Source organism: Streptomyces sp. 4N124 (assembly GCF_052245395.1).
Classification (GTDB): domain Bacteria; phylum Actinomycetota; class Actinomycetes; order Streptomycetales; family Streptomycetaceae; genus Streptomyces.
Genome location: NZ_JBQQBS010000003.1, coordinates 168647 through 225283, shown reverse-complemented (window position 1 = coordinate 225283; position 56637 = coordinate 168647). Strand labels below are relative to the sequence as shown.

50 protein-coding genes (2 of these 50 only partly in view) are annotated in these 56637 nt (G+C 70.0%); 30 read left to right on the top strand and 20 right to left on the bottom strand.

Annotation, left to right across the window (positions count from 1 at the left end; translation table 11 throughout):
* Nucleotides 1-527 carry the final stretch of a dihydrolipoyl dehydrogenase gene (gene lpdA, locus ACTWQO_RS04895; protein ID WP_443235951.1) on the top strand. Its footprint begins 874 nt before the window's first position, so 527 of the gene's 1401 nt are visible here — the last part of the coding sequence; the start codon falls outside the window, past its left edge; the stop codon is at nt 525-527.
* Nucleotides 528-561: 34 nt separating this feature from the next.
* Here lpdA and ACTWQO_RS04890 read toward each other — a convergent pair whose 3' ends face one another.
* From ACTWQO_RS04890 to ACTWQO_RS04875, 4 genes are all read right to left on the bottom strand, one after another.
* Nucleotides 562-2106, bottom strand: coding sequence for an FG-GAP and VCBS repeat-containing protein (locus ACTWQO_RS04890; RefSeq protein ID WP_443235950.1), 1545 nt, complete (start codon nt 2104-2106; stop codon nt 562-564).
* A gap of 111 nt (nt 2107-2217) precedes the next feature.
* Nucleotides 2218-3450 (bottom strand): alpha/beta hydrolase family protein, encoded by a 1233-nt coding sequence (locus ACTWQO_RS04885; protein ID WP_443235949.1) that lies wholly within the window; start codon nt 3448-3450, stop codon nt 2218-2220.
* A gap of 82 nt (nt 3451-3532) precedes the next feature.
* Nucleotides 3533-4120, bottom strand: a complete 588-nt coding sequence (locus ACTWQO_RS04880) for a hypothetical protein (protein WP_443235948.1) — start codon at nt 4118-4120, stop codon at nt 3533-3535.
* Between the two features lie 311 nt (nt 4121-4431).
* Entirely contained in the window at nt 4432-4839 is a 408-nt protein-coding gene (locus ACTWQO_RS04875) for a VOC family protein (RefSeq protein WP_443235947.1), read from the bottom strand.
* 87 nt (nt 4840-4926) lie between these two features.
* On the opposite strand from ACTWQO_RS04875, the gene ACTWQO_RS04870 reads away from it, so the two are divergent.
* From ACTWQO_RS04870 to ACTWQO_RS04840, 7 genes are all read left to right on the top strand, one after another.
* Nucleotides 4927-5913: a threonine ammonia-lyase gene (locus tag ACTWQO_RS04870; protein ID WP_443235946.1), complete on the top strand. Its 987-nt coding sequence runs from the start codon at nt 4927-4929 to the stop codon at nt 5911-5913.
* A gap of 124 nt (nt 5914-6037) precedes the next feature.
* A complete protein-coding gene (locus ACTWQO_RS04865; RefSeq protein ID WP_443235945.1) occupies nt 6038-6703 on the top strand; it encodes a maleylpyruvate isomerase family mycothiol-dependent enzyme in 666 nt (221 codons plus the stop codon).
* Between the two features lie 55 nt (nt 6704-6758).
* Complete coding sequence (locus ACTWQO_RS04860) at nt 6759-7226, top strand: SRPBCC family protein (protein WP_443235944.1); 468 nt, start codon at nt 6759-6761, stop codon at nt 7224-7226.
* A gap of 345 nt (nt 7227-7571) precedes the next feature.
* Nucleotides 7572-10289: a glycosyl hydrolase family 95 catalytic domain-containing protein gene (locus ACTWQO_RS04855; protein ID WP_443235943.1), complete on the top strand. Its 2718-nt coding sequence runs from the start codon at nt 7572-7574 to the stop codon at nt 10287-10289.
* Nucleotides 10286-12532 carry a glycosyl hydrolase family 95 catalytic domain-containing protein gene (locus ACTWQO_RS04850; RefSeq protein WP_443235942.1) on the top strand — a complete coding sequence of 749 codons (2247 nt, stop codon included), beginning with the start codon at nt 10286-10288 and terminating at the stop codon, nt 12530-12532. Before ACTWQO_RS04855 ends, ACTWQO_RS04850 begins: the two co-directional genes overlap by 4 nt.
* A 49-nt stretch (nt 12533-12581) precedes the next feature.
* Nucleotides 12582-13304, top strand: coding sequence for a heparin lyase I family protein (locus ACTWQO_RS04845; RefSeq protein ID WP_443235941.1), 723 nt, complete (start codon nt 12582-12584; stop codon nt 13302-13304).
* Nucleotides 13305-13389: 85 nt separating this feature from the next.
* Nucleotides 13390-14178, top strand: a complete 789-nt coding sequence (locus ACTWQO_RS04840) for a hypothetical protein (protein WP_443235940.1) — start codon at nt 13390-13392, stop codon at nt 14176-14178.
* Here the strand turns inward: ACTWQO_RS04840 and ACTWQO_RS04835 are convergent.
* A complete protein-coding gene (locus ACTWQO_RS04835; protein WP_443235939.1) occupies nt 14145-14537 on the bottom strand; it encodes a hypothetical protein in 393 nt (130 codons plus the stop codon). The genes ACTWQO_RS04840 and ACTWQO_RS04835 overlap by 34 nt on opposite strands.
* 132 nt (nt 14538-14669) lie before the next feature.
* Between ACTWQO_RS04835 and arsM the strand changes: the two genes are divergently transcribed.
* Together arsM and ACTWQO_RS04825 are read left to right on the top strand one after the other, a co-directional pair.
* Nucleotides 14670-15497, top strand: a complete 828-nt coding sequence (gene arsM / locus ACTWQO_RS04830) for an arsenite methyltransferase (protein ID WP_443235938.1) — start codon at nt 14670-14672, stop codon at nt 15495-15497.
* A 123-nt stretch (nt 15498-15620) separates the two neighbouring features.
* Nucleotides 15621-17345 carry a dolichyl-phosphate-mannose--protein mannosyltransferase gene (locus tag ACTWQO_RS04825; protein WP_443235937.1) on the top strand — a complete coding sequence of 575 codons (1725 nt, stop codon included), beginning with the start codon at nt 15621-15623 and terminating at the stop codon, nt 17343-17345.
* A 42-nt stretch (nt 17346-17387) separates the two neighbouring features.
* Here ACTWQO_RS04825 and rox read toward each other — a convergent pair whose 3' ends face one another.
* From rox to ACTWQO_RS04810, 3 genes are all read right to left on the bottom strand, one after another.
* Entirely contained in the window at nt 17388-18815 is a 1428-nt protein-coding gene (gene rox, locus ACTWQO_RS04820) for a rifampin monooxygenase (protein ID WP_443235936.1), read from the bottom strand.
* Nucleotides 18816-19101: 286 nt separating this feature from the next.
* Nucleotides 19102-19785 (bottom strand): alpha/beta fold hydrolase, encoded by a 684-nt coding sequence (locus ACTWQO_RS04815; protein ID WP_443235935.1) that lies wholly within the window; start codon nt 19783-19785, stop codon nt 19102-19104.
* Nucleotides 19786-19995: 210 nt separating this feature from the next.
* Entirely contained in the window at nt 19996-20862 is an 867-nt protein-coding gene (locus ACTWQO_RS04810; protein ID WP_443235934.1) for a helix-turn-helix transcriptional regulator, read from the bottom strand.
* A gap of 114 nt (nt 20863-20976) precedes the next feature.
* On the opposite strand from ACTWQO_RS04810, the gene ACTWQO_RS04805 reads away from it, so the two are divergent.
* The 7 genes from ACTWQO_RS04805 (at nt 20977) to ACTWQO_RS04775 (ending at nt 28744) form a co-directional block, all read left to right on the top strand.
* Complete coding sequence (locus ACTWQO_RS04805; RefSeq protein ID WP_443235933.1) at nt 20977-21675, top strand: SDR family NAD(P)-dependent oxidoreductase; 699 nt, start codon at nt 20977-20979, stop codon at nt 21673-21675.
* Between the two features lie 96 nt (nt 21676-21771).
* Entirely contained in the window at nt 21772-22341 is a 570-nt protein-coding gene (locus ACTWQO_RS04800; protein WP_443235932.1) for a dihydrofolate reductase family protein, read from the top strand.
* Nucleotides 22342-22469: 128 nt separating this feature from the next.
* The gene (locus ACTWQO_RS04795) at nt 22470-23285 is read left to right on the top strand and encodes an ABC transporter ATP-binding protein (protein ID WP_443235931.1); all 816 of its coding nucleotides are present in this window, start codon (nt 22470-22472) and stop codon (nt 23283-23285) included.
* A complete protein-coding gene (locus ACTWQO_RS04790; RefSeq protein WP_443235930.1) occupies nt 23282-25768 on the top strand; it encodes an ABC transporter permease in 2487 nt (828 codons plus the stop codon). Before ACTWQO_RS04795 ends, ACTWQO_RS04790 begins: the two co-directional genes overlap by 4 nt.
* A gap of 149 nt (nt 25769-25917) precedes the next feature.
* On the top strand, nt 25918-27120 hold the full coding sequence (locus ACTWQO_RS04785; protein ID WP_443235929.1) for an NAD(P)/FAD-dependent oxidoreductase: 1203 nt from the start codon (nt 25918-25920) through the stop codon (nt 27118-27120).
* A 10-nt stretch (nt 27121-27130) separates the two neighbouring features.
* A complete protein-coding gene (locus tag ACTWQO_RS04780; protein ID WP_443235928.1) occupies nt 27131-28090 on the top strand; it encodes a sigma-70 family RNA polymerase sigma factor in 960 nt (319 codons plus the stop codon).
* 246 nt (nt 28091-28336) lie between these two features.
* Nucleotides 28337-28744, top strand: coding sequence for an SRPBCC family protein (locus ACTWQO_RS04775; RefSeq protein WP_443236005.1), 408 nt, complete (start codon nt 28337-28339; stop codon nt 28742-28744).
* A 101-nt stretch (nt 28745-28845) separates the two neighbouring features.
* On the opposite strand, the gene ACTWQO_RS04770 is transcribed toward ACTWQO_RS04775, so the two are convergent.
* From ACTWQO_RS04770 to ACTWQO_RS04750, 5 genes are all read right to left on the bottom strand, one after another.
* Nucleotides 28846-31263: a GH92 family glycosyl hydrolase gene (locus ACTWQO_RS04770; protein WP_443235927.1), complete on the bottom strand. Its 2418-nt coding sequence runs from the start codon at nt 31261-31263 to the stop codon at nt 28846-28848.
* Between the two features lie 478 nt (nt 31264-31741).
* Complete coding sequence (locus tag ACTWQO_RS04765) at nt 31742-32551, bottom strand: SAM-dependent methyltransferase (protein WP_443235926.1); 810 nt, start codon at nt 32549-32551, stop codon at nt 31742-31744.
* A gap of 32 nt (nt 32552-32583) precedes the next feature.
* The gene (locus ACTWQO_RS04760; RefSeq protein ID WP_443235925.1) at nt 32584-33111 is read right to left on the bottom strand and encodes a hypothetical protein; all 528 of its coding nucleotides are present in this window, start codon (nt 33109-33111) and stop codon (nt 32584-32586) included.
* Between the two features lie 219 nt (nt 33112-33330).
* Nucleotides 33331-33576, bottom strand: a complete 246-nt coding sequence (locus ACTWQO_RS04755) for a DUF397 domain-containing protein (RefSeq protein WP_301986661.1) — start codon at nt 33574-33576, stop codon at nt 33331-33333.
* 3 nt (nt 33577-33579) lie between these two features.
* Nucleotides 33580-34401, bottom strand: coding sequence for a helix-turn-helix domain-containing protein (locus ACTWQO_RS04750; RefSeq protein ID WP_443236004.1), 822 nt, complete (start codon nt 34399-34401; stop codon nt 33580-33582).
* 287 nt (nt 34402-34688) lie between these two features.
* On the opposite strand from ACTWQO_RS04750, the gene ACTWQO_RS04745 reads away from it, so the two are divergent.
* Nucleotides 34689-36101, top strand: coding sequence for a hypothetical protein (locus tag ACTWQO_RS04745; protein WP_443235924.1), 1413 nt, complete (start codon nt 34689-34691; stop codon nt 36099-36101).
* A gap of 14 nt (nt 36102-36115) precedes the next feature.
* Here ACTWQO_RS04745 and ACTWQO_RS04740 read toward each other — a convergent pair whose 3' ends face one another.
* Nucleotides 36116-36937: an SDR family NAD(P)-dependent oxidoreductase gene (locus tag ACTWQO_RS04740; protein WP_443236003.1), complete on the bottom strand. Its 822-nt coding sequence runs from the start codon at nt 36935-36937 to the stop codon at nt 36116-36118.
* A gap of 150 nt (nt 36938-37087) precedes the next feature.
* Here ACTWQO_RS04740 and ACTWQO_RS04735 point away from each other — a divergent pair, with 150 nt between their 5' ends.
* The 3 genes from ACTWQO_RS04735 to ACTWQO_RS04725 all read left to right on the top strand — a co-directional run bounded on the left by ACTWQO_RS04735 (nt 37088) and on the right by ACTWQO_RS04725 (nt 40854).
* Nucleotides 37088-37606 (top strand): ATP-binding protein, encoded by a 519-nt coding sequence (locus ACTWQO_RS04735; RefSeq protein WP_443235923.1) that lies wholly within the window; start codon nt 37088-37090, stop codon nt 37604-37606.
* Nucleotides 37603-38217 (top strand): DUF6624 domain-containing protein, encoded by a 615-nt coding sequence (locus tag ACTWQO_RS04730; protein WP_443235922.1) that lies wholly within the window; start codon nt 37603-37605, stop codon nt 38215-38217. Before ACTWQO_RS04735 ends, ACTWQO_RS04730 begins: the two co-directional genes overlap by 4 nt.
* A gap of 93 nt (nt 38218-38310) precedes the next feature.
* Nucleotides 38311-40854: a polysaccharide lyase family 8 super-sandwich domain-containing protein gene (locus ACTWQO_RS04725; protein ID WP_443235921.1), complete on the top strand. Its 2544-nt coding sequence runs from the start codon at nt 38311-38313 to the stop codon at nt 40852-40854.
* A gap of 98 nt (nt 40855-40952) precedes the next feature.
* Here the strand turns inward: ACTWQO_RS04725 and ACTWQO_RS04720 are convergent, their stop codons facing one another.
* On the bottom strand, nt 40953-42089 hold the full coding sequence (locus ACTWQO_RS04720; RefSeq protein WP_443235920.1) for a PQQ-dependent sugar dehydrogenase: 1137 nt from the start codon (nt 42087-42089) through the stop codon (nt 40953-40955).
* Between the two features lie 461 nt (nt 42090-42550).
* On the opposite strand from ACTWQO_RS04720, the gene ACTWQO_RS04715 reads away from it, so the two are divergent.
* The 6 genes from ACTWQO_RS04715 to ACTWQO_RS04690 all read left to right on the top strand — a co-directional run bounded on the left by ACTWQO_RS04715 (nt 42551) and on the right by ACTWQO_RS04690 (nt 48547).
* Nucleotides 42551-43945, top strand: coding sequence for a prolyl oligopeptidase family serine peptidase (locus ACTWQO_RS04715; RefSeq protein ID WP_443235919.1), 1395 nt, complete (start codon nt 42551-42553; stop codon nt 43943-43945).
* Nucleotides 43946-44020: 75 nt separating this feature from the next.
* Nucleotides 44021-44944, top strand: coding sequence for a poly(ethylene terephthalate) hydrolase family protein (locus ACTWQO_RS04710; RefSeq protein WP_443235918.1), 924 nt, complete (start codon nt 44021-44023; stop codon nt 44942-44944).
* Between the two features lie 64 nt (nt 44945-45008).
* Complete coding sequence (locus tag ACTWQO_RS04705; protein WP_443235917.1) at nt 45009-45551, top strand: RNA polymerase sigma factor; 543 nt, start codon at nt 45009-45011, stop codon at nt 45549-45551.
* A complete protein-coding gene (locus ACTWQO_RS04700; RefSeq protein ID WP_443235916.1) occupies nt 45538-46278 on the top strand; it encodes a hypothetical protein in 741 nt (246 codons plus the stop codon). Before ACTWQO_RS04705 ends, ACTWQO_RS04700 begins: the two co-directional genes overlap by 14 nt.
* 161 nt (nt 46279-46439) lie before the next feature.
* Complete coding sequence (locus ACTWQO_RS04695) at nt 46440-47198, top strand: IclR family transcriptional regulator (protein ID WP_443235915.1); 759 nt, start codon at nt 46440-46442, stop codon at nt 47196-47198.
* A gap of 215 nt (nt 47199-47413) precedes the next feature.
* Nucleotides 47414-48547 carry a PP2C family protein-serine/threonine phosphatase gene (locus tag ACTWQO_RS04690; protein WP_443236002.1) on the top strand — a complete coding sequence of 378 codons (1134 nt, stop codon included), beginning with the start codon at nt 47414-47416 and terminating at the stop codon, nt 48545-48547.
* 19 nt (nt 48548-48566) lie between these two features.
* Here the strand turns inward: ACTWQO_RS04690 and ACTWQO_RS04685 are convergent, their stop codons facing one another.
* Nucleotides 48567-49145, bottom strand: a complete 579-nt coding sequence (locus ACTWQO_RS04685) for a dihydrofolate reductase family protein (protein WP_443235914.1) — start codon at nt 49143-49145, stop codon at nt 48567-48569.
* Between the two features lie 155 nt (nt 49146-49300).
* On the opposite strand from ACTWQO_RS04685, the gene ACTWQO_RS04680 reads away from it, so the two are divergent.
* Together ACTWQO_RS04680 and ACTWQO_RS04675 are read left to right on the top strand one after the other, a co-directional pair.
* Nucleotides 49301-50935, top strand: coding sequence for a PucR family transcriptional regulator (locus tag ACTWQO_RS04680; RefSeq protein ID WP_443235913.1), 1635 nt, complete (start codon nt 49301-49303; stop codon nt 50933-50935).
* A 283-nt stretch (nt 50936-51218) separates the two neighbouring features.
* A complete protein-coding gene (locus ACTWQO_RS04675) occupies nt 51219-52682 on the top strand; it encodes an amino acid permease (RefSeq protein ID WP_443235912.1) in 1464 nt (487 codons plus the stop codon).
* A 92-nt stretch (nt 52683-52774) separates the two neighbouring features.
* On the opposite strand, the gene ACTWQO_RS04670 is transcribed toward ACTWQO_RS04675, so the two are convergent.
* Nucleotides 52775-53554 (bottom strand): inositol monophosphatase family protein, encoded by a 780-nt coding sequence (locus ACTWQO_RS04670; RefSeq protein WP_443235911.1) that lies wholly within the window; start codon nt 53552-53554, stop codon nt 52775-52777.
* A gap of 56 nt (nt 53555-53610) precedes the next feature.
* Between ACTWQO_RS04670 and ACTWQO_RS04665 the strand changes: the two genes are divergently transcribed.
* On the top strand, nt 53611-54510 hold the full coding sequence (locus tag ACTWQO_RS04665) for a LysR family transcriptional regulator (RefSeq protein WP_443235910.1): 900 nt from the start codon (nt 53611-53613) through the stop codon (nt 54508-54510).
* Here ACTWQO_RS04665 and ACTWQO_RS04660 read toward each other — a convergent pair whose 3' ends face one another.
* From ACTWQO_RS04660 to ACTWQO_RS04650, 3 genes are all read right to left on the bottom strand, one after another.
* Nucleotides 54511-55119 (bottom strand): NAD(P)-dependent oxidoreductase, encoded by a 609-nt coding sequence (locus ACTWQO_RS04660; RefSeq protein WP_443235909.1) that lies wholly within the window; start codon nt 55117-55119, stop codon nt 54511-54513.
* Nucleotides 55120-55212: 93 nt separating this feature from the next.
* Nucleotides 55213-55836 carry a DedA family protein gene (locus ACTWQO_RS04655; RefSeq protein WP_443235908.1) on the bottom strand — a complete coding sequence of 208 codons (624 nt, stop codon included), beginning with the start codon at nt 55834-55836 and terminating at the stop codon, nt 55213-55215.
* Between the two features lie 60 nt (nt 55837-55896).
* On the bottom strand, nt 55897-56637 hold the 3' portion of the coding sequence (locus ACTWQO_RS04650; protein ID WP_443235907.1) for a PDR/VanB family oxidoreductase. The gene runs 168 nt beyond the window's last position; the window shows 741 of its 909 coding nt (coding positions 169-909); its start codon lies off the right edge, out of view — the gene reads right to left on this strand; the stop codon is at nt 55897-55899.

Sequence of the window (56637 nt, the reverse complement as noted above, 5' to 3'; positions counted from 1 at the left end):
GGGCGATCGACATCGACGCCCGCTGCCGCACGAGCGTCCCGCACATCTTCGCCATCGGCGATGTGACGGCGAAGCTGATGCTCGCCCACGCCGCCGAGTCGATGGGCATCGTGGCCGCCGAGACGATCGCCGACGCCGAGACGATGGAGCTCGACTACGTCATGATTCCGCGGGCGACCTACTGCCAGCCGCAGATCGCCAGCTTCGGCTGGACCGAGGCGCAGGCCCGCGAGCAGGGCTACGACGTCCAGGTGGCGAAGTTCCCGTTCACCGCCAACGGCAAGTCACACGGCCTGGGCGACACCGCGGGCTTCGTGAAGATCCTCAGCGACGCCCGGCACGGCGAACTCCTCGGCGCCCACCTGATCGGCCCCGAAGTCACCGAGCTCCTCCCGGAGTTGACCCTCGCCCAGCAGTGGGACCTGACCGTCCACGAGGTCGCGCGCAACGTCCACGGCCATCCGACACTGGGCGAGGCGGTCAAGGAGGCCATCCACGGGCTGGCCGGCCACATGATCAACATGTGAGCAGGGGTGCCGGAAGGGACTGTGCGGCTCCGTCCTAGCGGGCGATTCCCCACCCCATCAGGAGAGACCGCACGCCCTCCGGACCGCCGAAGGAACTGCCGTGCAGGCGGGTGACGCCCCGGGTGGACGGGCCGTCGGCGGAGCCGGGCAGCAGCCACGCCGAGCTGGGGGCGGCGTCGTCGCCCGGTGCCGACACGACGAGGTCGGCCCGGCGGTCGCCGTCGAGGTCGGTGAGGCCGACGGCCTGCCCGAAGGCGTGGTTGCTGCCCGGGACGCCCTGGACGTCGCTCTCGTCGAGCACGCGGGCGCCGCGGCCCGTCAGTCCGTGCCGTCCGCCCAGGAAGAGCAGCACCTCCTCCGGGCCCGCCTGCGCGTACACCTCGGCCCGGGGTGCCCCGGCCACGACGTCGGCGTAGCCGTCGCCGTTCACGTCGCCCGCGTCCAGGGACGTGAATACGGCGTCCTCGTTCTGGGGCTCCTTGCCGGGCACGCCCGGGGAGTCCCGGTCGAGGGTGGTGGTACGGGGCCCCGGGCCGTCCTTGGTGCCGTACGCCACGGTCACCGAGCTGCGGCTCGCCCGGCCGCCCCGAGGGCTGACGATCAGGTCGCCGTAGCCGTCTCCGTCCACGTCACCGACCGTGGCCGTCGCCCCGGCGGGGACGTGGGTGTCGTCGGGGCGGGCGAAGCCGTCGGGGCCGCCCCGCAGGTAACTGCCGGTCCAGTGCAGGGCGGACCACTTCTCCTCGCCGCCGGTGTCGTCGTCGTGGAAGCTCACCAGGTCGTCGATGCCGTCGCCGTTGAGGTCCCCGGCGACGAGATCCCGGTACGCCGCCTCGCGCGGCAGAGCGGCGGGCATTCGGGGCGCGGGCACCGGACCCGTTCCGGCGGGAGTGCCGTCCCGCCGGAACGGGCCCTTCAACAGCCCTTTGTCGGAGCCGAGTCCGAACACGAGGTCGGCGTGCCCGTCACCGTCGAAGTCACCGGCGGCGAGCTGCTCCTCGAGGAGGGGTTCCTGCATCCCGGGGACGTGGCTGCCGTCCGTCCCCGGCACTCTGGCGGCATGCGTCAGCCCCCGCCGTGAGCCCCACATGACGATCACGCGGGCGCCGTCCCGCTCGAACACGGAAGCCGCGAGGTCGGTGTAGCCGTCGCCGTCGAAGTCCTGGGCCACCGTGTCGGACCCGAACATCGCCTCGTCGCGCGCCGTGCCGGGTATGCCGGGGTCGTTCTGCGTGAGGTACTGGCACCGCTCCAGGCCCGTCCCGGAACCCGAGCCGTACGCCACTTGGATGCTTCCGCCGAGGTATCCGTTCTCGACGTCTCCTGGGCCCGCTGTCAGTGCCATGTCGGGGTGACCGTCGCCGTCGAAGTCCGGGGTGGGGGAGACGACGGTGGACGGCTTGGCGCGGGCGGTCCCGTCGACGGGTGGGGTGCCGCGGACGGTGGTCCGGCAGGCGTGCGGCGCGGCGATCTCCGGCGGCTCGTCGTCCGCGAGTACGGATCCCACGACGAGGACCACCGCGAGACCTGCCGCACCGCCCCCCAACGCCAACTCCCGTTTGCTGATACGTCCCCGCACGCACTCCTCCTGTTCGCCTCACACGTCCCGTACGCGCAAGAACGCCCCAGCCATGGTCAGCGGTTCCGCCGGAGTCGCACCACGGCGCAATTGCCGTACACCGCCGGGCAGTTACTGAACGAAGGAGACGTCAGGCAGACGTGGCGACGGGCCGTCGAGGAGGTGGTCGTCGCGGCCTCGGAGCCAGCGGTCGAAGAACGAGGTGACACAGGCCCGGATGGTCGCGACCGCACGGGCGGGTCCGATCGTGCCGATGGCCTCCTCGACGACATCCTGGCCGAGCCCGGTCTGCGGCATCACCGCGGCGAGGTCGGTGTACGTCTGGTGCCGGGAGCCGCGCAAGGTCAGATCGCGGCGCCAACCGGTGCTGTGCGACCAGAACGCCGCCCAGGACGGCTCGGTCCCCGCGTGGTCGCTGCCTTCTCGGCCCATCAGGAGGAACGGCCGGTCCAAGCCGTGCCGGGCGACCGGTGAGAGGTTGGTTCCGTTCGGCTCCTGGTTGAACTCCAGCGTGCCGTCCAGGTCGATTCCGGCATGGATCCGCCCGTCCTCGTACATGCTCTGCGCGGCGGTGAACCCACCCCCCGACTGGCCGGCCATACCGATCCGACGCAGATCGAGGACGTCGGACAGCCCGTGCGGCAGCGCACCCAGCCGGTCCACGACGAACCGCGTGTCCGCGACCCGGACGCGCAGCATCTTCTCCAGCAGCGCGGCCACAGTGCCCTCGCGATGCGCTCGCGCGAACTCCTCGAACAGCACCTCGTTGGTCCTGACCGAGCCGTCGGGAAACTGCACTCCCGGGGACTCGTAGGTGTGGTCGACGGTGACGACGACGAACCCCTGGCTGGCCAGTTCCTCGACCAGTACGGTGCCCCAGCTGCGTGGATCGCCGGCGCCCGGCGAGTACAGCACGACCGGCCGCCGCCTGCCCCGTGGATCCGCGGGCGCCTCCCGGTAGGCGTGTGTGCGTGTGCCCGTCCAGTCCACCGTGCCCGAGGGGATCCGATGGGGCGACTGCGCGTCGAAGGCCTGGGCCGCCCCGGGCTCCATGTACGGCGCGAGGTCATGGCCGTGGCCCGGCGCGAGGGCCGGATACCAGACGCTGATCATCAACTCGCGGTACGGCAGCGACGGAATCCACGGGTCGGGTCGGGTACGGTCCTCCAGCCGCCGCGAAACCGTACCGATCGTGAACGGTCCTGTCGGCTCGGGCAGACGCAAGCGCCGCCTTGCCGGGTGCCGGGCCGGCTGGGCGCGTGCGCCGGACGTACCCACAAGTGGCAGCATCGCCAGGGCAGTTGCAGCTACGAACTCCCGGCGGGGGAGGGAAGAGGAAGCCATGCCGCCATCCTGGCCAGGCCCCGTCGCGGCGTCATGCGTGACACCACCAGCAGTCGTGGTTCGGGTTTCCCCAGGACCAGGGTCAGTCGCTCCTCGCGGGCACAACCGGACGATCTGCGCGACGAGTGGGGCGTCGGCGGGGCGCAACCGCCGGACTCTGATCGCCGGTGAGCCTGCGTCCAGCGGACACGTGCGAGCCATCGCCACCCGGGAGTCCCTGAAGGCGGGACAGTTCGCTCGCGCAGCGCTGCAGCGCCACTTCCAGGACCTCGGGCATGGTCAGGGTGCCGGTGCCGTCCGGCGGGACGATCCAGCGCAGCGCGCCCCAGCGGCAGTGCGGCGCGGGAGCGGCGATCCACGTCCCCCTGCCGAGAAGGCGCAGTCCGGTGCCGATCCAGACGGCGTACGGCTCCGGGGGCAGGAGGAAGCCCACATGACGGCGACGCGTATCCAGCAGGCAGGGGCCGGGGTTGAGCAGCGGCAGCTCCTCCAGAAGCTCGGCGACCCGCAGCCCGAGTTCTTCCGGCACGACCAGCACGTCCCAGAACCGTCCGGCGGCGAGCAGGGTGACCCCGGTACTGCCGTTCTGCCACTCCTCCTTGCAGGCACGGGGATCCTCCGACGCCGCGGCCAGCCACTCCATTGACCTCGTCCACTGCGTGAGTGCCATCAAAGCCTCCTAGTAGTGCGCCGATGTGCTGCACTGCCCGCCCGGGGCTGTTCGTGGGTGACTTGAGGTGATCGTGGGTTGTTGGGCTGGAATTACAGATGTGGATGATCGGTTGATGCCCCAGTGCATCGGGTGCCGGGTGCCGCGAACAGACGGCCGGGGCTCAATTCCCCGTATGGGGTGAGCGCCCGCGCGCCAAACCGGCAGGTATATGCACGGGTGCGCTCCGGCGCCGCCTCGGGGCGCGTGAGGGGACACGGAAGGTGCGGTCGGCGCCGTACCGCGCCGACCGCACAAGGGCCTACGGACGCTCAGTTCCCGCTACTGCTCGGCCGGTTGCGCTGGCGCAGCGAGATCCGGTTGCCGTCCGGGTCCACCGCCTCGATGCGGATCCCGAACGCGTAGTCCTCCGGTTCGGGCTGGTCGAATGCCACACCGCGGTCGCGCAGCACCTTGAAGTCCTTCCGCAGATCGTCTGATTCGAGGAAGACCGGACCAGGTGTGGTGTCCGGCTCCGCCTCGGCCGGCTGCCCCGAGGCCGCGGCGTGCGGCCAGAGGAGGACCTCGACGGGACTGCCGGGGACGCCTACGGTGAGGAAGCGCCCCAGCGGACTGGAAACGTCGACGCGCTCCTCCAGACCGAGTTGTTCCGTGTAGAACCGCAGCGCGCGGTCCTGGTCGGTGACGTAGAGCGTCACGTACATGATGTTGGTCAGCATCGTGTTGTCCGTTCTGATTGCAGGTCCGACGACCTGTCGTGTTGCTTCGTCACGTCACTGACGGACCCCGCCGGGAGAATGTGACGCATGGACGCCAAGACGACGCGCCTCGACACTGCTCGGATCCGGGCGGCTCGCCGGGTGATCGACCCGGTCTTTCTCGACACTCCGCTGTACCGCTGCGAGCCGCTGGAACCCGACCTCGGCTGCAGGGTGAGCATCAAGCTCGAAACGGCGAACCCGGTCCGCAGCTTCAAGGCCCGCGGCACCGAGGTGGTCGCGAGCCTGCTCACCGACGATGGCTCGCGGGCCGTGGTGTGTGCCAGCGCGGGCAACCTTGGCCAGGCCCTGGCGTGGTCCGGTCGCGGCCGGGGGCTCGATGTGACCGTCGTGGCGTCCCGCTTCGCGACTGCGGCCAAGCTTGATCGCATCCGTGACCTGGGCGCCGGGCTGGAACTGGTGGACGGCGACCACGAGTTGGCTCGCGAGCGGGCGGCGGCCATCGCGCGGTACGACGGCATCCGGCTGGTCGAGGACAGCCTGGACATCGAGACCTGCGAGGGCGCGGCGACCATCGGCCTGGAACTGCTGGACGCCGCGCCCTCGTTCGACGCCGTGCTGATCGCTCTGGGCGGCGGGGCGCTGGCCACCGGTGTGGGGCATGTGCTGAAGGCCCTGGCTCCCGATGTCGAAGTGATCTGCGTCCAGCCGCTGGGCGCACCGGCGATGACGCAGTCGTGGCGCAGGCGGCGCGTGATCACCACAGACTCGACGAACACCATCGCCGACGGAGTCGCCGGCCGGCGTCCCATCCCGGCCGTCCTGGACGACCTCCTCCTGGTCGCCGACGACGCCGTCCTGGTCCAGGAGGCGTCGATCATCGCCGGTATGCGGATGCTCCTCGACCACGCCGGCCTCGTCGTCGAACCGTCGGCGGCGCTCGGCATCGCGGCGATCCTCGAAGACCGTGACCGCTTCGCCTGCCGGCACGTCGTCACCATCGTCTGCGGCAGCAACGTCGACGTGGAAACGTATCACCGCTGGGTCGGTGCGGCTTCCGGCCACAGGCCGTGACACTGGCGGGCGATGAGTTCGCCCCGGGCCAACGGTCTTCTCTTCGGCAGGCCTCCGGCCCCGGACGCCACCTGTCCCGGCCCGGTGCGACGTAGAGCAGGACCCTGACAGGAGACGCCCCCGCATGACTGAACCGGAACTGACAGCAGACGGCTTCCGGAAGGCTGGCGTCTGGCGCTTGATCCGTGCTGAGCGAGCGGCGCTGGCGGCTGATCTCGCGGGTCTGACGGACGAGCAGTGGAAAACGCCGTCGCTGTGCACCGAGTTGACGGTGCGTGAGGTACTGGCACATCTCACTGCCGCAGCGAGTCTCAACTCCGTGCGGTGGCTGGCGGGTGTGCTCCGCTGCCGGTTCGACTTCGACAAGCAGGTGGCGATGCGGCTGGCCGAGCAACTGGGTGCGACGCCGGCCGAGACGCTGGCGAGATTCCAGCGTGTGGTCCCCAGTACGACCAAGCCTCCCCTCCCCGTCATCGCGATGCTCGGCGAGACGATCGTGCACGCGGAGGACATCCGCCGCCCGCTGGGTATCGGCCGTGACCATCCGATCGACGTGGTCACGCTGGTGGCGGAGTACTACCGGGGCTCCGACCTCGTGGTGGTGGCCAAGGGGCGCATCGGTGGGCTGAAACTCGTCGCGAAGGACACCCCCTTCACCACTGGATCCGGGCCACTGGTCTCGGGTACGACCTTGGCGCTGGTCATGGCGATGACCGGGCGCGCGACGTACTGCGACGACCTCGAAGGCGACGGTGTCGAGCTTTTGCGCAGTCGCTGCGGGACGCGATGACCGCGACCGACTCCACGCACGCCGCGAGAGGGATCTCCGGTTCTAGACTCTGCTCATGGACAGGACCGACCGCGCCAGCCGGGTGATCGCGGCACCTCCGGCGGCTGTCTACGGAGCCCTCCTCGACCGGGAGTCCCTGGAGGCATGGTTGCCGCCGGACGGCATGCGCGGGCGGGTCGAGCGGTGGGATCCCCAGCCCGGCGGTGGGTTCCGGATGGTCCTCACCTACCTCGACCCCACCGACAGCCCCGGCAAGACGTCGGACGCGACGGATGTCGTCGACGTCGAATTCGCCGACCTGGTGCCGCCGGAGCGCGTGGTGCAGCGGGCGGTGTTCGAGGCCGACGACCCGTCCTACGCGGGCACCATGACGATGACCTGGCATCTCGCTGCCACGGGTGGCGGGACCGAGGTGACCGTCACCGCCACGGGCGTGCCACCCGGCATCGACCACGCCGCCCACGAGGACGGGATCACCTCCTCGCTGGCCAACCTGGCGTCGTATGTCGAAAGGGCCGACTGACTCCGGCTGGACGTCAGCAGCGTCAGTCATCGGATGTCCTCCGGCCATTGGCCCGCCAGCCGCTTGATGACATGGTGCTCCGACCTCATTCACCCGATCAATTCTCGTCCTGCGACTTGACGAGCACATGCAATGTCGCCGATTCTGCGGGTCATCCAACGTATCGGCATGAGGAGACGGCGCATGCCCGAATCATCCTCGTCCAGACGCACATTCCTCGGAGCTTTAACGGCGGGAGGTGCCTCGGCAACGCTGGGAGCCGCCGCTCCCGCACGCGCCGCCCCGGCCTCCGCGGCCGACCATGCAAGCCTCGACCACGCGGGCCTGCCGCCCCTCCGCGACGGAATGCGCCACGGCGGCGCATGGGAACGGTTCCTCAAAGGCCAGGACCTGGTGTGGGGCCGCATTCCGCGCCAGTGGTACGAGGGCCCGTTCCTCGGCAACGGCTTCCTCGCCTCGACGATCTACCTCCCGCAGTTCACGAACGAGGTCAGGTTCGACGTCCAGCACAGCGAGGTACAGGACCACCGCACCGACCTCGACGCCAAGTACGGCCTGTGCCGACTGCCCATCGGGTACCTGACGTTGACCCCGCAGGGCATCGTCACCGGCATCGACTGGCGCCTGAGCCTGTGGAACGCGGAACTCACCGGCGAGATCACCACCACCCTCGGGACGATCGCGCTGAGCGCGTACGTGCACGCGGAACACCCGGTCATGGTCGTGAGCCTGCAGCCGAGCACCGGCGAGCGGAAGGCGGCGTGGACGTTCACCCCCGAGCCATCGGTCAGCCCACGCCAGCGCACCAACCCCGACCCGTCGTACGTCCCCAACCCGGACCCCACGCTCAAGTCCTACGGCGACACCGAACTCGTCGTGCAACCGCTGCTGGCCGGCGGCCAGTACGTCACCGCGTACACCGAGGCCGAGCGGGACGGCCGACGCCATCTGTACGTCACCGTCGCGCACTCCCATCCCGACGAGACCGCCGAGGGCCGGGCGCTCGACGACCTCCGCGCCGCCCGGCGCCGACCGCCCAGCCTGCTGCGCGGATCCCATCTCGCGTGGTGGCACGCGTACTACCCAAAGAGCTTCCTCTCCGTCCCCGACCAACGACTGCAGAGCTTCTACTGGATCCAGCTCTACAAGGTCGCCTCCGCCACCCGCGAGAACGCCCCCGTCATGGCCACCACCGGCCCCTGGCTACAGCCCACCGGCTGGCCCAACGCCTGGTGGAACCTCAACGTCCAGCTCGAGTACTGGCTGATCAACGGCGCCAACCACCCCGAACTCGACGCGCTCACCCGCACCGTGGACGAGAACCGGCAGGTCCTGATCGACCACGTACCGCCGCAGTACCGGCACGACTCGGCCGGCGTCTCCCGCAGCACCGACATCCACGCCCGCGGCGCCCAGCTCGGCATCCCCGGCCAGGGCGCCCCCGAGATCGGCAACCTGACCTGGGCGCTGCACAACGTCTGGCTGTCCTACCGGCACTCCATGGACGACGACGTACTGCGCGACGTCCTGTTCCCGCTGCTGCGCCGCTCGGTCAACTACTACCTGCACTTCCTCACCGAGGGCGCCGACGGCCGCCTGCACCTGCCGGCCACCTTCTCGCCCGAGTACGGCAGCGCCCCGGACTGCACATACGACCTGGCACTTCTGCGCTGGGGCTGCACCGCGCTGCTGTCCGCCGCCGAGCGGCTCGGCATCGACGACCAACTGGCGCCCCGCTGGCGCGAGGTACTGGGCAGGCTCGCCGATTACGCCGTGGACGGGAACGGCTACATGATCGGCGCGGGCGTACCGTACGCCAAGTCGCACCGCCACTACTCCCACCTGCTGCAGGTCTACCCGCTGTACGAGATCACCTGGGAGCAGCCGGAGCACCGTGAGCTGATCGAGAAGTCGCTGAACCACTGGATCGGCTTCACCGGCGCCCTGCAGGGCTACAGCTTCACCGGTGCCGCCTCCATCGCGGCCGGCATGGGCCGTGGCGACGACAGCCTGCACTACCTCGACGAGCTGATGGCCCAGGGCTTCATCAAGCCCAACACCATGTACAAGGAGGGCGGCGGCCCCGTCATCGAGACGCCGCTGTCTGCCGCGCAGTCGCTGCACGACATGCTCGTACAGAGCTGGGGCGGAGTCATTCGCGTCTTCCCCGCGGTGCCCGCGGCCTGGGCGGACGCCGTGGTGCACAACTTCCGCACCGAGGGCGCCTTCCTGGTCTCCGCGGTCCGGGAGGACGGCGCCACCCGCTGGATACGGGTGAAGAGCCTGGCCGGCGAGCCGTGCCGGGTGCGGCACGGCATCACCGGGCCGGTCGAGGTCGACGGCGCCCGCTGGCACCCGGCGGCGGAGGGCGTCATCGAACTCGACCTGCCGAGGCACGGCGAGGCCCTGATCCGCCGCCGCGACACCCGGCACTTCGCGATCGCCCCCGTCAAGGTCACCAAGCCCGCGGACCCTTGGGGCCTGAAGGCCGTGCCGCCGCCCGGCGAGACCGTCCCCGTCGACCTGTCCGGACACGTCGACAACGACGGCGTATCCCGCGAAGAGGCCATGACCGACGGCGACTTCGACGGCAACGGCTTCACCTACCCGGCCGAGGAACTGCCGTCGCCCGGCGACCTCGTATGGGAGGGCCTGCTCTTCACCTTCCCCGCGTACGGCGACGGAAAGGTCAACAACGTCACCGGGAACGGGCAGCGGATCACAGTCCCACCCGGCACCTACGCCAAGATCCACCTGCTCGGCGCCGCAAGTGGCGGCAACCTCACCGCCGCCCGGCTCGTCGGCGGATTCGCCGACGGCTCCACCAGCGAGGTGGACTTCGCGCTCACGGACTGGGGAGGACAGCCGGTCGCCGGCAACACCGAGGTGCTTCGCACCACCCACCGGCACGGGGCGAGCGGACAGAGCGGCACCAAGGTCGGCCTCTTCACGACCGCGATCGCCCTCGACCCGGCCAGCGAGCTGCGCACCCTCACCCTCCCGGTGACCGCCCGCCCCCAACTGCACCTGTTCGCCGTCTCCTTGGAAAGGCCGAAGCCATGACCCCGATCTCCCGGCGGACCTTCGTAGCGGGCAGCTCAGCGGCCGTGCTCGCGGCCGGTTCCCCGGTGGCCTGGGCAGGCCGCTCACACCATCGCGATGTGCACGGCGACCTGCTCGACGACGCCGCGATGCTCTGGAAACGCGTCCCCGGCAGCTGGCAGGAAGGACCCTTCCTGGGCAACGGCTACATGGCCGCGCACCTCTACCGGAAACCGGGCGAGGACAACGTCCTGCGCATCATGATCAACAACGGTCTGGTGCAGGACCAGCGCGGCCAGTGGGAGGCCGCGATCGGCTACTCGCGGCTCGGCGTCGGCCACCTCACCCTCACCTTCGCCGGCGCCGTCACCGCAGTGGACTGGCGGCTCGACCTCGACGACGCCGAACTGACCGGCACGATCACCACCACGCGGGGCGGCGCGAAGTTCAGCGCCCTGATCCTGAACCACCGCGACGTGCTGCTCGCCCGCCTCGAACCCACCGCGGGCGAGGAGTCCGCGAGTTGGGGCTTCACCCCGCTGCCCGCGCGGACGACCCGCACCATCCGCCTCCCGCCCGACTACACCGGCAACCCGGACCCGGCCGTCACGCCCGGCCTGGTCGAGCAGCCGCTGCACGCCGGCGGCGGCTACACCACCGCCTGGCGCGAGGTCCGCTCCGGTACGCGACGGCTGCTGGCCGCCTCCATCGGGTACGGCTACCCGGACTCGACGGGCCGCGAGCAGGCGGTCCGTACGGTCGACGAAACACTCGACGGCGCCCCGGACCACGACATCGCCCGGCACCGCCGCTGGTGGCACGGCTTCTACCGGCGCAGCCTCGTCTCCGTACCCGACAAGAAGGTCCAGCGCTTCTACTGGATCCAGCTCTACAAGCTGGCCTGCGCCACCCGCGCGGGCGGCCCGGTCACCCCGGTCTTCGGCCCCTGGTTCCCCGAGTCGGGAAACAGCTGGACCAACATCTGGTGGAACACCAACGTCCAGGTCACGTATCCGGTGGCCAACGGCTCGAACCACCGTGAACTCGACGCCATCACGCCCACCTTCGCCCACTACCACGAGAACCTGGAGACCAACATCCGGCCGGAGCTGCGCGACGGCGAGACCTACGCCCTCTGCCACCCCGGCGACTGGCAACTGCGCTCCGGTCCGCGCTACGTCGGACGTCCCGGCATCGACCCCAACGACCACACCGGCAACCTCATCTGGGCACTGCACAACACCTGGGTCACCTACCGCCACCACATGGACGACAAGGTGCTGCGCCACGTCATCCACCCGGTGCTCACGAAGGCGGTCAACCACCACGCCCGCTTCCTCACCGAAGGCCCGGACGGCAGGCTGCACCTGCCCGAGACCCGCTCGCCCGAATACGCCAACGCCACCGACTGCACGTACGATCTGTCGCTGCTGAGGTGGGGCTGCGCGACGCTGCTGGCCTCGGCGAAACGACTGCGGCTGGACGACCCGGGCGCCGGGCGATGGCGCGACATCCTCGCCCGCCTGGTCCCCTACCACGAGAACGAGAACGGCGTGATGATCGGCGCCGGCGTCCCTCTCGCCGAATCCCACCGCCACTTCTCCCACCTGCTGTGGCTCTACCCCCTCCAGGAGAAGCTGGAGCGCCGCACCTTCGACCACTGGACCTCGATGCAGGTCCGCTGGCACGGCTACAGCTATGCCGCCGCCTCGTCCATGGAGACCCTGTTCGGCAACGCGGAGGAGGCGCTGACGTATCTGCGCTTCTATCTGGACGGCAACGTCGTCGACAACTGCGCCCTGACACCGAACACCATGTACCGCGAGGGCTCCAACTTCGCACTGGAGAGCCCCATCAGCGCGGGCCAGTCACTGCTCGACATGGTCACCCAGAGCCACGGCGGAGTGGTGCAGGTGTTCCCCGCCGTCTCCTCGACCTGGCCCGACGCCTCGATCTCCCAGGTCCGTACGCAGGGCGCATTCCTCGTCGACGCCTCCCGGTCGGGCGGCCGGACCGACTGGATCGCCGTGACCAGCGAGGCGGGCGAACCGCTGTTGCTGCGGCACGGAATCGACGGCGAGATCGAGGTCCGCGACAAGGCGAACGGCTCCCGGCTCCCGTACCGCGACCGCGGCGACGGAACCATCGCCGTCGCCGTGCGCCGGGGCCGCACGGCTGTGGTGACCCGGCGCGGCGACCGGCCGCGGCTCGAACCACGGAACGTCCCGGCCAACGGCGACGCCCTCGCGTGGGGCCTGCCGTAGCGATGCCCGACCCCCCACCGATCGACACCATCGACACAGGAGGGCACGTATGCACAGCAAGCGCAGAGCACTCGCCACGGTCTGCACCGCGGCCGCGGCCGTCATGACCCTGCTCGCAGGCCAGGCCCATGCCGCGGTGATCTGGGACGGCGACGCCTCCCGAGGCACCGGCGTCTTCGGCCACATCGGCAGCAACTGCGCCGCACCCGGCAACGTGACCGCGGTGGCGGACTCCGCGCGGGGCGAGGTGTGGCGCTATCGCAAGCCGGCCGGCTCCAACCGCTGCGAGAGCCGCGGCATCGTCGTGGGCGGCGACGACTACACCTTCACCAACGGCAGCACCCGCTACCTGGGCTGGTCCAGCAAGCTCTCCAGCACGGTCGACAACAACGCGATCTTCCAGTGGAAGTCGTACGGCGACCACCAGCAGAACTGGCCCGTCGTGCTCAAGATGATCGGCGGCAAGCTGACGATGATCCAGCGGCAACCGGACGGCACCGTGCACACGATCTGGTCCAGGTCCGTCTCCGCCGGTGCCTGGAACCACATCGTCGTCGGCCTCCACCTGTCCGACCAGACCCGCGGCGGCTGGGTCGAACTCTGGTTCAACGGCGCCAAGCAGACCTTCAACAGCGGCACCCAGCGCTGGAACTGCCGGACCTTCGACAGTGAGAACCACCCGAAGTGGGGCGTCTACGGCGCCGACTCCAACTCGGTGGACCACTACGTGGACGCTCTGAAGGTCGGCACGTCCTACGGGGACGTGGACTGAGCCTCCGGTGGTGAACGGCAGCGTCCGGCGGCGCACTTCCGCCGCCGGACGCTGCCTCGGCATCGCGGTCGGTTAGGGTGCGCGAATGTCACACGCGCGTACGCATTTCGGCTACCGGACGGGCGGCCTATGGGCCGCGGTAGGAATCTCCTTCTGCGCTGTGGTGGTTGGCTCGCTGATCGCCTTGTTCGGCATGCTCGAATTCGACGAGCGGTGCATGCAGGGGCTGACGCAGGGGCCGGGCCCCTTTCGGCGGGTGCGGGGTCAGGCGTTCCCGCCGGCCACCATCTGCGAGTTCCAGAATGGGGAGGTCTCCTCGATCGGCGGCGGGGGAGTGCTCAGCGTGCTGCTCTGGGGCTGCATGCTGACCCTGGTCACCTGCCTGCTCGTGGCCCTGATCGCCGAGTGTCTCGACCCGCGACCCGGCAGCGACCTGGTCGTGCCGATGTCCAGGATCGAGAAACTCCGCCGTACGGGGGCGGCGTTCTTCGTGATCGGCTCCGTCTTCCTCATGGTCTACGCGTTCGCCGGATGGCGGCTGGTCGCGGGGCCGTCGTCGGCCTGCGCGGCCGGGGCGGACTGGGGGACCAACGCACCGAAGACGCTTGAGTACAGCTTCTTCCCGCCTCAGGCGACCTGCCAGTACACCAGTGGCCTGACGCGGCAGATGAACCCCGACTGGGTGGCATCGCTGGCGACCGAGTTGGCCGTTCCCGCACTGATAGCGGGAGTGGGCTTCGCTCTTGCCTGGCGGCGCTGGGCCGTGGATCGGGCGCCCGACTCAGGTCCGGCAACGAGGAGTTGGGGACGGTCACGCCGGGCTTCGACGGCTGAGGCCGGTCAGTCCGTATCCCGCTCCGGCAGGGGCGAGTAGCGGGTGGGCCCAGGTGTCTGGCCCTCCGGTGGGTAGTCGCAGTCGAGGCTGGAGATCTCGTAGTCGTCGCCCTCGTTCTGCTCCTGGTCGACCACCACCGCCGCGGTACAGACACGGCCGTGCTCGTCCGTGAACGTGACGATCTCGCTGTAATCCGTCGGGGTGCCGCACCCCGTGAGCAGCAGCGCCATCGTCCCCACGGCCACCGCCGCGCCGAGCCCCCACAGCCGTTTCATCCCGCGCGCCCCCCATGTCCGCTGCGTCGTCCAACTCGGTCCCCGCTGCACAACGTAGCCGTCGACGACGGTGGTCACCAGGTCTCTTAGGCGCCGTCGGCGGAGCCGGAACCGGTCGAGCATCGATCACCTCCAGCGCTTGTTTCGATGTGTCTCTATGTTGACGTTTCTCGATTCAAGGCGCAAGGTTGCATCAATGGACATCAATACAGGCCGTTCCGGGGCGCACCGCGCCCCACAACCCGGGAGTGAGCCATGAGCGAGCAGTCCACAGACCTGCGCGAATCTGTCCGTCAGCGGTACGCGGCGGCGGCCGTGCAGGTCACCGAAGGCGGAACCGCCTGTTGCGGGCCGCAGCCGGTCGAGGTCGACGAGAACTTCGGCTCCACCCTGTACGCCCCGGACGAGCGCGACACGCTGCCCGCCGAGGCCGTCGCCGCCTCCCTCGGCTGCGGCAACCCCACAGCCGTCGCCGAGCTGCGCGAGGGCGAACGCGTCCTGGACCTCGGCTCCGGCGGCGGCATCGACGTCCTGCTCTCCGGCCGCCGCGTCGGGCCGACGGGCAAGGCATACGGGCTGGACATGACCGACGAGATGCTCGCCCTCGCCCTGGCCAACGCCGAGAAGGCGGGCGCGACCAACGTCGAGTTCCTCAAGGGCACCATCGAATCCATCCCGCTGCCCGCGAACAGCATCGACGTGGTGATCTCCAACTGTGTCATCAACCTGTCCGTCGACAAGCCCGCCGTCTTCGCCGAGGCCTTCCGCGTGCTCAAGCCCGGCGGCCGGATCGGAGTCTCCGACGTCGTCGCCGACGACACCCTCACCACCCGACAGCGCGCCGAGCGCGGCGATTACGTCGGCTGCATCGCGGGAGCCCTGTCCTTCGCCGAATACCGCGCGGGCCTGGCGGCCGCCGGCTTCACGGACATCGAGATCACCGCCACCCACTCGGTCGCCGACGGCATGCACTCCGCGATCGTCCACGCCACCAAGCCCACCACCGCCACCGGCCCGGACACCGCCGCGACGCGCGCGGCGGACGACTCCTGTTGCGGCGGCGTCACCACCTGCCAGAACTGACCTCGCACGCCCCCCGACAAGGCCCCAGATCACCGCTGCTCCGTACCTGCCGTACGACGTGCTGCCCTCCCTAACTGCAAGACCGCCCATCCCGCCCCACACGTCACTGCTTAAGGTCATCCAGTGACGAGTAGCAACGCGCCCCGTTCCCCTGTCCTCGACGGCACCCGTCCGACGACGGCGCCCAGCAACTGGCGCTATCGGCTTCGCCAGTTCGGATACACCGCAGGCCCTCGGACCGACACCCGCGAGCGCCTGGTTCCGCCCTTTCGGGAGCCGTCCACTCGCCTCTGGGCATTCATGGGCTTCAGCCCGGAATCGGGCCACCGCATCGCGAGGGCGATGGACTGGCTGGGGCCGGTACTCGTCGCCGTAGTGGCCGGAGCGATACGTTTCTGGCAGCTCGGCCGTCCACATGCCTTCGTCTTCGACGAGACCTACTACGCCAAGGACGCCTGGTCCCTGCTGCAGTTCGGCTACGAGGGCACCTGGCCGGACCGCAAGATCGCCGACCCGCAGGTACTCGCGGACCCTCAGGTGATCCCGCTCTCCGACACCGGGGCCTTCGTCGCACACCCGCCCATGGGCAAGTGGGTGATTGCCCTCGGCGAGGGGATGTTCGGCCTCGACCCGTTCGGCTGGCGCTTCATGACGGCGGTCCTGGGCACGCTGTCGGTGCTGATGCTGTGCCGAATAGGCCGCCGCCTGTTCCGCTCTACGATGCTGGGCTGCCTGGCCGGCGCACTGCTGGCGATGGACGGCCTGCATGTGGTGATGAGCCGTACCGCTCTGCTGGACCTCGTCGTCATGTTCTTCGTGCTGGCGGCGTTCGGATGTCTGCTGATCGACCGGGACCAGGCGCGGGCCCGGCTCGCGGCGGCCCTGCCGGTCGGCGAGGACGGCCGTACGCGCCCGGACGGGAACACGGGTGACCATGCCGGGACGGGCTTGCGTCCATGGCGGCTCGCTGCCGGCGTCTTCCTGGGGCTGGCGGCTTCGAGCAAATGGAGCGGCCTGTATTTCCTGGTCTTCTTCGTGGCCCTGGCCTTGCTGTGGGACGTCGGCGCGCGCCGCGTGGCGGGGGCGCGCCATCCGTATCGTGCCGTGTTGCGCAAGGACCTCGGCTGGTCGGTACTGTCCCTCGCCGCGGTCAGTGTGGTGACGTATCTGGCGACTTGGAGCGGCTGGTTCCTGTCCGACAACGGTTACGGACGCCACTGGGCCGACGGCCGCGGCGGCACCTGGTCGTGGATTCCTGCTCCGCTGCGCAGCCTGTGGCATTACGAGTACGGGGTCTACCAGTTCAATGTGGGGCTGCACACTCCCCACAAGTACGAGTCCAACCCCTGGAGTTGGCTGGTCCTCGGCCGCCCGGTGCTCTTCCACTACCAGTCACCGGCGCCCGGGAAAGAGGGCTGCACCGCGACGACCGACTGCTCACAGACGATCCTCGCGCTCGGCACGCCGCTCCTGTGGTGGTCGGCCTGCTGCGCACTCATCTACCTGCTCTACCGATGGGCACTGCGCCGCGACTGGCGCGCCGGCGCCATCCTGTGCGCGGTGAGCGCCGGTTATCTGCCCTGGTTCCTGTACCAGGACCGTACGATCTTCTCCTTCTACGCCGTCGTCTTCGTGCCGTACCTGAGCCTGGCGGTGACGATGATGCTGGGAGCGGTGCTGGGACCGCCGGGGGCGGCTGAAAGACGCCGCATCCAGGGGGCGGTGGCGGCGGGCGCGCTCGTGCTGCTCATCGCCTGGAACTTCATCTACTTCTTCCCGATCTACATGGGACAGACGATCCCGTACGGCGACTGGCGCGCCAGGATGTGGCTCGACACGTGGATCTGAAGCCACGGCAGGCTGCCGGGGGGCGGCGGCGACGCGACTGCGTCAACTGGCGGCTGCGCCGAACCACTTGGGCAGTCGGCCGAGCAGATCCTGCTGGTCGTCGCCGACCCACGCCACATGGCCGTCCGGCCGGAGGAGTACCGCGGGAACGTCCAGTTCCTCGCTCACGTCGACGACGTGGTCGACCCGGTCGTCCCAGCCCGCGACCGACAGCCGGCCGGTCTGGTCGAGCAGCAGCCCGCGACCGCCGTGCATCAGCTCGTAGAGGTTCCCCCGCTTCAGCTCCACGTCCCGCAGCCGTCGGCCGAGGAGTTCGTGGCCCTCGCCGAAGTCGTAGCGGATCCCGGTCGCGGTGATCTTCTCGGTGAGGTACAGGTTCACCTCCTCGAAGGCCATCAGTTCCGACAGCAGCCTGCGTACGGCCTGGGGGCCCGGCTCGTTGGACAGCAGCTCCATCTGCGCGCGGGTGTTGTTCAGCACGTCGGCGGCGACCGGGTGCCGCTCGGTGTGGTAGCTGTCCAGCAACCCGTGCGGTGCCCAGCCGCCCACCTCGGCGGCCAGTTTCCAGCCGAGGTTGAACGCGTCCTGGATGCCGAGGTTGAGCCCCTGCCCGCCGACCGGCGGGTGGATGTGCGCCGCGTCGCCCGCGAGCAGCACCCGGCCGACGCGGTAGCGCTCGGCAAGCCGGGTGGCGTCGCCGAAGCGGGACAGCCAGCGTGGTGAGTGCACGCCGAAGTCGGTGCAGGCGGTCACCCGCAGCTGTCGCTTGAACTCCTCGAGAGTCGGCGGTACGGAGCGGTCCTCGGCCACCCCCTCGGCGGGCACGCCGACGCGGTACACGCCGTCCCCCAGGGGCATGGCGCCGAACCGCTTCTCGGTCTTGCGGACTTCGGCCACTACGGCGGCCAGCGTCTCCGGCTCCGCGGTCACCTTCATCTCGCCCAGCAGGGTCTCGACCCGGCTGGGCTCGCCGGGGAAGCCGACGCCGAGCAGCTTGCGCACCGTGCTGCGGCCGCCGTCGCACCCGACGACGTAGCGCGAGCGCAGCCGCGTGCCGTCGGCCAACTCGGCACTCACCCCATGGTCGTCCTGGCTCAGCCCGGCCAGCGCGCAGCCGCGCCGGACCTCGGCGCCGAGATCGGTGGCGCGCTCGGCCAGCAGGCGGTCGGTGGTGGTCTGCGGGATGCCGAGGACGTACGGATGTGAGGTGTCCAGCCCTTCCGGCGCGGGCTTGCTGATTCCGGCGAAGAAGCCACCGACCGGGTACTGCTGACCGAGCGCCAGGAACCGTTCGAGCAGCCCGCGCTGATCCATCACCTCGATGCTGCGCGCGTGCAGGCCGAGCGAGCGGACAATCGGGGTCGGCTCCACGTCCTTCTCCAGCACGACCACGTGCACCCCGTGCAACCGCAACTCACCGGCCAGCATTAAACCGGTCGGTCCGCCGCCGACCACGATCACGTCAATCATCAGCACGCCCTCTCGCGCGAAAAGCGCATGTAATCCGTGAATCCGTCATTTCCGCAGCTTCTGGCTTTGGCCGCCCATTCTGTGGGAGGACCGGGGCCTTGCCGCAAGCCCCCCAGTGCGCTATAGGTTGAGAGTGGCAAGGAGTACATACTCCTTGCCTTTGCTGTGCCCGGCGCTCGCCGCCGTGCCCGCGCCCCGGCTGCTTTGGCTCAGCTCAGCGTGTCCATCAGGGCGGTGACATAGCCTCATACGCCTCACCGCCGCATAACCAGCCAACCCGGCACCGCTAGGAGTTGGCGGCCTTTGCCAGGACGTGGGCGAGTTCGCGGGGGCGGGTGACCATCGGCCAGTGGCCCGAGTCGAGGTCCACGTACTCAAGGTGGGTGGCGCGGGCGAGCTCAGGACTCTCACCGGCGGCGATCCACTCCTCGGCCTGGGCGGGGGTGAACTCCGGGCAGACAACCACAACGGGGACGTCGAAGCGGCGCTCGTCGGTCAGGCGTACGACTCCTCTGGCGACTGCCTCGGGGACAGGAACGGCGGCGGACGCAAAGCGATCCCGGCTCTCCTGGTCCAGGTCGGCGGCGTCCGCGCCCTCGAAGGGACTCCAGCCCGGGAAAGGCACGGTGCCGCCCTCGATCGCGAAGTGATCGGCGTAGGCCCGCCCGTCGGCGGCGGGGAAGCCGCCGATCAGGATGACCTTGGCCACCTTCTCCGGTCGTGCGTCGGCGGCCAGCCAGGCCAGACTCGATGCGGCGGAGTGCCCTACCACGAGGGGCTTTTCGGACGCCGCGTCAACCGCGGCGAGCACTGTTCCCAACTGGTCCTCAAGCGTCGCGGACGCGGTGCCGTCGCCCTGGCCCGGGAGGGTGAGCGGCACGGGACGGTGGCCGAGCGCGGTGAGTTCAGGTACGACGTCGTCCCAGGCGGATCCGTCGAGCCACAGGCCGCCGATGAGCAGAATGTCCACGGTAGTTCTCCCGGAGAGGGGTCGGATCTGGCTGTCGGCACGCTATCGGGAGGCTCTGACACCGGGCTCAGGTCAGGATGTGATCTTCGAAAACGGCACCTCACGCTGCGTGCGCGATCCGGCCGTATGCGGTGGACCGGCGTGACCGCCAGCGGAGAACCTCAATGCTCCCGCGCACACGCAGCCGGTCGATCGACGCGTAGGGCGGGATCAGTTGTGCGTGGTGGCCGGTGGGCCGGCGACGGCCGTGAGCCGGAGTTTGGTCTCGTCCTCGCTGGCGGGCACCGCGGTCATGATGACGATCTTGAGCTCGGAGTCGCCGTCGGTCAGGACATCGCAGTCCACCGTGATGGGGCCCACCGACGGGTGGTCGATCGTCTTGTGGTCCTCGCGGTGCGCGGCCACCTCTCCTGTCGCCCACAACTCGGCGAACTTCCTGTTGCCCGCGTTCAGTTCACGGATCAGCGCGGCCAGGCGGCTGTCCCGGGGGAAGCGGCCGGTGGCGCGGCGCAGGTCGGAGACGACGGCGGCGTCCGTGGCGTCGCGGTCCGCCTCGGTCACCGGCCACAGCGCGAGGCGGACGGGGCCGTCGTCGACCGGGAATCGGTCGCGGGCGAAGTTGCGCAGCCGGGGCGGCGTGGGGGAGGGGTCGCCCAGCAGGGCGGCCCACCCGCGGTTCCACCACACGAGTTGCCAGTCCGCCGCGAACACGGCGACCGCCACGTCCCCGAGGCGGGCGAGGACCCGCTGCATGCCGGGTGGGAGATGGTCGGAGATCGCGCCGTCCACCGGCGGTACGAGCTGGGCAAGCCGGTACAGGTGGTCCCGCTCGGCGATGGACAGTTGCAGGGCGCGCGCCAGGGACGCCACCACCGACGCCGAGGGTGTCGTGGCCCGTCCTTGTTCCAGGCGCACGATGTAGTCGACCGACACCCCGGCCAGGTCAGCCAGTTCTTCCCGCCGCAGCCCTGCCGCCCGGCGCCCGCGGGCCACCGGCAGCCCGGCGGCCCGCGGGGGCAGCCGGTCCCGCCACGTGCGGAGCACCGCGCCCAGTCCGGTTCCGGGTGACGTCGACATGATCTCCATCCTCCTGCATCCCCGGTCGTATGTGTGGGCGCGAGGGTGGTACTGGTCTTCCTACCGTCGAAGCCTCCCTGGTCCGCCTTTCCGGCCGGGACCACCATCGAAGGCATGACGATCACCTTCATCACCGGAGCCAACAAGGGTCTCGGCCGCGAGACCGCCCGCCGCCTGATCGAGTACGGCCACACCGTGCTCGTCGGAGCCCGTGACCGCCGGCGGGGCGAGGAGGCCGCTGCCGCGCTCGGCGCACGCTACGTCCCCATCGACGTGACCGACGACGCGTCCGTGGCCTCTGCGGCCGCCGACATCGCCGAACACGAAGGCAGGATCGACGTCCTGATCAACAACGCCGGTGTGCACGGCCCCATGGGCGACCCCAGCGACCTCACCGCCGCCGACGCACGCGCCGTCCTGGACGTCAACGTCATCGGCGTGGTCCGCACCACCACCGCGTTCCTGCCGCTGCTGCGCCGCTCGGACGACCCTGTGATCGTCAACGTCAGCAGCGGCATGGGCTCCCTCGCCCTCACCCACGACCCCGACCGGCCCGAGTCGCGTGTCGTCGCGCCGCTGTACACCTCGTCGAAGGCGGCCCTGACGATGTTGACCACCCAGTACGCCAAGGCGCTCAAGGACATCCGCGTCAACGCCGCCGACCCCGGCTACACCGCGACCGACCTCAACGGTCACAGCGGCCCCCAAACCGTCACCGAGGGCACGGACGCGATCGTCGCCCTGGCCACCGAGGGGCCCGGCGCCGGTACCGGACGCTTCGTCTCCCGGCACGGCGATATCGCCTGGTCCTGAAACCGGCGGCAGCCGGCCAGGGATCCCGCGAGCCGCGATGAGTCCTGCGGCGTCCGGCGGTCATACTGTCGAACCCGTTGCCGAGGAGGACTGCTGATGCGCAGCGTGACCTATTCGATGAGCGCCTCACTCGACGGCTACATCGTGGGGCCGGACGGCAACTTCGACTGGGGGGCGCCCGGCGAAGACGTCTTCCGCTTCTGGATCGACGAGATCCGACAGGTCGGCGTCCACCTGCTGGGACGACGCCTGTACGAGACGATGCTGTACTGGGAGACCGCTGACCAGGATCGATCGCTCGACGAGGCCGAGCTCGAGTGGGTCGCGCTCTGGAATCCGCTCCCGAAGGTGGTGTTCTCCACCACGCTGTCGACGGTGCAGGGCAATGCCCGGCTGGCCTCCGGCGGCCTGGCGGAGGAGATCGAGCGGTTGCGAGCCGAGCCGGGGGAGGGCGAGATCGCGATCGGCGGCGCGACTCTCGCCGCCGAGGCGGCTGCGTTGGGTCTGATCGACGAGTACCGGGTCATGGTCTACCCGGTGCTGGTCGGCGGTGGCACTCCGTACTTCCCCCAGCACGAGCGCCGGGTGGACCTCGAACTCGTCGAGACCCGCACCTTCAGTTCGAAGGTCGTCTACCTCCACTACCGCGTGGCATCAGCGAAATGATCCGCAGACGCAGCTAATGCGCGTGGGGTTAACCCCACCCCCGATCCGCCAGCAGCCGCCATGGTCCGCAATGACCGTGATCCGTAGCTTCGAGTCATCGGCTCGAAAAGATCGCGAGAGGACGGACCATGAGGCTGCGCAGCGGCAAGCGGCAGAAGACGGACGACCGGCCGGCGGCCCAGGGCACACCCGGTCTCGCCGTCGAACTGCGCGGCGTCCGGCGGCAGTACGGCCGCGGCGCCGGTGCCGTGCACGCGCTCGCGGGCATCGACCTCGCGCTGCCACGCGGCACGTTCACCGCCGTCATGGGCCCTTCCGGCTCCGGCAAGTCCACCTTCCTGCAATGCGCCGCCGGCCTCGACCGGCCGTCGGCCGGGTCTGTGCGCCTCGGCGGTACGGAGATCACGGGCATGCGCGAGAATCAGCTCACCGAGCTGCGCCGCAGCCGCCTCGGCTTCGTCTTCCAGGCCTTCAACCTCCTGCCCTCCCTCACCGTCGAGCAGAACGTGCTGCTCCCGATGCGCCTCGCCGGGCAGCGCCAGGACCGCCGACGGGCACAGGCGGTGCTTGCTCAGGTCGGCCTCACCGACAAGGCGAAGCGGCGGCCCGGCGAGCTGTCCGGCGGCCAGCAGCAGCGCGTGGCCATCGCCCGCGCCCTGATCACCAGCCCGGACGTGGTGTTCGCCGACGAGCCCACCGGCGCCCTCGACACCGGCACCGCCGCCGAGGTCCTCGGCCTGCTCCGGCACGCGGTGGACACGCTCGGGGCCACGGTCGTCATGGTCACCCACGACCCGGCCGCGGCCGTCTGGGCCGACCGCGTGCTGTTCCTCGCGGACGGCGTCTTCGCCGGCGGCCTCGACCGCGGCTCGGCGGAGCAGATCGCGGCGCACATGGCCGCCCTCACCTCCCGTACGGGCGCGATGGTGGGGGCGGCGGCGTGAGGAGCTTCGCCCCCAACGGCCTCGCCCGCGCGGCCGTGCGCTTCAAACCCGCGTCGTTCGCGGGCACGTTCGTCTCGCTGATGATGGCCGCGCTGATCGTCTCCGCCTGCGGCATCCTCCTGGAGACGGGCGCCCGCGCCTCGGTTCCGCCCGAGCGGTATGCCAAGGCGCCGGTGGTCGTGGCCGCGGACCAGTACGCCCGCTTCGTCACGGGCAGCGGGGACAGCCGGTCCGAGTCGGCGGACCTGCTGCCGGACACGGCGCGCGTGGACGCCGCACTGGCCGACAAGGCGGCCCGTGCGCCCGGCGCGGAGGGGGCGGTGCCGGACTTCACGTTCCCGGTGCGCCAGGGCGGCGACGCGGTGACGGGCCATGGCTGGGGAGCGCACGCCTTCACCGGTGCCGCGCTCACCTCCGGGACCGCGCCCCGTACCGGCGAGGTCGTACTCGACGCCACCGCAGCGCGGGCCGCGAAGACCGGCGTCGGCGACACGGTCACGCTCGAAACCGCCACCGGACGCGCCGACTTCCGCGTCTCCGGGCTGGCGAAGACCGGGCCCGGCGACGAGGTCGAGGGCGCCAAGGGCTGGTTCGCCGACGCCCAGGCCTCCGCGCTGGCCGGGCATCCCGGCAAGGCCGACGCAATCGCCGTACTGGCGAAGGACGGGGCGGACGCTGATGCGCTCGCCGACGGCGTGAAGAAGGCGCTCGCCGGCTCCGGCGCCAGAGTGCACACCGGCGACGATCGCGGCGCCGTCGAGGACCGTGGGCTCGGGTACGCCAGGGAGATGCTCACCGGGCTCGGCGGTTCCTTCGGTGGGATCGCCGCCATGGTCGCCGTCTTCACGGCGTCCGGTACGGTCGCGCTGTCCGTCGCCCAGCGAGCCAGGGAGTTCGCGCTGCTGCGCGCCGTCGGAGCCACCCCCCGGCAGATCCGACGCGCGGTCGCCGCGGAGGCGCTGCTCGTCGCGCCCGCCGCCGGACTGGTCGGCTGCCTGCCGGGGATCGGGCTCGCGCACTGGTGGTTCGGACAGCTGCAGGACCGCGGGGCCGTCCCGGAGGCCGTGGACCTGCACATCTCCTGGATCCCCCTCGTCGTCGCCGTCGGCACGGGACTGCTGACCGCGCTCGCCGCCGGCTGGGCCGCCGGGCGCCGGCCCGCGAAGATCAAGCCGGGGCAGGCGCTCACCGAGGCATCGGTGGAGCGACTGCGGCCGGGTGTGATCCGTACGGTGCTGGGCCTGGGCGCCCTCGTCGGCGGCGGGTTCCTCACCGTCGTCGCCGCCCGTGCGGCCGGGGAGGACGCGGCCAACGCCGCCCTCGGCGTCGTCATGCTCTTCATGCTCGCCGTCGCGCTGCTCGGTCCGCTGGTGGCGCGGCTGTGCGCGGAGCTGTTCGGGCTCCCGCTGAGCGGTGGCGGTGCCTCGGCCTCGCTCGCGGCCGCCAACTCCCGTACGAACGCCCGTCGGCTGGCCTCCGCGATCACCCCGATCGTGCTGGCCATGGCCTTCGCCTCGACGCTCGTCTTCATGCACACGAGCGAGGGCCATGTCGCCGCGAAGCAGCTGCGCGCCGGCGTCACCGCGGACCACGTGGTCACGGACCCGGCCGGGCTGCCCGCCGACGCCGTCGACCGGGCGGCCCGCGCGCCCGGCGTCGACGCGGCCGTCGGCCTGCTCGACACGCAGGTGCTCGTGCCCGTCGGGTCGGGCGGCGACCGGTGGCTGCAGAGCTCGGCGACCCAGGGCATCTCCGGTTCCGGCGCGCAGCTCGCGAAGGTGCAGGACCTCGACGTGCGCAGCGGCAGCCTGGACCGGGTCGGCAAGGGCCGTATCGCCATCGACAAGACGCTCGCCACGTCGGCGAAGGTCAAGGTGGGTGACAAACTGCCCCTCCACCTCCCGGACGGCACCAGGACCAGCCCCGAGATCGTCGCCGTGTACGGCCGCGGGCTCGGCCTCGCCGCGGTGACCATGGACCGCGCGTCCCTGGCCGCCCACGTCACCTCGGGCTTCGACAGCGCCCTCCTGGTACGGGGCGGTGACGCAAAGGCCCTCGCCCCGATCGGCGAGGTCACCGACGCCTCCGGCTACGCGGTCGAGCAGAACACCGACCGCGAGCTCAACGCCTGGGCCAACTACACGATGGCCGGCGTCCTCGGTGGCTTCGCCGCCGTCGCCGCCGTCAACACGCTCGTGATGACCGTCCTCGACCGCCGCCGCGAGCTCGGCATGCTCCGCCTCGTCGGCTCCACCCGGCGCCAGGTGATGCGGATGCTGCGCTGGGAAGGCCTCCTGGTGGCGGTGACCGGCATCGTCCTCGGCACGGCCATCGCCGCCGCGACGCTGATCCCGATGACGCGCGGCCTCACCGGCGAGGCCCCGTACGTACCTCCCCTGGTGTACGCAGCCTTCGCCGGCGGCGCGGTGGGACTGGGCCTGCTGGCAGTGACCCTGCCGGCGCGGGCGGCGCTGCGGCGCTGACAGGCGCCCCGCAGAGAAGGGACTTCGCAGAGAAGCAGAGACGGCACTCCTGCCGCCCTGTGACCCACGCCACATGCAGTTCCTGTCAGCAATCGGGGCGCTGCTCCGCTCAAGTCACCGGGAGCAAGCGAACCGACAGGAGCGAACACATGAAGCACCGCATCGTCGTTCTCGGCGCCGGCTACGCCGGGGCTTACGCGGCCGGGACCCTGGCCCGCCGGCTGTCCTCGGAGGACACCGAGATCACTGTGGTCAATGCCGAGCCGGACTTCGTCCAGCGCATGCGGCTGCACCAGTTGGCGGCCGGCCGGGAGATCGAGGCTCCGAAGCTCGTCGACGTTTTCGCGGGCACGGGGATACGGCTGCGTCTGGCCCGTGTCACCGCCGTCGACCCCGAGCGCCAGGTCGTCGCGGTGGCCGAGGCTGACGGCGGCGGCGAACTCGGCTACGACAGATTGTTCTACGCGCTCGGTAGCCACGGTGACGCTCATGGCGTCCCCGGCGTGGCCGAGCACGCGTTCGACGTCGCCGCCCGGCCCTCGGCGCGGCGTCTGCGCGAGCGACTGGACTATCTGGGCGGGCGGGGCGAAGGCCGGGATGTCGTGGTCGTCGGCGACGGGCTGACCGGCATCGAGACCGTCACCGAGATCGCCGAATCCCGGCCCGGCCTGTCGGTGGCCCTGGTCGCACGCGGCGAGCTCGGCGCCCAGCTCTCCGCCGGAGCCCGCGGTCACCTGCGTCAGGCCTGCGACCGGCTGGGCATCACCGTCCTGGAGCACACCGAGGTCGAAGCCGTCGAAGCCGCGCGGGTGCTCTGCGCCGACGGCACCGCCCTGGCGGCCGACGCGACCGTGTGGACGGCCGGGTTCTCGGTCAGCCCTCTCGCCGCCGCGGGCGGTCTTGAGGTCACCGAGGACGGTCGGATCGTCGTCGATCGCACCATGCGGTCGGTCTCGCACCCGAACGTCTACGCCATCGGTGACAGCGCCTACGCCATCGGCGACAACGGCCTGCCGCTGCCGATGTCCTGCGCCTCGGCCGGCTACACCGGCCGGCAGGCCGTCGCGGCGATCGTGGGAAGCCTGACCGGCGGCAAGATCGAGAACATCAAGCTGGTCTACGAGGGCAACCACATCAGCCTCGGGCGTCGGGACGGGATCCTGCAGATGGTCGACGACGAAGGGCAGGCGAAGCCGAAGTACATGGGTGGCCGGAATGCCGCGCGGATCAAGGCGGGCGTCCTCAAGATCGCGCTGTGGGCCACCGTGCACCCGACCTTCGGCCTGCCCAAGCGCAAGCACCGCCTGGTCGCCGGGCCACATGCCCCCGCCGGGAAGCGGGTTGCCGCCTAGGGTGATCCGCATGGACAGCACCGCCACCGATCGCTTCGACACCAGCCGGTTCGAGGCCAGCCGCAACCGGCTGGCCTCGCTGGCATACCGGCTGCTGGGCTCCGCCACCGACGCCGAGGACGCCGTACAGGACGCGTTCCTGCACTGGCAGGCCGCCGACCGACAGTTGATCAAGGTGCCGGAGGCATGGCTGACCAAGGTCGTCACCAACCTGTGTCTCGACCGGCTCCGCTCGGCACAGTCCCGCCGCGAACGCACCGTCGGCGCCTGGCTCCCCGAACCGCTCCTCGACGGCGACCCCATGCTCGGCCCTGCCGACACGTTCGAGCAGCGCGAATCGGTCTCCCTGGCCGTGCTGACTCTCATGGAGCGCCTGTCACCCGTCGAGCGGGCCGTCTACGTCCTGCGTGAAGCGTTCTCCTACAGCCACGCCGAGATCGCCGAGATCCTTGACGTCACCGAGTCCGCAAGCCAGCAGCACCTCCACCGGGCCCGGCGCCGTATCGCCGCCGCGCGCCGCCGCGACGGCAGCGAAGTCGACCCGGCATCCGCCCGCAGGATCGTTGAGGAATTCCTCGCCGCTGCCGCCTCGGGCCGCACCGAACGGCTGGTGGCGCTGCTCACCGACGACGCGATCGCGATCTCCGACGGCGTCGGCGGTCTGGCCGAGAAGTTGTTGCAGTTCGACACTCCGCAGCGCGTCGCCGCCGTCGTACGGGCCGGCTTCAAACCCACAGCCGCGAAACGGCGACTTGCAGGCGGCACCCCCGCCATCCACTACGCGCTCGTCAACGCCGCCCCCGCCATCCTCTTCGTGATCGGCGACCAGGTCATGGGCATCGCGACGTTCGACATCGCGAGCGGCAGGATCGCAACAGTGCGCGGCATCGCCGCCCCCACCCGCCTCGTCCGCCTCACCGAGGCCTGGCGGCGACACGGACCGGACACGCCGCTCATCACCCAATGGTGACCCGACGCCGACGTGGAAACGCACGACTGGCAGGTGTCCACCTGCGCCGATCTGCCCGGCTCGCCGACCGTGAGCTCAACGCCTGGGCCGACTACACGATGCCCGGCCGCCGGCCGCGGTCAGGGCGGTTCCCGGGACCGCGGCAATCGCAGACTCCAGCCCCTCCTCCAGGTCTGGTGGTTCGAGGAAGTGTCCGGGTCCGTTTTGTTCAAGACGTTCCGGCGGCGGCTGAATAGCGTCGTGGTCATGGAGACGTTCACCTCGGAATCACGGCACATCAGCACACACATCGATCGCCCCGCCGGGGAGGTCTACGACTATGCGTCGAACCCTTCCCACTGGCCGGAGTGGGCCGCAGGGCTCGGAAGCTCGTTCGACGAGGTCGACGGGCGATGGGTCGCGGACTCGCCCATGGGGCGCGTTGCGGTCGACTTCGCGCCCCGGAACGAGTTCGGTGTACTCGATCATGACGTCACGTTGCCGTCGGGCGAGACCGTCTACAACCCGGTAAGGGTGATCGCCGACGTCGTCGGGTGCGAGGTCGTGTTCACTCTCCGCCGGCGGCCGGGCATGAGCGAGGAGGAGTTCGAACGCGACGCGAACGCGGTCTCGGCCGACCTCGCCACACTCAAGCGTGTCATGGAGCGGACGTAGCAGTCGGTCAGGCGCGGCTGCGTCCGGCACTCCGGCGAGCACCGGTACGCAGCACTCAACGGGCACACGTGTGGGCCCGGCAGGCCGGGCCCACAGGTATGTCAGTTCGGCAGACCGGCTGGGTCGGTTGCCCACCGGGTGTTCGGCTGTTCGGTGAGCCGGAAGGTGAGGGAGCCGCCCGCTCGGGTCAGCCGGGCGTCCGTCCAGGACTTCTGATGGGGACGCCCGTCGAGCCGTACGGCGTCGACGTACACGTGCGTGTCGTCGGCGGCGGGGGCGCTGATGGTGATGTCCCTCCGGCCGGGCCGGTCTACCACCGCGGCTGGGAAGACCGGGGCTCCCAGCAGCAGGGACGCGCTGCCCGGGGTCTGCGGATACAGGCCCAGGGCGGAGAAGACGTACCAGGCGGACATGGTGCCCAGGTCGTCGTTGCCGGGCAGGCCCGAAGGTCCGGTGCCGTACACGGTGTCGACGATCTGACGCACCGTTGCCTGGGTCTTCCAGGGCTGTCCGAGGGCGTTGTAGAGCCAAGGGGCATGGATGCCGGGCTCGTTGGTCGGGTCGTAGCGGAGCGGGTCGCCGCCGCGGACCGACCAGGAGCCGTCCGCCTTGTGGAAGAAGCCGTCCAGCCGGCCGGCCGCCACGCCCCTGCCGCCCATCGCCTGCGCCAGGCCCTGGACGTCCTGCGGCACCATCCAGGTGTAGGTGGCGCTGGTGCCCTGCGCGAAGCCGACGTCACTGGCGGGGTTGAAGGGGGTGACCCAGGAGCCGTCCAGCTTGCGCGCTTGGATGTGCCCGGTCTCGGGGTTGAACACGTTGCGCCAGTAGGCGGCGCGTTCGGCGAAGGCCTTCGCCTCCGACTCCCGGCCCAGCAACTGCGCCCACTTGGCGAGCGCGGAGTCGGCGACGGCGTCCTCCAGGGTCTCGGCGGCGCCGCCCCAGCAGTGGCATGCGTCCTGGGCGGCGTAGTGCGAGCTCAAGTACTGGGCCAGGTTGGGGCGTTGGCCCACGCACTGGCCCGGGCAGCCGGCGTCCGAGAGGCCGTCCGAGTGGGGCACCGTGGCCTGGCGGACGAGTGAGTCGAAGGCTCCCTCGTAGTCGAAGTTGCGCACGCCCATGGCGTAGAACGTGGCCAGGGTCGCCGCGGACGGGTCGCCGGTCATCACATGGGTGGCGCCGCTGATGTGCACCCAGCGGTCCCACACCCCGCCGTTCTGCCGCGCGAAGTTGTACAGCGACTGGGCGAAGTCGCCCGCCACGGTGGGCTTCAGCAGGGCGAGCAACTGGATCTGTGCGCGGTACTGGTCCCAGCCGGAGAAGTTGCTGTACTGCGCCCGTTGTCCGCGCGCCAGCCGGTGGACGGCCTGGTCCATTCCCCAGTAGCGGCCGTCGGTGTCGCTGATCAGGTTCGGCTGCATGAGGGAGTGGTACAGCGCGGTGTAGAAGGTCTGGCGGCGAGCGGCGCTGCCGCCCTCGATCCGCACCGTGTTGAGCTCGCGGTCCCAGGCCCGTGCGCCTGCGCCCGCGACGTCGGCCACGCTCGCGTGCGGCTCGATCTCCTCCCGCAGGTTGGCCTCGGCGCCGTCGAGGCTCACGTACGAGATGCCGAGCCGCATGTGGACATCGTTGTCGGAGCTCGTGTCGAAGCCGACCCAGCCGCCGGAGCCGCGGCCCGCGCGGTCCGCACCGGTTGCGTATCCCTCTCCTCCGGACGCCGTGGTCGAGCCGGGGGAGAGCGTGCCGTCCTTCCAGGTGCCGACCGAGGAGAAGGCGCGGTCGAAGGAGGCGCTGAAGTACAGCTTGTAGTAGCTCTTGCGGTTGTTGACCCCGCCGTTGGCGCGGCGCCCGCAGAAGGCGCCGGTCAGGACCCAGCCGCTCACCTTGCGATGGGCGGCGTCGATGTCGACGTGGGCGTTCTCGCTGCCGTTGAGGGAGTTGGAGACACGGAAGAGCAGGTTGGCCGGGCGGTCGCTCGGGAACGTGAAGTCGGCGACGCCCGCACGCTTGCTGACCGCCAGGTCGGCGCCGGCACCGGACTTGAGGCCGAGCGTGTAGCGGCCGGGCACGGCCCTCTCGTCGGCGTGCGAGAAGTCGGCGGCGTAGACGGTGTCCTTGGTGTCCGCGGAGGGCGAGGACGTGACCTCCCCGACAAACGGCATGATCGGTACGTCGCCCGCGGCACCGGGATTGCAGCCGGCTCCGTTGACGTGGGTCAGGCTCAGGCCGCGGATGCGCGTGGTGTCGTACTGGTAGCCGTTGGCCGCTCCCGTGCTGGTCTGGTCTCCCGTGGTGCTCGTCGGAGACCAGGCGATCATTCCGTACGGGAGGGTGGCGCCGGGATAGGTGTTGCCGCCGTTCGCGGAGCCGATCAGCGGGTCGACGAGCGCGGACGGGCGCTCGGTCGGCAGGTCGGCCGCCGTGGCCGGCAAGGGTGCGGCCACAGCGAGCGCCGTGGCCAGCACGGCGGTCGCGGATCTCGTGCCGAAGCGTCTTGCCGTGCGCGGTCGAGGAGGGCGCATATGAGCAGTCGCCTTTCGCGGAGGAGCACATGAAGGGGGATACCGAGCCCGGTGGGGAGCGACTGGCACAGCGCAGCCACGGGCCGGGCCCGACGCTAGGAGGACGCGCGGGTGGTGGAAAGTGGCCAGCGCATCCTGGCGGTGAAGGTGAGGTGAACGGTGCGGCGCGGGCCCACTGTGCGGCCCGATGTCGAGCACACCCTCACCAAGTCGGGCCAAGCCCTGTGAGGGACGGTCGAGTTGGGGGCCCCGGTGAGATCCTCGGCCGCCCGAGGCTCGTCCACGGCGATGGATCTGAGCATGCTCCACTCGCGCAGCGGGCGCCCAGGTGGCACCCCGCCGCGCTGTCTGCCATCACTTCGTCCTGGTCGGAGCCGTTGAAGGGCCAATGCTCGGCGGGCTCTTCGTCGGGGTGGGTGCCATTCACGAGGGGCGTGCGTTGACTGCCCGCTGACGGGCTTCCTCCGCCTGAGGTCGGTCAGGGCTTGCGGGCCACCCCGCCGTAGACGTCCGTGGGCTTCGGCGTGGTGCCGGGCTCTGCGTGCCACAGGGGGCAGGAGACGATGCCGGGTTCGAGCAGTTCCAGGCCTTCGTAGTACGCGGCGAGCTGCTGAGGGCTGCGCAGGACGTACGGGATGGCGCCGGTGTCGTCGTAGCCCTGCTGGGCCCGCTTGAGTTCCTCGTCCGTGTCCGTGCTGTCGTAGTGCACGAAGTAGCTGCCGGGACACAGGGCCGTCTGGAGGCGGCGGACGATGGACTTGGCCTCCTCGTAGTCCTGGATGTGGCCGAGGATGCCCATCAGCATCAGGGCGACCGGCTGGTCGAAGTCCAGGATCCGGCCCGCCGCTTCGAGGATCTTCTCCGGTTCGTGGAGGTCCGCGTCGACGTACTCGGTGACGCCTTCGGGGGTGCTGGTGAGCAGGGCCTGGGCGTGCCGGAGGACGAGCGGGTCGTTGTCGACGTAGACGATGCGGGACTCGGGTGCCACCCGCTGTGCGACCTGGTGGGTGTTGTCGTACGTGGGCAGGCCGGTGCCGATGTCGAGGAACTGGCGGATGCCGAGATCGCCCGCCACGAAGGTGACGGTGCGGATCAGGTACTGGCGGGAGGCGCGGGCCATGGTCTCGATGTTCGGCGCGGTCTCGCGGTAGGCGTCGCCCGCGATCCGGTCGACCTCGTAGTTGTCCTTGCCCCCCATCCAGTAGTTCCAGATGCGGGCGGAGTGCGGCACCGTGGTGTCGATCTTGGACAGTGCTTCCTGGTCGGGGGCGGGCCGGCCGTCTGCCATGGGAGTTCTCCTGCCGTGCGTCACGAGGTCTGTCACCAACGTACCGTCAACTGCTGCTTCTTCCGCCCGAGTTCGCGGTGCGCGGGGGTGCCGGGGCGGAGCGGCGGGTGGGTGAGGTCGGCCGCGTCGAGGCTGACGACGGGGACGTGTTGGGCGAGGGTCCGCATCGCGCGCGCATAGGCGTCGGCCACCTCGGTGAAGTCCGTGGGGGCGAGACGGGGGAAGCCCGCGGATGCCGTCAGGTGAATGAGGGCGCCGTCGCGTTCTGCCACGGATTCGGCGAAGTCGAGTGCCTGGATCCAGGTCACCCGGGAGTGGCCGCGGCGCAGTGGCCCGTAGACGAGTTCGTGGATGATGCTGCCGTCGAGCGCCACGCGCCCCGGTGCCGCGAGGAGTTCACGGTAGGGCCGGGTCGGATCCACATGGTGCAGACGGTCCGGCAGGTGCTGGATCGGGAAGCCGTGATCGGCCAGAGCGGCGATGAGGCCGTTGCGGGGGATGCCGTCGGCGCCCTCGATGACCAGCGTCCGGTGGCGGAGGAGCGCCTGCGGGAGGTTCATGCCGTCGCCTCGGGACCGACCCGGGTGGTTCGGCGCGGAGCGATGCGGCCCGGGCGGGTGGAAGGCACGGTCCGGCGGGGGAGTCGGGGTGACGCGTGCATACCACTTCCTTCGAGGCGACGGACCTGTCCAGTGTGGTCGGACGACCCGCACGCCGGGAGTGGGCGTGCGGGTTGTCCGGTTGTGCGCGCGTAGTGGTGTGCCGCGTGGGCGGCGGAGTCAGGCGACCAGGAAGTCGGCCTGGCCGGCCTTGGCGCCTTCCAGGAACACGATCATCTCGTCGCGCGAGTAGACCAGCGCGGGACCGTCGGGGTCGGTGGACTGGCGGAAGGCGACGCTGCCGTCGGGCAGTCGCTTGGCCTCGACGCAACTGCCGCCGTTGGTACCGCTCCAGGGCTTGTGCCAGCCCTCGGTGCCCAGATCGGAGGCCGACATACCGCTGTAGATGGGGCCCTTGGATCCCATGGATCACAACTCCTTACGCAGTTCACCCAGGATGGCCCGGGTTCGATCAACCGGCTCCGCCTGCACGGACATCCGGTCCAGTACTTCGAGGTAGGCGCCGACGTCCTCGGGCCGGTCGACATAGACCGCGCCGGCCAGGCTCTCCACGTAGACGATGTCGGGCAGTTCGGAGAATCCGAAGCGAAAGTGGTGGAACGGGCCGAAGGCGCCGGGGTGGGCGCCCGCTGCGAAGCGCATGATCTGGATCCGGACCTTCGGCATGTCCAGGGCCTCGTGCAGCCGGTCGACCTGAGCCCGCATCACCTCGGCCCCGCCGACCGCCCGGCGCAGCACCGTCTCGTCCAGGACGGCCCAGAGGGCGGGCGCGTCCGGCTTGGTGAGCAGGTCCTGGCGTTTGAGTCGCAGGTCGACGCGGCGGGCTGTCTCCTCCTTGGGCTCGTCGGGGAAGCCGACGCGCATCAGCGCTCCGGCGTACTCGTGTGTCTGCAACAGGCCCGGGACGTAGTGGGGTTCGTAGAGACGGATGACCGAGGCTTCGCTCTCCAGGCTCACGTATGCCTTGAACCATTCCGGGAGCACGTCGCGGTACTGGTACCACCACCCGGGCTGGTTCGCCTTGCGGGCCAGGTCGAGGAAGTCCTCGATCTCCGCCGCCGGGACGCCGTAGGTGTGCAGCAACTCCTTCACGTACGGAATGCGCAGCCCTACCTCGGCCTTTTCGATCCGCCGAACCGTGAGCGCCGTGACCTCGATGGCGCGCGCCGCGTCCTCGAAGGACAGTCCGGCCTGTTCCCGCAGCTGCTTCAGCCGCTTGCCGAGGACCATCCGCAGGACGGTGGGTGCACTGCCGCTCGAGCGGTTCTCGGCCACGTCCTACCTCCCTCGGCGGCCATCACAGCGTGCAGTGTGCCACGCGGTCCAAGACACAGACAGAGCGATGCGGATCGATACGAAATTATCAGAACGCCAGTTGCGTATCGAGTATCTACGCGACCATAGTTCTCGTGGGACCTCCCGCGCGGAGCGGCGCGAAGAAGGTCAACTCTGCCCGGGCAGCGGTGACTTGACGGCCCGGCAGGTAGGCGCGGCACACGATCTGATGCGAGACCTGGATGGCCACCGTGACCGACGGACACGCAAGGAGCCCGGGCAAGGGCCCCGCCGGAGGCAATGCGGCACTGGCGACCGCGCTGAAGGAGGCCGGCTGCTCGTACGCCTCCCTCGCCCTTCGGGTCAATGAACTCGGCCACTGCCAGGGCGCCGGCTCCAGCTACGACAAGGCGTCGGTGACCCGCTGGCTGCAGGGACAGCAACCCCGCGGCAGAACACCGGAGTTGATCGCCACCGTGCTGTCCGAGCGGCTCGGCCGCGCCGTGTCACCCGCGGACCTCGGCTTCCATCCCGACCCGCAACGCCCGGTCGTGGCCAGGACGCTCGCGTACGGCGAAGACATGGCGGACACCCTGCACGCGCTCGCCGAACTGGGGTCGACCGACATCTCCCGGCACAGCCTGCTCGGCTCGGTCCCCTTCGTGGCCGGCGCCCTGACCGACCCTCAGCGCGAGTGGCTGCTGTGGCTGCTGGAGAACCGGGACACCGGGCAGCTGACGCCGGTGGCCGACGGCGGCCCCGTCGAACAGGTGCACGCGATGATCGCCATGTTCGACGAGATGGACAACCACTTCGGCGGCGGCGGGGTGCGCACCAGCATCGTGCACTACCTGTCCACCGAGGTCGTCCCGATGCTGCAGCGGCGCGGTACGTCCCCACAGGTGCAGCGCCCCTTGTACACCGCGGCGGCGCGGCTCGCCGCGATGGCCGGCTGGAGCTCGTACGACGCGGGGGAGTACGGGCTGGCGCAGCGCTACATGATCCAGGCGCTGCGCCTGTGCGCCGAGGGCCGCGACCGGGTCCTGGGCGGGCAGATCCTGGCCGGACTGTCCCACCTGGCCACCAGCCTCGGCCGTCCCGACGAGGGGGTGTGCCTGGCCCGCGCGGGCATCGTCACCGCCAAGGAAGCGGGCAGCCCGCTGGGCCTGATGCGCCTGTACGCCATGTCGGCCCGCGGACACGCGTCCCAGGGACACGCGCGCGAAGCCGGCGATGCGCTGCGCCGGGCCGAGCGGCACCTGGACGCCAGCCGTGGTGCCGAACAGGAGTCCCCCTGGGTACGCTTCCTCGACGACCACTATCTGCAGGCCGAATCAGCGCTCTGTTTCCGTGACTTGGGGCTTGCTGCCCAGGCCGAGCGTACGGCGAGGGAGTCGGTGAGCGCCAACGCCGACCGGCGCAGGCGCCAGGCCATCAGCCGCTCCGTACTGGCCACGGCCCACTTGCAGCAGAACCGGCTGGACGAGGCCGTCGGTACCGCCACCGAGGCGCTCGACGCCCTCGCCACCGTGCACAGCGAACGCTCCATACAGGCTCTCCGCGACTTCCGCAGGCGGCTGGAGTCCCGCCGCGATGAACCCCTTGTACGGGATTTCGAGCGCCGGTCCCGCGCGGTGCTGGGGGCGGCGGCGTGAACGGACGGCGGGCCTCAGTACCCGTCCGGAGACGGGGCGTTCTGCGCCCGGTCCACCGGCACATGGGCCCCCGAGACACCGCTCGACCAGTCGGACAGCAGGAACGCCACCACCCGCGCCACCTCCTGCGGCGCAACCGGCTCTCCGCCCGGCAGCTCCGCCGCCGCGAACTCGGCGAACCGTTCGGGATCCTCCCGGCGCATGCGCTCCCAGCGTCGGCCGGGGATGAGCATCGACCCCGGGGAGACGGCGTTCACCCGGATCCCGTCCGGGCCGAGTTCACGGGCGAGCGACGCGGCCAGGTGGATCTGGGCGGACTTCGCGACTCCGTACTGGATGGGCGGTCCCGGCTTCCATCCGGAGATCGACGAGATCACTACGACCGAGCCGCCGCCCGCGTCCCGCAGGTGCGGGATCGCGGCACGCACCAGCCGCACCGCATGGCCGACGTTCAGCTCCCAGGTCGCAGCCCAGTCCACGGCGTCCGTCCGCTCGAAGCCGCCTCCGCGAGAGCCGCCCGCACACGCCACCACCCCGTCAAGGCCGCCGAAACGTTTCGCCGATGCCGCGACGAACTGCTCCAGCCTCTCCGGCTCGGTGACGTCGAGCGCACGGGTGAACAAGCGCCTGCCGTCCTCACCCCGCAGCGACAGCTCCAGCGCCTCCAGGTCACGCGCGGTACGCGCACACGTCGCCACCCGCGCTCCCTCGGCCACCAGCAGCCGTACGATCTGCTCGCCCAGACCCCGTGTGCCACCCGTGACCAGCAGGCGCTTGCCGCGCACGCCGGACCCTCCACGCGGCTCCTCGCGCGCCCCCGCCCGGCTGCCGTGCACGTTCCTCACGCCCTCGAACATACCTCCCGCACCACTACGCACCCGCAACCGGACAACCCGCGCACCCCCTGGTCCGGCCGACTGTCCGGGTTGTTGGCTGCATATGCAGCCAACACATCCCCGACCGCGCTGCACCCACAAGGAGGCTCCATGACGGCACCCAGGGCCCAGCGCCACAAGCCGTCGCCCTCCACGGCACACGTCCCCCACGCAGACCGTGCGCCCCTCGGTCAGCCCCATCCCACCGTGATCCCGGTGAACAGACCTCCCCGCCTCCACACCACGATCCCCGCCGAGCCCTCGCGCGCCGCAGACGTGCGGCACAGGGTCACCGAGCACCTCAGGCAGCTGCGGCTGCCGCCGGAGTACGTGGACAACGCCGTCCTCGCCACGGACGAGTTGTTCGCGAACGCGGTCCAGCACGCGCGTACCGGCCACGGCGACACGGTCACCCTCACCATCGAGTGCAGCGAGTACGAACTCCGGGTGACGGTCGGCGACCACTCGCCGCTCCTGCCGCGGCTGCGTACGGCGGGCGGTGCCGAGGAGTCGGGTCGTGGGCTGGCCATCGTGGCCGCGCTGGCCGATGACTGGGGTGTCGCACCCCCGGAGCCCGGCAGCCCGGGCAAGCGGGTGTGGTTCACGTTGGAGTTGGGGTGGGTGCCGTGACGAGCGTGCTGGGGCGGCAGACGCAGGTGGAGGCCGCGGACGAGAGCCGTCTCGCCGGTACGTCGGTGCGCTCCGACGACGACGCTGCAGGTACCGAGACAGCAGACCCGTTGCTGCCGTTAGCGGCTGCCTTGGCCGCGGAACTGCTGCACCGGGCCGATCACGAGCGGGACCTCATGCGGCGGGCGCAGGCCGACCCCACCCCGCAGCGGCGGTCCGAGATCGTCGCGTGCCGCCGCGCCAACGCCGACGCGCTGAAGGCCGTCGTGCACCGCCACGGCTGGCCCTCCGCCGACCGGGTGGGCGCCCCCGCCTCGACCGCGGCCCTGATGATCCTGCTGCACGCCCCGGACCTCGACTTCCAGCTCTCCTGCCGGGACCTGATCGCCCAGGCCACGCTGGACGGCCGCTGCCCCGGCGTTCATCTCGCGTACATCGCCGACCACTGCGCCGTCGAGCAGCGCCTGCCGCAGTTCTACGGCACCCGGGTCAATCCGGCCACGCTGCGCCCGTACCCGATACGCCAGCCGGAAAGCCTCGACGAACGCCGCCGCGATGTCGGCCTGGGGCCGCTGGAGGAGCAGATGGCGGCGCTGCGACACGGTTGCTGAGACACATCCGCGACGCCACCCTCGTATCACGCGCGTGCGTCGAGCAACTGGTCTGAACAACTCCACCACGCCCCTTCGCCGATGGAGGACGCCATGGACATCACCCGCAGACGCCTGTTGTCAGTGCTGTCGGCTGTTGGGCTGGTGGCGGGGATTCCCTCCGGGTCGGCGAGCGCGGAGGAGGCCGCTGCGGGCATGGCACGGATTCTGGCCAACACGGTGGCGGTCTTCGCCGGGACCGCCGAGTCCAATTCCCGGCCGGAGACGGCCGCCAAGGTGGCGACCGTTCACGAGACCGCGCGGGCGAATCTGAGGTCGATGGATGATGCCGGCGCGGGCGAGCTGTTCGCCGGTCTGGTGCTCGGCGCCGACCCGGCCCGCCTGGACACCGCCTTCCGGCGGCTGTATGAGATCGCGCTCGCCACCCGCACACCGGGCGCCGCCGATTCGGACCTGTTCGGGAACACCGCCGTGCAGCGTCGGGTGATCGACGGTCTCGTGTGGCTGCATGAGCGCTACTACGGCGACCAGTCCCAGGGCTACTACGGCAACTGGTTCCACTGGGAGATCGGTCTGTCGCAGCACATCAGCAGGACTCTCGTGTTCCTCGCGGACCAGGTGCGGGGCCACCACCCGGACCTCCCGCGCATGTACGTCGCCTCGATGGACGCCTATCTCCGCAACGGCATCGACGGGGACGTGAACCTCGACTCGCGCTTCCACACCGGCGCCAACCTCGCAGACATCACCACGAACCGGATCCTGCAGGGCGCGCTGCTCGACGACGACGCCCGCATCCGCAAGGCCCTCACCGACCAGTCGACGGTCTTCGCCACCATCGACCCGTACCACCTCAACCACGGTGTCACGGACGGCCATTACGCCGACGGCTCATTCATCCAGCACGCCTCGGTGGCCTACACCGGCTCGTACGGCAAGGGCCTGCTGACCCGTGTCGTGCAGACCCTCAAGATCCTCGACGGCTCGGGCTTCGCACATGGTCAGGACCTGGTGTCGACGGTCCAGGGCTGGGTGCGGAACGGCTTCGCCCCGCTCATCTTCGAGGGCTGGATGATGGAGATCGTCAAGGGGAGGGCGGTCTCGCGGACGAACACCGGCTACAGCGATGTCGCCGTGGTCGTCGAGGCCGTAGTCGATCTGTCGTCGCTCGCGGACGGCGCCGACGCCGCCGCCCTGAAGAGCTACGTCAAGCACATCCGGTCGACCTCGCGCACGGCTCCCGACCCTTCCGGTTTCGTCTCCCCGGTCAGCATCGTGCGGTACGCCGACATCATCGGCGACGCGACCATCCCGCCCGCGGACCTGGGCCCCGCCTCGCGCAGCCTCGCCTTCAACGCGATGGACAGGACCGTGCACCGCAGACCCGGATACGCCTTCGCGCTCGCCCGCAGTTCCGACCGGATCAGCAAGTACGAGTACATGAACGGCGAGAACCTCATGCCATGGTTCCAAGGGGACGGGGCGTACTACCTCTACCTCTCCGGACAGGACCAGACCCAGGCGTACGGCATCGACTACTTCACCACGGTCTCCCCGTACGGCCTCGCCGGCGTCACCGCACCGGTCGAGCAGCGGCACACGATCCCCGAGCTGTACGGGAAGCCGTACTACGACAATCCCGGCCACCCGCTGAACTTCACCTCGTCCTCCGAGTCGCAGAACACGTACGTCTACTTCCCGCGCGGCACCAACCGGCACTCCGGCGGCGCTGTCCTCGGGACGTATGGGGCGGCCGGGATGGTGCAGTCCTCCGATGTCGCCCACCGCGACAAGGCGGCAGGTCTGCTGCCGGACGATTTCATCGTCTACGGCAATGCGACCGCGACGAAGTCGTGGTTCCTGCTCGACGAGGAGATCGTGGTGCTCGCGGCGGGGGTCGGGGACAGCGCCGGGCGGGCCGTGACCACGACCGTCGACGCCCGTATGGCCGCGCCGGACGACCAGGTCTCCGTCACCGGGAGGCTCCGTGACGGCCGTTCCTGGACCGGCACGGGCACCGGCGACCTGCGCTGGCTGCGCTACGCCAATGCCACGCAGCGGACCTCCGTCGGCTATGTCTTCCTCGACACTCCGCCGGTGCGGGTCGCCCTGGACGAGGTCACCCGGAGCCGCCGGGTCGTGCGCACCTCGAACCCCGACAACGCCGTGACCCGCAGCGTGTTCGGTGTCACGGTCGACCAGGCCCCTGGAGCACAACTCGCCCGCCTGGCCTACGCGTTGGTGCCGAAAGCGGGGGAGACCCGACTCCAGACGTACCGGCACGGACCGCTGAAGGTCCTGGCGAACACCTCGGGCCTCCAGGCCATCACCCACACCGGCCTCGGCATGACGGCCGCCAACAGCTTCACGCCCGGCCGCCACGAGACTGCCGGGCTACGCATCGAGGGGCCCGCCTCGGTGATGGTGCGGCGCGAGCGGCACGGCCCGACCACCATCGCCGTGTCCGACCCGACCATGGACCGGGACACGGTCGGCGTCCTCCTGCACGGCCGGCCGCTGCGCGCGGTCACGTCCGACGCCGGAGTTCGCGTGAGGTCGGTCCGGGGCGGGACCCGCCTGGAGTTCGACACCCGGCACGCGTACGGCCGGAGCCTTACGGTCGTACTGCGCGGCTGAAAGCGTGCCGCATCGTGCGGTTGGCCGACCGGAGATCGCGAAGGCGCTCCGGCCGGCCTGGATGACACTCGCCGCTCGGCGACTGCTTCCGGTAGCCGTCAAGCCGGGTCGATGCGGGAGACGCTGCCGCCTATGGCGAGAACGTACAGCTCGCCATTGCCGCCCTGTACGAACGAGACGACCTCACCGCCGTCGACACCGAGGTCGTTCACGCCGGTCACCTTGCCGTTCTCCAGCTGCAGAGAGCGGACGGTGCCGTCGCAGTAGTCGCTGAACACGTACTGACCCTTGAGGTCCGGGATCGCGTTGCCCCGGTAGACGTATCCGCCGGTCACCGAGCAGCCCAGCCCGCTGCGGTCGTACTCGTGGATCGGCGGCACGTGGTTCGCGGGCTCCGTGCCGCCCCGGAAGGGATGGTTGCCCTCCATCTGGGACCAGCCGTAGTTCTCGCCGCCCTTGCTGCTCGCCGGGGCCCAGTCGATCTCCTCCCAGGCGTTCTGGCCGACGTCACCGATCAGCAGGTCGCCCGTGCCCGCGTCGAAGGAGAACCGCCACGGGTTGCGCAGCCCGTACGCCCAGATCTCGTCCTTGGCGTTCGGGTCGTCCACGAACGGGTTGTCCGGCGGGATCGCGTACGGTGTGCCGCCGGTCGGGTCGATGCGCAGGAGCTTGCCGAGCAGCGTGCCGAGGTTCTGCCCGTTGCCGTGCGGGTCGCCGCCCGAGCCTCCGTCGCCGAACGCGATGTAGAGGTAGCCGTCGGGGCCGAACGTGATGTCGCCGCCGTTGTGGTTGGCGTAGGGCTGCGTCTGGGTGAGGACGGTGCGCCGGGTGTCCGGCTGGATCTTGCCGTCCCGTACGGCGAACTCGTCCACGGTGCTGGTGCCTTCGAGGTTCGTGAACGAGATGTAGAAGTGCGCGAACTCCTTGTCGAACGCGATGCCGAGCAGGCCGCGTTCGCCGTCGGTGGTGGTCTCGCCGGAGATGTCGAGGACGGGCTCGCCGAGCCCTTGATCGTCCAAGGCCCTTACGGTGCCTGCGCGTTCGGCGATCCAGACCGTGCCTCCGGGACCGGCGGCGCCGGCGGTCGGATTCTTGGCCGTGGCCACATTCTTGAGGGCGACCTTCGCTGCCTGCCGTGGGGTGGCGGGCTCGCCGGCGGACGCCGTGGCTAACGAGAGGGACGCGACGAGGCAGACGGTGCCGATGATCGCCGCGCTTCTGGTGCGTACTTTCACCGTGATCCTCCTGGAGGCGGTGAACGGGGAGGTCACCCGGCTGCTTGGGCAGGTTCAGGGGTGTCGCCCGCGCCAGCACGCAACCTGGGTGGGGGGATGGTGTGCTACTGGCTATGGATGAGGATATTGGGACAGGGGCGCCTGGAGTAGACCAGGACACGCCACGGTGTGCCGGTCCTGACCCGGAGCAGACGATCTGCCCGGCGACACGCAGGACCTCGACGCCCGCCGCGGTCAACTGCACGTTGCGGGGGTCCCGTTCCAGAGTTGATTGATGCGCTGGGCGCATGAACAGATCTCGGTTTGATGCTGGACACCGATCCGCCGGTGCTCCGAAACTCTCGCGTAACACCTCTCGGCCTGACTCAGCCCACCTCAGCTCCGCCCACCGGAGCAGGGCGGACGGATTCACACGCACCAGGCACCCGGTCCGGGTGCCCCACCGACCGAGACGAGGAGTGATGAGACGGATCACCAGACGCACGGCGCTCGCAGTCACAGCGGGTGCGGTCGCGGCGCCGGCCGTGGGCACGGCTACCGCCGCGGCCGCCGACACCACGACAGCCACATCCCAAGGACGACAAGCGACCTCCGGGCGCAATCCGGTCCTGCGAACGGACCTCGTCACGCGGGTGACGCCGAGGAACAACTGGCTGGTGACAGCCGTCGCCCTCCAGTACTCGCATCCCCTCGACCTGCGCGGCGGGGTGATCCCGCCCTCGGCCTTCCAGGTGAAGGCCACTGTGGGCGGGCAGACGGCGGCTCGCACGGTGACCCGGGTCTACTCCAACTCCACCGCCGAAGTGGACGACCGATCTCGCCCAGGACGGCCGGGCGACCGCCTGATCATTGAACTCGACCCGAACGACGCCAACGCGCGGGCGGCCGGCACCGATCCCCTTCCGCTCGACCGCGCGTACTCCGTGAGACAGGTGGAGGACGTGCGTACCCCGGGAGGCGAACTCGTACTCAAGGCTGGTCCGTTCGCGAGCAGGAACGACGACGTCATCACTCCCGTGGTCGACGACTTCGCCGCCGGCTCCTTCACCGACTCCGCAGGCTTCGAACTGGACTTCCGGCTGTACCAGCCCGAGGGATTCGTACGGAACCCGCAGACGCCCAAGCGGTACCCGCTCGTCGTCACGCTGCACGGCGGTGGCGAAGTCGCGGACAACAACATGACCCAGCTCACCTCCAACCGGATCGCGGTCACGTTCGCCAAACCGGAACGACAGCGCCGCGACCCCGCGTTCGTCCTCTCTCCGCAGATCCCCCTGCCCCGTCCCATGGACGGACCCGACGGCACGGACTGGACCGACGCCAAGGTCCAGGCCGCTCTGATCGAACTCATAGACACCTTCGTGAGCGAGCACTCCCGCAACGTGGACACAGCCCGGCTCTATCTCGTCGGCCTGTCCTCGGGTGGGCGCGGTATCTACAGCCTGCTGGCGAAGCGCCCCGACGTGTTCGCGGCTGCGCTGCCCACGGCCGGCTGGGGCGACCCGGCCGCCATGGAAAGGATCACGCACATCCCGATCTGGGCCGACCACTCCATCGACGACCCGGTCGTCCCCTACCGGGAGGGCCGGTTCGGCAAGCCCGGCACCTGGACACTGATGAACGCGCTGGAGAGCGCAGGCGTACGGGTCACCCGTGGAGAGTGGGCCAACGATCTGCCGAAGGCGCAATTCGAGGCCCGGTCCCGGGCGCTCCTACGCCAGGCCCGCGCCACGCGCAGCCACGTCCTGTTCACGAGCTACACGCCCGGAACGACACCGGTGAACCCGCACCTCTCATGGGCCCAGACGTATGAGAACGACGTGGTCATCGACTGGCTCTTCGAACAGTCCCGATAGCCGTCGAACGCCGCGCCCCTTCGCACACCCCGCTGTCCGGCTACCGCGCCCTCACCGCTATCCGGAGGTAAAGCAATGCGTCCATCCAGTCGTTCCGCTCACACGACCGCGCCGTTACGGACCCGACCTCGCGCCCTGACGGCGCTGATCGCCCTGGCGACCACCATCGGCTTGGCGCTGACTCTGCTGACAGCCGCCGCCCCACCGGCGGCCGCAGCTGTCCCGGACCCGACGACCGCCTCCCTGGAGGCCACCAACGGGCCGCTGACCACCGCCACTTACACCGTTCCCCGCCCAACCGGGTACGGCTCCGGCACGGTCACGTACCCCACGGCCAGTGGCTCGTACCCTGGCGTCGTACTGATGCCCGGCTATCAGGGCACACAGCAGAACCTGCAGTGGCTCGCACCGCGCCTCGCCTCCTGGGGCTTCGTCGTCATCAACGTCGGCACCAACACACTCACCGACGATCCCGCATCGCGCGGTCGCCAGATCACTGCCGCCGGCACCCAGTTGCTCGCGCTCGGCGGCGCCCCCGGCAATCCGATATCCGGGAAGGTCAACGGCACGCTCGGGGCGGTCGGTCACTCGATGGGCGGCGGGGGCGTCATGGCGGCACTCCGGGACGACTCGCGCTTCCGGGCGGGCGTGCCCACGGCCCCGTACTACCCGAACCAGAACTTCTCCGCGGTCACCGATCCCACGTTCTTCCTGACCTGTCAAAGCGACCCCGTCGCCCACGGCAACAGCTACGCGGTGCCCTGGTACAACTCCATGTCCCGGGCCGAGAAGCTCTACATCGAGGTTCCGGGCGACCATCTGTGCCCGATGACAGGCTCCGGCAACAAGGCCAAGCAGGGCAAGTGGATCGTGTCGTTCCTCAGTCTCTGGCTGCGTGCCGACACCCGTTTCAGCCCGTTCCTGTGCGGTCCCGTACGTGACGCCGACAAGAACAACACATCCCTGGTCACGCGCTGGATGGACACCTGCCCGTTCTGACCACAGAAGAAGAGTGTCGCTGCCGGTTGGTAAGCGACCGAGTGATGCCGGACATTGCTTGGCTATGGATGCGGATGAATCCAGTGAGCGGCTGGAGCAGTTGTTCCGGCAGACGTTTCGTCGGGTGATGGCGTACTGCCTGCGCCGGGCCGGTGACGCGGCGGCGCACGACGCCGTGGCAGAGGTCTATGCGGTGGCGTGGCGCCGGCGACGTCATCTGCCCGACGACGGTGAAGAGGCGGTGCTGTGGCTGTTGGGCATCGCGCGACGCGTGCTGGCCAACCAGGCGCGCAGCCAACGGCGTTGGTCCCGACTGCTGCTGAGAGTGGCGGAGCAGCCGGATCCCCCGCGCCCACGCCACCAGGAGCATGACGCCGGCGATGAGCTCTTGGCCGCCCTGGAGCGAGGGTCGGCCGCCGATCGGGAGCTGTTGCGCCTGGCCTACTGGGACGACCTGTCCCGCCATGAGATCGCGGGGGTCCTCGGCATCTCCGTCGGTGCCGTCGACACACGCCTGCACCGGGCCCGGCAGCGGCTGAAGGAACGGCTCGCAGCCTCGAGCTCCAACCCGCATGCGACCAAGGAGAAGGATCATGCTGAGCGATGACGAACTCGTCCGGATGCTCCGGACCCGCGATCCCCACCCTGACCCGTCGGAGACCGACCCGGACTCGCCGCTCGCCGACCGGATCCTTGCCCGGGTGCGCGAGCGTACGCGGCGGCGGCGCAAGCGCACGATGGTCGTGGTTCCCGTGGTTGCCCTGGCCTTGGTCGGTGGTACCGCCGCGACCTATGCGTGGGTCGCCGGTGACGGTGAGGGGCACACGCTCGACTCGAGCGGGCTGAACTGCGTGGGATCCGAGCAGTCCGACGCCGTGACCGGGTTCGATCCCGCCGCCGACGACCCGATCAAGGTGTGCCGGCAGCTGTGGCAGGAGTCCTTCGGGAAGCCGGCGCCGGAGAGGCTCACCGCCTGCGTCGACAGCTCCGAGCAGGGATCGATCGAGGTCTACCCCGGCGGTCGGGACCAGTGCACACGCCACCGCGCGGATCCGTACCGCGGACCGACCCGTGAGCAGCTGAACCTTGCCCACTTCCGAACCGAACTCAGGGAGCGCTTCGCCGAACGCGACTGCGTCGGCCACCCGGAGTTCCGGGACGTGGTCAGCGAGCTCCTCGCCAAGCACCGTCTCACCGGCTGGTCGGCAGGCCACTTCCAGACCGCTGACAAGGAGCCGGAAGGTCCCTGCGCGGAGGTTTCCTACATCGACGAGCCGGAGCGGAAGATCTGGCTCGGAGACGCCAAGGCAGGCGACCCGATCTACGTGCCGTAGACGAGCCCCTGATGGTGGCCGTGGGCTGCGAAGGCGAGGTGGACATCGCGGCCCCGGTCGGCAACGCACCCGCACTCACGCGACACGGAGAACTCTTGACCTGCCCGGCGTCCGAGGGGACCCGCCTTGCTCGCGGTGTGTGCCTGGCGCAAGCTGGTCGTATGGGTGCGGAGGACGGCCCTACGCTCATCACGTCCGTCCAGCGGGCTCTGCGCCTGCTGGAGGCGGTGAGTACGCACGAGAACGGCGCGCCTGCGAAACAGCTGGCACGTGAGACGGGCTTGCCCTTGGCGACCGCCTATCACCTGCTGCGGACGCTGGTCCACGACGGATACGTGCGGAAACTGGACGACGGCGGGTTCATCCTCGGCGACAAGCTGCAGACGCTGCAGACCACGGGCCGTGGACAGGCGCTGCTCAGCCGCGTCCGTCCCACGCTCGCCGCGCTGCGGGACGAGCTGGCGACTGCCGCCTACCTCACCTTCTACGAGGACGGCGAAATCCGGGTCGCGGAGATCGTCGACGGCCCTCGGGCGCCTCGCGTCGACCTCTGGGTGGGGTTCGAGGACGCGGGGCACGCCACCGCGCTGGGCAAGTCCGTGCTCCGAGAACTGGACGACGCCGACCGCAAGGACTACCTCTCCCGTCACCACCTCGCCGACCTCACCCCACGGACGATCACCAGCCGGCCGGAACTGCTTCGGCGACTGGACTCCTCACCCGTGGCCCCGGCCGTCACCGACCTGGAGGAGTACGCCCTCGGCACGGTCTGTGTCGCCGTACCCGTCTACAGCGGGGACATGCTCGGCTCGCTCGGAGTGTCACTGCCGGCGGACCGGCTGTCACGGCTACCCGAGATTCGGGCACGGCTGATCCCGACAGCGAGTCGCGTCACCAGGAGCCTCTCGCTCACTATCTGAAAATCCTCTTCTTGTGGGTCGCCGGGCTGACCCGTTTTCTGGATGAAACAGGCATTTCAGATGTGTGCCCTGCGCACAGGTGAGGACTGCGGACGAACATGAGTCAGGCCCGAGACCATGGTGGCAACCACTGGCCGATGCGGCTGTTCGGAAACCGAGTGGCCGGTGCCGGGGCTTCGGCCCGTAGGCGCGCTGTCGCGCAGTTGGCCGCCGGTATGGCCGTCCTGCCCGTGCTGATCGTCTCCGTCGTCGTATGCGTCGATCTCGCCGATGGAGCGGGGATGATCTGGCTGCCCCTGCTCGCGGCGGGACCCGCCTTGGCCGCCACCACCAACGGACCACGCGGCGTGCTCTGGGTCGGGCTCCTCACAGTGGTGCTGTGCGCCACGCTTGGCACCCGGGACGGTGTTCCGGGCCGTGAACTGGCCGCTGTGCTGTCCGCCCTGGTGGCTGTCACCCTTGCCGGCGGCCTGGCCAGCGCGTTGCGCGGGCGTCGTGAACGGGTGCTCGCGGCCGTCCGCTCGGTCGCGGAGACGGCGCAGCATGCGCTGCTCAAGCCTGTGCCGGCGACCGTCGGGCCGTATCAGGTGGCGGTCCGCTACAGCGCCGCGGCGGCCGAGGCCCGTATCGGCGGTGATCTCTACGCCCTGGTACCCACCCCGTACGGAGTGCGGCTGATCGTCGGCGATGTGCGCGGCAAAGGGCTGCCGGCCGTGGGGACCGCCGCCCTGGTGCTCGGTGTCTTCCGCGAGGCCGCCTACGACGAACCCGATCTCCTCGCCGTGGTCGACAGGATCGAGCGGAGTCTGGCGCGCAATCTCGGTCACGACGACTTCGTCACCGCCGTGGTCGTCGGGTTCCCGCAAGCAGGGCATCTGGAGGTGGTGAACTGCGGACACACGCCTCCGTTGCTGGTCCGTCCCTCCGGGAGCGTCGCGGCGGTCGAGCCCACGCATCCGGCCCCGCCCCTCGGACTGCGCGCCCTCACGGGCGAGACGCCCGGCCTCCGGGTGCTGCCCTTCACTGACGGGGATCAACTGCTTCTCTATACCGACGGGGTTACCGAGGCCCGGGACCGCGGCCGTGCGTTCTATCCGCTTGCCGAAGGGCTGGAGCGCCACGTCTCCCGCGAACCGGCACGCACCCTCGACGCTCTCCATGACGAACTGCTGGCACATGTCGGCGGTCGACTGCACGACGACGCGGCGCTGCTCCTGATCCGTAAGCCGGCTCTCTCCGAATCACGGGTTCCCGAAGCGACCGTTCCCGCGGCGACCGTTCCCGAGCCGGCGCCCCCGGCCCGAGGCCGCTGCTTCTCCGAGGCCCCGGACCTGGCTCCGGGCCGCTGAATCGGCCGGGACCGCTTTCTCAGACATGCAGGGTGGGCCGGTAGACGAGCTCTTGGATGTGGCCGTCGAGGGTCCGGTGCTCGATCAGTTCGAGGTCGAAGTCGGCTGCGCCCTGGAAGATCGGGGCCAGCCCGGTCCGACCGGTGATCACGGGGAAGAGCGTCACCTGGACGCGGTCGACCAGACCGGCGGCCATCAGCGCCCGGTTCATGGACAGGCTGCCGTGCGAACGCAACGGCACCTCGGACTCCTCCTTGAGGCGGGAGACGGCGTCGACGGCGTCGCCGCGCACGACGTTCGCATCCGGCCAGTCGAGGGGGCCGTCGAGGGTGGTCGACACCACCGTCGCCGGCAGGTTCCTCATCTGCGTGACCCATGGGTCACGCACCTCGGACTCCTCGGTGCTCGAGGCCAGCATCTGCGCGAACGCCCGATAGGTGTTTGCCCCGAAGACCACCCGCTGCTCCTCGCGGTACAGGGCGAGGCGGTGCGTGAGGAGCTCGGGGCCTTGCTTGCCCCAGTAGCCGGTCCAGTTCCCGCCGGCGGAGCCGAAGCCGTCGAGGCTGGAAAAGACGTCGAAGGTGTAGGTAGCGGTCATGACGTTCTCCTCGAGTGCGGTTGATCGCCTGTTGGGGATACAGACTGGCAACCACGGCGTGACTCATCGCCCTGCGGTCTCCGTCCCGCCCTGCGGATAGCATCAGAGGTCCGGCGTGGCTCCCAGCAGAGGCGACGATCATGGATCCGGCCGCGGTGTCTCCCCCCGCAGCGAGCATCAGCCTGCGTCAGTTGCTGATGGCGCTGGGGGACTCGTTGGTGGAGGTGCAGGCCGCTCCGGCGGGGCTGGATGTCGAGATCCGTGGCGTTGCGCTGCTCGATCCCGAGGATCCGCCGACCGCGCAGCCGGGTGAGCTGGTCCTCGCCATCGGTGCCCGTGGCCGAGCCGCGTCTCCCGCGCTGCGGGCGGCCGGGCGGGACGGCGCCGCGGCCGTGGTGGTCAAGCTGGACGGGCCCGGACAGGCCGCGCCGCTCAGCGAGACCGCTGCCGAGGCCGGGGTCGCCCTGCTCTCACTGCGCAGCGAAGCGCGCTGGGAGCAGGTGAACGCGCTGGCCCGGGCGGCGCTCGACGACGCACCGCCGGGTGAGTCCGGCCAAGGGGCCGAGGAGGGCGACCTGTTCTCGCTCGCCCAGACCACTGCCATCCTCACCAGCGGCATCGTCAGCATCGAGGATGCCGCGAACCGGGTGCTGGCCTACTCCCGAACTACCGACTCCGACGAGGCGGACGATCTGCGGCGGCGTTCCATTCTCGGCTGGCAGGGACCGGAGGGGTATCTGGCGAAGCTGCGCGAGTGGGGCGTGTTCCAGCATCTGCACTCCAGCGACGAGGTGATCGCCATCGACAGCCACCCCGAGCTGGGCATCCGCCGCCGTCTCGCGGTGGCGATCCGGTCCGGGGACCGGCAACTGGGCACCATCTGGGTGCAGGAGGGCTCGACTCCGCTGTCCGACCGCTCGCGACAGGCACTGCTGGGCGCCGCCCGGGTCGCCGCGCTCCACCTCGTACGCCGACGCCGAGAGCTCTCGGAGGACGTGACGCTGACCCGGACCCTGCTGGCCGGACTCCTGGAGGGCAGTACCGGACCGCAGCCGCTCGCCACCCACCTGGGATTCGACGCCAACCGCCCGGCCGCCGTGCTGGGCTTCTCGTACCGGACCACCGAGGCGCAGGAAAGCGCGGAGGTCGTCGCCGCGCCCGAGCTGACCCACACCGAGGTCACCAACCTGGTCTCCGTGCACATCGCCGCCCGGCACCGCAGCGCCCTGGTCACCCAGGTCGATCCCCGCATCTACGTGCTCCTGCCTCAGCTGCCCCGCGGCATCGACACGGACACGCTGCGCGGCTGGGCCCAGGAGATCACCGACGCCGTACGCCGCCACCTGGGCCTGCCACTGCGCGGCTCGGTCGGCTGCCTGGTGCCCGGTCTCGGAGACGTCCCCGAGTCTCGCCGGGAGGCCGACCGCATTCTCGACGCGATGGTGAGCGCCGGTGTGCCCACCGCCGTCGCCGCGCTTCCGGACATCCAGGCGGAAGTGCTGGTCAGCGAGATACTGACGTTGCTCGCCGCGCACCGCGAGATACGGGATCCACGACTGACCGCCCTGGTCTCGCACGACAATCGGCACCAGGGTCGGCTCGCCGAGACCCTTCTGACGTACCTGAACTGCCTGGGTGACATACGGGCGGCCGCAGCCCGGCTCCATGTGCATCCCAACACCCTGCGATACCGGCTTCGCCGGGCCGAGGAGCTGACCGGCCTCGATCTGAGCCGTCCCGACCAGCGTCTGCTGGCCATGCTCCAACTGCGGCTGCCGCCCGACGACTGACCCGGTTCCGCATTGGACGGACGTACAGCCATTGAGGGCGAGTTTGTTCGACCCTCACAAACACAGGGCCCCATGACGCTCCATACGCTTGCGCAAATCCATTTCCGCCAGTGATGCGGCTCACCTCCCACGAGGAGGCGGGGCGAAACGCGGACGTGCGGTGACGACCCCATCACCAGCACGGCACCCGGATACCGCGCATCGCACTGTGAACGCTTGCGGAAATCGTCAGTGCCCTGACCGCCCGCTCCTGGGCACTCCCAACCATTCAATGGATGTCGACATGACAACGCGTCCCCCAGATTCTCTGGCCTCCGACACCGTTCCACCCACCAGTGGTCAGCCTCCGGAGCAGCAGGCAGGTCTCCAGGCCGGTCTCAAGAACCGCCATCTGTCCATGATCGCCATCGGCGGGGTGATCGGCGCCGGTCTCTTCGTGGGCTCCGCCTCCGGCATCACCGCCGCCGGGCCCGGCATCCTGCTGTCCTACGCACTGGTCGGCGCTCTCGTCGTCTTCGTGATGCGGATGCTCGGCGAGATGGCCGCGGCCAACCCGACCTCCGGCTCCTTCTCCGCCTACGCGGACCGGGCGCTCGGCCGCTGGGCCGGGTTCTCGATCGGCTGGCTGTACTGGTTCTTCTGGGTCGTCGTGCTCGCCGTGGAGGCGACCGCGGGCGCGGTGATCCTGGAAGGGTGGGTGCCGGCCGTACCGCAGTGGGCCTGGGCCCTGATCGTGATGGTGGTGCTCACCGCCACGAACCTGGCCTCGGTGGGCTCCTTCGGCGAGTTCGAGTTCTGGTTCGCGGGCATCAAGGTCGTCGCCATCACGGGCTTCATCGTTCTCGGTGGCCTGGCGATCTTCGGTGTGCTGCCCGGCTCCGACAACGCCGCGACGGGCTTCGGCAATCTCACCGAACACGGCGGTTTCCTGCCGAACGGACCGGGCGCGATCCTCACCGGCATCCTGCTGGTCGTCTTCTCCTTCATGGGCAGCGAGATCGTCACCCTCGCCGCAGGTGAGTCCTCGGACGCCCAGCGGGCGGTGGCGAAGGCCACCAGGAGCGTGATCTGGCGGGTCGGTGTCTTCTACGTCGGCTCGATCCTCGTCGTGGTCGCCCTGCTGCCGTGGAACGACCCCGCGATCGAGAAGAAGGGCTCGTACGTCGCGGCACTCGACTCGATCGGCATCCCGCACGCCGGCGAGATTATGAACTTCATCGTGCTGACCGCCGTACTGTCCTGTCTCAACTCCGGCCTCTACACGGCCTCCAGGATGGCCTTCTCGCTCGGGCAGCGTGGCGACGCCCCGCGATCCTTCGTCCGGACGAACACGCGAGGTGTCCCGCAGGCCGCGATCCTGGCCTCTGTGGTCTTCGGCTTCGTGGCGGTCGCCTTCAACTACCTGTGGCCGGACACGGTGTTCCAGTTCCTGCTGAACTCCTCGGGCGCCGTCGCGCTCTTCGTGTGGCTGGTCATCTGCTTCTCGCAGCTGAAGATGCGGGGAATCATCCTGCGCGAGAGCCCGGAGAAGCTCGTCGTGCGGATGTGGCTGTTCCCGTACCTGACGTGGGCGACCATCGCCATGATCGCGTTCGTGCTCGTCTACATGCTCACCGACGACAAGGAGGGCGGTGGCCGGAGCCAGGTGCTCCTCTCGGTGCTCGTCGCCGCCGTGGTGATCGCGATCTCGTTGGTCCGGGAGCGGTCCCGCCGGAAGGACACCGAGGAGGCGGTCGTGCGGCGGTAGCCGCCGCGGACTGCCGACAGCGGCCGGGGGGTGGGTGTGGGGCCTTCTGTCCCCAACCCCACTCCTTCCCGGTTGTATCGAAATGGCTGCTGTCAGGCGGTGAGGACGGCCAGCGCGGCGGCGTGCACGCCGGGTGCGGCGGCGAGGTAGCTCTTGGTGGCCAGGTCCCACGGTTTGCCGTCGATGTCGGTCACGAGACCACCGGCCTCCTGGACCAGGAGCACGCCTGCCGCGTGGGAGCGGACGTTGTCGAACTGCCAGTGCAGGTCCATCCGGCCGGCGGCGACCTGGGCGAGCTGGCCGGTGACCGGTACGGAGACCTGCACGCACAGAGCGGAGTTCAGCATCGCGGTGAGGGCGGCGCCCATCCGCTTGGCGAGGTCGGGGTCGTGGCCCGGCTTGGCCTGGCCGGTCCCGACCAGGGCGCCGTCCAGCGACGTCTTGGCCGAAACGTGAAGCCGTACACCGTTGAGGAACGCCCCGCCGCCCTCGGTCGCGGTGAACATCTCGTCGAGGACCGGAGAGTAGACCACGGCCAGGACCGGGCGGCCGTCACGGACGAGGCTCACGCCGATGTTCCAGTCGGGCATGCCGTGCACGGCGTTGACGTTGCCGCCGACCGGGTCGATGAGCCACCACTCGCCCGCGCTCATCGGTCCCGATCCGTGTTCGTCATTCAGCCAGCCCGCGCTCGGCAGCACCTCGGTCAAGGCGGGACGCAACGTGTCGACGACGGCCGCGTCATTGGCCTGGAGGTTCGCGAGCAGTTCGGGGAGGCCGGACTGACGGGACTCGGTGGAGTAGCGCGTCATCATCCGGGCGCCGGCGTGGCGGACGGCGACGATGGTCGCGGCAAGCAGCTTCTGGTTCATGGGGATACCCCTGGAGTTGATTGAAGTGGATCTGTGTCTGGCTAGGATTTACTTTCATGCAATTGGACTTGAATCTGCTGACCGTGCTGGACGCCCTGCTCGAAGAAGGCAGCGTGATGGGCGCGGCCCGGCGGTTGCACCTGTCCTCGCCCGCGGTCAGCCGCACCCTCGGCCGGCTGCGCGCCGTCACCGGGGACGACATCCTGGTGCGCACCGGCCACTCCATGGCCCCCACCCCGTACGCGGTGTCGGTGCGAGAGGACGTGCACCGGCTGGTCCGGCAGGCGCACGAAGTGCTCTCGCCGATCCGTGAGCTGAACCTGGCCGAACTGGAGCGCACGTTCACGATCCAGTGCCACGACGCGGTGGCCGCGTCACTGGTACCGGTACTGGTCGGCAGGATCCAGCAGCGGGCTTCCGGGGTGCAGTTGCGGGTGCTGGCGGAGAACCGCGTCGACACCGACGACCTGCGACACGGCCGCGTCGACCTGGAACTCGGTGGCGGCAGGCCCACTCAGCCCGAGTTCCGGTCCGAGCCGCTCGGCGACGACCGGCTCGTCGTGGCGATGCGCGCCGACCACCCTTGCGCCGCCGCACTGGACCTGGCCTCCTATGCGGCGCAGCCGCACGTGGTGATCTCCCGGCGTGGCCGCCTGACCGCGCCGATCGACGAGACGCTGGCCGCCGAGGGCTTGCGGCGCCGGGTCGTCGCGGCGGTGGCCACGGTGTCCACCGCCCTGCAGATCGCCGCCCGCAGTGACGCGCTGGTCACCTGCACGGCGATCCTCGGCCGCCCGCTCATCGAGGCGTTCGGCCTGGTCGCGCGGCCGTTGCCGATCGAATTCCCGGCGGCGACCATCAACTGCAACTGGCACCAGCGCTATGACTCCGACCCGGCCCACGCGTGGCTCCGCGAACAAGTCCGGGCGTCGATCGAGGAGATCACCGCCTGCTGACTACTCTGCCAACGGCAGGGCCACGACACCGGGAAAACCAGGCGCCTCGGCTTCGTCGAGCATCGCCGCGGCGACGGTTTCCCGGCTGACCCGCGCACCGAGGTCGAAGGGAGGCGCGGCCTCCAGGCCGACCGTGCGCCGACGAGGGCTTTCCGGCCCGTCAGCAAGCATCCCGGCATGGAAGACGGTGCCCCCGGCCGCGAGAACGGTGTTGTCGGCTGCGACCTTGTCCGCCAGCCGGTCGCCCAGGACCTTGGCGAGCACATCTGCGCCTTCCCCTGCCACTTCGGCCGACTTGCCCGTGCCGTAGGCACCGAGCCAGATGACATGACGTGGGCCGGCGGCGACCACGGCCCGGGCGCCTGTCAGGAGAACCCCGGCCCGGTCCGTGCCGAGCGCGGAAAGGACCACGGAATCCCCGTCCACGACGCCGGCGATACTGGCCGCGTCGTTCACATCACCCGCCACTTTGCGCAGGTTCGGGGAGTCGGGCAGAGCGATCCGCTGAGGATCACGCGCGATGGCGGTCACGGTGTGACCACGTCGCAGCGCTTGTCGGGTGAGGGCGATTCCGGTCCGGCCGGAGGCCGCGAGGACGGTGAGGTTCATGCCGAGAACGCTAGAGACCCCGCAACTTAACATCAAGTGCAAGTATCTGACTTGATAAGTTACCCAGACGCAATCAACGGCGGAGCGGAACGGTCAGTCGATGGCTGTGTCCGCTGCGACGGCAGTCCTGCGGCGGCGGAGGTGACGTATGCCTTCGATGGCACCGGTCACCACGAACGCCAGCCCGACACCGACGGCGATGGCCAGCAGCGTGTTCTCCTGGAACACGACGCCGCCGAAGTAGCCGGTGAGGGCGGTGTAGGCGCTCCACGTGGCGGTGGCGAACGCGACGAACAGTACGTATTTCCCCAACGGGTAGCCGACGAGGCCGGTGGACAAGGTGGCCAGGTAGCGCCCCACCGGGATGAACCGTGTGGTCACCAGGATGAAGCCGCCGCGCGAGTCGAGTTCGCGGGCGAACCAGTCGTGTGCCGTCCGGCGTTTGGAGCCGGGTGGCAGGCGCTTGAGTATGCGTTCACCCATCAGTCGTCCGACCGTGTAGGGAACGAGATCGCCGAGAAGGGCACCGAGCGTCGTGGCGGCGATGACGAGCGCGATGTCGGTCTGCCCGGTGGCGGCGTAGACGCCTGCGACGATCACGACGGGTTCGCTCGGGATCAGTGGGAGGAAGGAGTCGAGGAAGGACACCGCGATGAGCACCGCGTACAACCACGGTGAGGAGATGACCGATTCGGCCAGCTCGAGCCAGTCGATCATAAGGGGCAGACCTTCGTCGTCAGGTGCGGATATATGGTCACGGGCTCTCTTTCGATAGGGTCAGAGGTCGACGGTGAGGTCGGACGACAGGGCCCGTGAGACGCAGCAGTACATGTGACCGGGTGGGGTGCCGATGTCGTCGCGGTGCTCCGGCTCTCCGTCGACGAGGGCGATCTCGCAACTGCCGCAGACGCCTTCACGGCATCCGGACGGTATGCGGAATCCCGCGTGGTTCAACGCGTCCAACATGGAGTCCTCCGCACTGACCCGGACAGTCCGTCCCGACCGGGCGCAGCGCACATCGAAAGCCTTGTTGGGCGCGAACTCCTTGGCCACCGGCCGGAAATGCTCGATATGCAGCTGCTGTGCGGGGAACACCGCCTCGGCCGCGTCGAGCATCGACGTGGGGCCGCAGCAGTACACCAGCGCCCGAGGGCCAAGCGCTGCAGCCTCCGCGGCGAAGTCGGGCCTGCCGTGCTGCTCGGTGGCGTGGATGCGCACCCGGCTGCCGTGCGCGGCCCGCAGTTCGTCGGCGAACGGCATGGTGGCCAGGGACCTGCCCACGTACACCAATGTCGCCGAGGCGCCCGCTTCGACCGCCGCTGTCAGCATCGGCACGATGGGGGTGATGCCGATCCCGCCGGCGAGGAACAGGTACTCCGGTGCGGGCAGCAGGGGAAAGTTGTTGCGTGGCACCGAGACGTCGAGTGTGCGGCCCTCGTCGAGGAACAGGTGGATGTACTCCGAGCCGCCCCGGCTGAGCCGGTCGTGACGGACGGCGACACGATACGTGTCGCGGTC

What these genes read in the sequence shown, in the direction of transcription:
- ACTWQO_RS04765 (WP_443235926.1), bottom strand. Translation starts at nt 32,551, where the DNA reads ATGGCAGACGGCCGGCCCGCCCCCGACCAGGAAGCACTGTCCAAGATC.
- ACTWQO_RS04860 (WP_443235944.1), top strand. Translation starts at nt 6,759, where the DNA reads ATGGACAGGACCGACCGCGCCAGCCGGGTGATCGCGGCACCTCCGGCG.
- ACTWQO_RS04800 (WP_443235932.1), top strand. Translation starts at nt 21,772, where the DNA reads ATGCGCAGCGTGACCTATTCGATGAGCGCCTCACTCGACGGCTACATC.
- ACTWQO_RS04690 (WP_443236002.1), top strand. Translation starts at nt 47,414, where the DNA reads ATGGCCGTCCTGCCCGTGCTGATCGTCTCCGTCGTCGTATGCGTCGAT.
- ACTWQO_RS04760 (WP_443235925.1), bottom strand. Translation starts at nt 33,111, where the DNA reads ATGAACCTCCCGCAGGCGCTCCTCCGCCACCGGACGCTGGTCATCGAG.
- ACTWQO_RS04715 (WP_443235919.1), top strand. Translation starts at nt 42,551, where the DNA reads ATGAGACGGATCACCAGACGCACGGCGCTCGCAGTCACAGCGGGTGCG.
- ACTWQO_RS04705 (WP_443235917.1), top strand. Translation starts at nt 45,009, where the DNA reads ATGGATGCGGATGAATCCAGTGAGCGGCTGGAGCAGTTGTTCCGGCAG.
- ACTWQO_RS04660 (WP_443235909.1), bottom strand. Translation starts at nt 55,119, where the DNA reads ATGAACCTCACCGTCCTCGCGGCCTCCGGCCGGACCGGAATCGCCCTC.
- arsM (WP_443235938.1), top strand. Translation starts at nt 14,670, where the DNA reads ATGAGCGAGCAGTCCACAGACCTGCGCGAATCTGTCCGTCAGCGGTAC.
- ACTWQO_RS04795 (WP_443235931.1), top strand. Translation starts at nt 22,470, where the DNA reads ATGAGGCTGCGCAGCGGCAAGCGGCAGAAGACGGACGACCGGCCGGCG.
- ACTWQO_RS04775 (WP_443236005.1), top strand. Translation starts at nt 28,337, where the DNA reads ATGGAGACGTTCACCTCGGAATCACGGCACATCAGCACACACATCGAT.
- ACTWQO_RS04685 (WP_443235914.1), bottom strand. Translation starts at nt 49,145, where the DNA reads ATGACCGCTACCTACACCTTCGACGTCTTTTCCAGCCTCGACGGCTTC.
- ACTWQO_RS04845 (WP_443235941.1), top strand. Translation starts at nt 12,582, where the DNA reads ATGCACAGCAAGCGCAGAGCACTCGCCACGGTCTGCACCGCGGCCGCG.
- ACTWQO_RS04870 (WP_443235946.1), top strand. Translation starts at nt 4,927, where the DNA reads ATGGACGCCAAGACGACGCGCCTCGACACTGCTCGGATCCGGGCGGCT.
- rox (WP_443235936.1), bottom strand. Translation starts at nt 18,815, where the DNA reads ATGATTGACGTGATCGTGGTCGGCGGCGGACCGACCGGTTTAATGCTG.
- ACTWQO_RS04750 (WP_443236004.1), bottom strand. Translation starts at nt 34,401, where the DNA reads ATGGTCCTCGGCAAGCGGCTGAAGCAGCTGCGGGAACAGGCCGGACTG.
- ACTWQO_RS04855 (WP_443235943.1), top strand. Translation starts at nt 7,572, where the DNA reads ATGCGCCACGGCGGCGCATGGGAACGGTTCCTCAAAGGCCAGGACCTG.
- ACTWQO_RS04850 (WP_443235942.1), top strand. Translation starts at nt 10,286, where the DNA reads ATGACCCCGATCTCCCGGCGGACCTTCGTAGCGGGCAGCTCAGCGGCC.
- ACTWQO_RS04695 (WP_443235915.1), top strand. Translation starts at nt 46,440, where the DNA reads ATGGGTGCGGAGGACGGCCCTACGCTCATCACGTCCGTCCAGCGGGCT.
- ACTWQO_RS04710 (WP_443235918.1), top strand. Translation starts at nt 44,021, where the DNA reads ATGCGTCCATCCAGTCGTTCCGCTCACACGACCGCGCCGTTACGGACC.
- ACTWQO_RS04885 (WP_443235949.1), bottom strand. Translation starts at nt 3,450, where the DNA reads ATGGCTTCCTCTTCCCTCCCCCGCCGGGAGTTCGTAGCTGCAACTGCC.
- ACTWQO_RS04805 (WP_443235933.1), top strand. Translation starts at nt 20,977, where the DNA reads ATGACGATCACCTTCATCACCGGAGCCAACAAGGGTCTCGGCCGCGAG.
- ACTWQO_RS04880 (WP_443235948.1), bottom strand. Translation starts at nt 4,120, where the DNA reads ATGGCACTCACGCAGTGGACGAGGTCAATGGAGTGGCTGGCCGCGGCG.
- ACTWQO_RS04810 (WP_443235934.1), bottom strand. Translation starts at nt 20,862, where the DNA reads ATGTCGACGTCACCCGGAACCGGACTGGGCGCGGTGCTCCGCACGTGG.
- ACTWQO_RS04670 (WP_443235911.1), bottom strand. Translation starts at nt 53,554, where the DNA reads ATGAACCAGAAGCTGCTTGCCGCGACCATCGTCGCCGTCCGCCACGCC.
- ACTWQO_RS04875 (WP_443235947.1), bottom strand. Translation starts at nt 4,839, where the DNA reads ATGCTGACCAACATCATGTACGTGACGCTCTACGTCACCGACCAGGAC.
- ACTWQO_RS04785 (WP_443235929.1), top strand. Translation starts at nt 25,918, where the DNA reads ATGAAGCACCGCATCGTCGTTCTCGGCGCCGGCTACGCCGGGGCTTAC.
- ACTWQO_RS04655 (WP_443235908.1), bottom strand. Translation starts at nt 55,836, where the DNA reads ATGATCGACTGGCTCGAGCTGGCCGAATCGGTCATCTCCTCACCGTGG.
- ACTWQO_RS04835 (WP_443235939.1), bottom strand. Translation starts at nt 14,537, where the DNA reads ATGCTCGACCGGTTCCGGCTCCGCCGACGGCGCCTAAGAGACCTGGTG.
- ACTWQO_RS04735 (WP_443235923.1), top strand. Translation starts at nt 37,088, where the DNA reads ATGACGGCACCCAGGGCCCAGCGCCACAAGCCGTCGCCCTCCACGGCA.
- ACTWQO_RS04755 (WP_301986661.1), bottom strand. Translation starts at nt 33,576, where the DNA reads ATGGGATCCAAGGGCCCCATCTACAGCGGTATGTCGGCCTCCGATCTG.
- ACTWQO_RS04700 (WP_443235916.1), top strand. Translation starts at nt 45,538, where the DNA reads ATGCTGAGCGATGACGAACTCGTCCGGATGCTCCGGACCCGCGATCCC.
- ACTWQO_RS04840 (WP_443235940.1), top strand. Translation starts at nt 13,390, where the DNA reads ATGTCACACGCGCGTACGCATTTCGGCTACCGGACGGGCGGCCTATGG.
- ACTWQO_RS04770 (WP_443235927.1), bottom strand. Translation starts at nt 31,263, where the DNA reads ATGCGCCCTCCTCGACCGCGCACGGCAAGACGCTTCGGCACGAGATCC.
- ACTWQO_RS04865 (WP_443235945.1), top strand. Translation starts at nt 6,038, where the DNA reads ATGACTGAACCGGAACTGACAGCAGACGGCTTCCGGAAGGCTGGCGTC.
- ACTWQO_RS04745 (WP_443235924.1), top strand. Translation starts at nt 34,689, where the DNA reads ATGGCCACCGTGACCGACGGACACGCAAGGAGCCCGGGCAAGGGCCCC.
- ACTWQO_RS04780 (WP_443235928.1), top strand. Translation starts at nt 27,131, where the DNA reads ATGGACAGCACCGCCACCGATCGCTTCGACACCAGCCGGTTCGAGGCC.
- ACTWQO_RS04725 (WP_443235921.1), top strand. Translation starts at nt 38,311, where the DNA reads ATGGACATCACCCGCAGACGCCTGTTGTCAGTGCTGTCGGCTGTTGGG.
- ACTWQO_RS04675 (WP_443235912.1), top strand. Translation starts at nt 51,219, where the DNA reads ATGACAACGCGTCCCCCAGATTCTCTGGCCTCCGACACCGTTCCACCC.
- ACTWQO_RS04665 (WP_443235910.1), top strand. Translation starts at nt 53,611, where the DNA reads ATGCAATTGGACTTGAATCTGCTGACCGTGCTGGACGCCCTGCTCGAA.